Genomic DNA, 55536 nt, shown 5'->3' on the forward strand with positions numbered 1-55536 from the left:
GGGGGACCGCAGGCGCTTCAAACCGTGATCATGGGGTTTCCCAAAAATCTCCCATGTCCCGTTGTCGTCGTTCAGCACATGCCCGCAGGTTTTACGGGAGCCCTGGCGGAGCGTCTGCACGGCATGGCGCAGGTCGCGGTCAAAGAGGCGCGGGACGGCGATATGCTGGCGCCCGGATGCGTTTACATCGCGCCCGGGAATCATCATTTGCGGATTCTTGACGATACGGGAGGCCGGCGTATTGCGCTCAGCGATGAACCGCCCGTTGGAAACCACCGTCCGGCGGTCAACGTGATGTACGAGTCCGCCGCACATTTCGGCAAGGACGTCGTCGCGGTCATTCTCACGGGAATGGGGCACGACGGACGGGATGGGATGTATAAAATCAAGGAAAACGGCGGCTACTGCATTGCGCAGGATGAAGCGACCTGTGTCGTCTACGGAATGCCAAAATCCGTAATCGACGCAGGGCTGGCCGATGAGATATGCCCATTGCCGCGGATCGCCGGGGCGATTGAGGCGGCTGTGAGAAGATAGGAAATAGGGGGAATATCAATGGATAACCAGTATATGGACATGTTCTTGGACGAGTCGCACGAGCATTTGCAGTCCCTCAACGAAGGTCTGCTGCGTCTCGAAGAGAATATGGAAGAGATCGGTGCCGTCAACGACATCTTCCGCAATGCGCATACGCTGAAGGGAATGTCGGCGACCATGGGCTTTGCTAAGATTGCCGAATTGACGCATGAGATGGAAGACGTTCTCGATCTCGTCCGCAAAGAGCAGCTCAAGCTCAATGAGGACATTATGGATACGCTGTTCAAATGTCTGGACTCCCTGGAGCAGATGGTAGACAGCGTGGGCAACGGTGAGGCTGAGGATGTCGTCGACGTGACGGACCTCGTCGCAAAGCTGAGTTCCATCTCCAAGGGAACCCCCGCACCGGCCGCACCCGCCGCGGCGGCGCCCTCCGCCGCGGAAAGCGCCGCAGCCTCCGCAAACGGCGATCTCGGCATCGACGAGATCGACCTCGACGTCATGAAAAAGGCCAAGGAGAGCGGCCTGCGCATTTTCCACGTCAAGGTGACGCTCATGGAGACCTGCGTCCTCAAGGCGGCGCGGGCCGTGATGGTCATGCACGCCCTCGACGAAGTGGGCGATGTGATCAAGAGCGTTCCGGATGCCGAAGATCTCGAACAAGAGAAATTTGAACGCAGTTTCGACGTTGTCGTTACGACGGCAAGCGATGCCGAAGCGGTACAGAATGCGGTCGATACGGTCTCGGAGATCGAGGACATCCAGGTGGAAGAGCTGGATCCGGATCAGCTGAGCAAGGCGGCCGAAGCGGCACAGACGACCTCGGCAGCCGGCGCACCGGCAGCCGGGGCGCCGGCGAAGAAGCCTGCCGCCGCGGCAAAGCCCGCGGCAGGCGGACCTGCGAAGAAGCAGCATCAGAGCCAGAGCGTACGCGTGGATATCGAAAAACTCGACACCCTGATGAATCTGATGGGCGAACTGGTTATCAACAAGGTGCGCCTCGAGCAGATCGGCCAGACGCACCGTATGAGCGATCTCATGGAGACGCTCGAGCAGATGGACCGCGTGACGGGCGATCTCCAGAACATCGTTATGAAGGTCCGCATGGTCCCCGTCAGCGCCGTGTTCAATCGTTTCCCCCGTATGGTACGCGACGTTTCCAAAGAGTTGGGCAAAGAGATCAATCTAACCATCGAGGGTGAGGAGACGGAGCTGGATCGTACCGTTATCGACGAGATCGGCGATCCGATCATGCATCTCCTGCGCAACTCTCTCGATCACGGTGTCGAGAGTCCCGAGAAGCGCGAGGCGAAGGGCAAGCCCCGCATCGGCGAAGTCGGTCTGATCGCGCGTCACGAAGGCAATAACGTCGTCATTATGATTACGGACGACGGCGCCGGCATCGATGCGGAGGTCATTCGCCGTAAGGCCGTTGAAAAGGGCATGATCTCGCAGGAAGAGGCGGATCGCCTCGATGATGCGGAAGCCGTCCGGCTCATCTTCCTGCCGGGGTTTTCCACGGCGGAGAAAATCACCGATATTTCGGGACGTGGCGTCGGTATGGATGTTGTGCGCAGCAAGATTGAGGCGCTTTCGGGGCATGTCGACGTCGAGACGCATATTGATAAGGGCTCTATTTTCAAGATCAAGCTGCCGCTGACCCTCGCCATTATCCAGGCGATGCTTGTGCAGGTGCAGGGGGAGATGTACGCCATTCCGCTCGGTTCCATCGACAGTACGATCAACATCGAGCCGACGGATATCCAGACCATTCAGAACAAGGAAGTCATCGTCCTGCGTGGCGAGATCATCCCGATCATCCGCATGGAAGAGGCGCTGCAGGTGCCGCATACGAAGGATGCAGACGAGCTCTTCGTCGTCGTCGTTCATGCGGGCGAGGCGAAAGCGGGCATTGTCGTAGATAATCTCATCGGACAGCAGGAAATCGTCATCAAGACGCTGGGGAATCTCTTCGCCGGACTCAAACTCTTCGGCGGCGCAACGGTGCTCGGCGACGGCAGGGTCGCGCTGATTCTCGACGTCGCGACGATGATACAGCAGTAAGTAAGGGGAGGGTAAAGAAATGGCAGAAGATATGAATCAGATTGAGACGGGGACGCCGCAGAATTCGCAGTATGTGGCGTTTAACCTTCGCGACGAGGAATACGGCGTCAGCATTCTGAACGTGCAGGAGATCCGGAACCTGACGGATATCACGCGCGTTCCGTTCGCTGCAGATTTTATCAAGGGCGTCATCAATCTGCGCGGCTCCGTTCTCCCCGTCATTGATCTCAAGAAGCGCCTTGGGCTTGCGGAGACGCCGTATACCGACCGTACCCGTATCGTCACGGTATCCGTGGACGACGTGCACGTCGGCATGCTCGTCGACGCCGTGACGGAGGTGCTCAGCCTCGATGATGAACCCGTCGACACCAAGAAAGCCACCAATGCGCGTGAAAACAGCCGTTTTCTCAGCGGTATCGGCAACATCGACGGAAGGCTGATCGTCCTTCTCAATCTCGAGGAGATTGTCGGGCTTCCGAAGGAAACGAAGTGATGAAAATCCTTTACCCGTAAGGAGAGGTAGCGCCAATGGCAGTAGACGATGATCTGACACAATTGTCAGAGATGCAGCTGGACGTACTCCAGGAGATCGGGAACGTCGGCGCGGGCAACTCCGCGACGGCTCTTTCCCGTCTTATCCAGCGCCGCATAGAGATGAACGTGCCGCATGTGGCACTTGTTAAAATCGAAGATGTGCCGGAATATGTCGGCGGACCGGAACTGGTCGTCGTCGGCATTTTTCTGCGCGTCTACGGTAAGGCGCCGAGCAACATCCTCTTCCTTATCCCGCGGGAAAGCGCATTTGCGCTTGTCGATACGCTGCTCGGGCGGGAGCGGGGGGCAACGACGGAACTTGACGCGATGGATGAATCCGCACTCATGGAAATCGGCAATATCCTTGCCGGTTCCTATCTGAACGCGTTTTATACGTTCACAGGGATGAGCATGCTGCCTTCAACGCCGGCTCTTGCCGTGGATATGGCGGGCGCGATTCTCAACGTGGTACTCGTTCAGCTTGGCGAGATGGGAGATCATGCGCTCCTCATCGAGACGAACTTCCAGGCCGATGACCAAAGCATCAGCGGACATTTCTTCCTCGTTCCTGATCCGGGCTCGCTGAGCACTATTATGAATGCGGTAGGAGTTGGATGATATGCCGGATTTGATAAAAGTCGGTATGGCCGACTACAAAGTCGGCGCGGCTCCATCCACTTTGATCAGTTACGGATTGGGCTCCTGTATCGGCCTTTCGCTTTACGATCCGAAGGCGCAGGTGGGCGGACTGCTCCACTATATGCTGCCCGACAGCAAGCAGGCGAGAGCTTCCGATACGCCGGCAAAATTTATCGACACGGGATTTCCGCTGATGCTTGCGGATGTCTTGAAACTCGGTGCCGTCAAGTCGCGTCTCGTGGCAAAGATTGCGGGCGGCGCCCAGATGTTTGCGTTCTCGAATACGACGAGCGTGATGCGCGTCGGCGAGCGCAACGCGCAGGCGGCGAAGGAACTGCTCGCGCAGCACGGTATCCGGATCGTTGCCGAAGACACCGGGCTCAATTACGGCCGTACGGTTTCGATCGATCTGAACGACGGCACCTATACGGTGAAGACCGTCAGCAAGGGAGATAAGATCATCTAGGAGGCGGGTGAGGATTATGTTCAAACTGGGTATGGCGATCGTTTTTGCCGTTATTGCGGCGCTTGTCATATTCCTGACGGGACTCTTCTCCGACGCGCGCCTTTTAACGGCGTTCCTGCGCAGCCTCGTGGGATTCGTCTGTGCCGGCGCGTTTACCTACCTCGTTACGTTTATTCTCGAAGCGAAAGGATGGGCAGCCTTTGATAAGTTCCCGGATGAGCGCATGACGGATATGCAAAACGTGCTCTATGGAGCGGATGATATCGACTTTGATGCCGACGCGCCCGGGGACGATACCGAAAAGGAATTTGCGGAGCCCACGAATTTTCGGCCGCTTGCGGAGGAAGAGCTCGTTCACATGAGAACGCCGGAAGAAGAGGCCGACGCGCAGGGCGGAGAGGAAACTCCCGCGCCGGCATAAATCAAGCGGACGATCAGCGGTGAGAGGGGGCGGCGGAGATGGAGCAGCGGGAAGATATCAAAGCGCTGTGGCAGGCCTATGAAGAGAAAAAGACCGTCGATGTGCGCAATCGCATCGCCGAATACTATCTTCCTCTTGTCCGTCTCGTTGCCGGACGCATTGCGATCAGTCTGCCGCAGCATGTGGATCGGGAGGATTTGCTGAGCAGCGGTTTCTTCGGTCTCTTGGATGCCATTGAGCGCTACGAACTCACGCGCGGCAATAAGTTTGAAACCTATGCGGGCGTGCGTGTGCGCGGCGCGATGCTCGACCATCTGCGCGCAAAGGACTGGATCCCGGTCAGCGTGCGGCAGAACATCAAGAAATATGAAAAGGCCGTCGCGGAGCTCGAAGGCCGGCTCGGCCGGACGGCGACGGACGAGGAGCTCGCGCACGAACTTGGCCTGACGCGCGAGGGTCTCCGTCATTTGGAGAGCCAAGTCAGTGCCGCGACTGTGATCCCGCTGGAGGAATATCTGCGTACCGACACGCCCGTCTCGTTAGAGGACGGACCCGTCGAACACGCGGAATGGACCGAGGTCAAGGAAACGCTTGCCGCGGCCATTGAGAAGCTCCCCGAAAAGGAGCGGACGGTTGTGGCGCTCTATTATTACGATGAGATGACGCTTAAGGAGATCGCGGCGATCCTGCACCTCTCCGAGGCACGGATCTCACAGCTGCATACGAAAGCCATCTTTCGCATGCGGGGGTCTCTCGCGCGAATGAACGAAACGGAATAAAGCCGATAATGTAAAATTTTATGTTGAATCGTTGTAATAGCGGCGCAATTTTGATTGATGGGGAGTTGGTCTTGTGGATAAAACCGTTGGGAGCAGGCATGAGGGATATTTGCTCGCGCTGAGGACGGATGGAAACTATCTCACCATCTATCCGGAGGATGAGGGCGGCGCGATCGTTGAACTCGCCGATATCCGCAAATACCTCGAGGCCGCGGGCGTGACAGATTACGACGTCCTCCAGGTTGCGCGCATTATCCGTGTGGCGGACGGGACGGAGACGAAACTTGACCCCGCGCCGCCCGAGGATGTCGCGGACGAGGCCAACAAGCCCGTCCCCTTCGGCATCGAGATCGCACGCGACGCGATGAGCGTTACCGTGCGGTTCGATGAGAAACAGGGGAATATCCCGCCTAGTACGTCCGATATTCTCGCCGCATTGGCGGAGAAGGGGATTGTCTACGGCATTGACCGCGAGGCGATCAGCCGCGGGGTGGCGCGTATGAACACCTTCGTGGCGGCACGCGGCACGGCGCCCGAAGCGGGGACGGACGCCCGCATCGAGAAGAAATTCGACATGGGAGAGAAGGGGCGACCCGCGGCCCGCGCCTATGATCGTGTCGATTACAAGGATATGAATATCTTTATCCGGACGCAGACCGGCGACGTGCTTGCCGTTCGGATCCCGGAGACCCCGGGGGTTCCGGGGAAGAACGTGTTGGGGGAAGAGGTTGCCCCCAAGCCCGGAAAGCCCGCGCAGCTGCCGCAGGGAAAGAACACGAAAGTGGTCAACGATCACGAACTCGTCGCGATGATCGACGGACAGATTGTAGACGACGGCAAGATCAGTGTGGATCCCCATCTCGTCATTGATAAGAGTGTCGACGTCGGAACGGGCAACGTCGATTTTGCCGGCAGCATTGAGATCCGCGGAGATGTGGAGAGCGGATTCACCGTGAAGGCCGCGGGGGATGTTGAGATCAAGGGCATGGTCGGCGGCGCGGAGGTCACCGGGCGCAACGTCATCGTCCACGGCGGCATTCGAGGGATGAATGTGGGAAAAATTCACGCGGAAGAGGATGTGAGCATCTCCTTTGTCGAGAACGCGAACATTTCCGCGGGCCGCGATATCTTCGTCAACGATGTCGTACTGCATTCGGAGGTGCGAGCGGGGCATCATCTCCGCGTCGAGGGGAAGCGCGGCATCATCACGGGCGGTTCCGTCGGGGCGGGAGAGTCCATTCAGGCGAGCGTACTTGGCAACAGTTTCTACGTGCAGACGAATCTGCTCGTCGGTATTGATCCGAATCTGCAGCATAACTATGAGGCGCTCGAAAAAGAATGCAAAGAGGACGAGAGGCGTCTGACGGAGATCAAACTTTCCCTCGAGACGCTCAAGAAGCAGGATCTCTCAAAACTCTCGGATAAGCGTAAAGAGCAGATGCTGCAGCTGACGAAGGTACAGTTCCCGCTCGCCGGGAAGATCAAGCAGATGCGGGAAGATCTCGCCGCCATGCGTGCGGAACTGGATGAGATGAAGCAGGGCTCCGTGTCCGCTTCGGATACGATCTTCCCGGGGGTCAGCATTACCATTAACGGGATCAAGCGGAAGGTCGAGGAGGAACTGCGTCACACGAAAATGCGCGTAGTCGACGGAGAGGTCGTCACATCCATCCTATAGAGAGGCAGGTAGCGCCATGAACGTCACGCCGATCAGTATGCAGATGATGTTCCCGCAGTCAAATGAAGCGGGCAATGTCCAGAGCAACATCCAGAACCAGGTCAACATCCAGCAGAGCTTTGAATCCATCCGTCAGAAGGAGGATGCGGAGCTCGCGCGCCGGCAGGTACGCGCCAAGGAAGAGGCCAGCAATGATGCGCGCGTCAAGGAGGATCCGGACCGCGAGCGGCGGCAGGGCCGCGGCGGGCAAGGAGACCGGGGGCGCGGAAACGACGGTGAGGATCACGGCCAAGAACTGCTGCAGCGCCTTGCGGCGGATCCGAATCGCGGCGTGCACCTCGATATCAGTTTCTAAACGATGCGGATAAGGGAGGCGTCTGGTTATTATTTCCATCACTGAAATTCTCGGTGCGCTCATCATTCTCGGCGCCGTCCTCCTCCTTATCGTCCGTTTCGTCATTCATCGCCGCCAGCGCAGCGAGGAGGATGAGGAGGATCTCGCCGCCTCGATTGAGAAGCTGAAAAAGGAACTCCAACAGTCGGCCGACACAATCATCAAACGGCTCGGCAGTCATGTGACAAAGCTCGAGGGACTTCTGCGCGAGGCAGACGATCGGCGCGTGCGCCTTGAGACGCGCGTGGCCGACGCCCAACGACTCGAGTGGGCGCTCCGCCAGCGTATCGAAGAACTCGAACGGCGCCTGCGCGATCTCGGCCGGACGGCAGCGCCCGCGCAGGGACAACCGCAAATGCCGATGCGGCAAGCGGCGCAGGCGGGGACGATCCCCGTACCGCCGCCGTCCGTGTCGGAATCCGAGGCGCAGCGCGTGGACGGCGACGACTTTGCGGCCGTCCTGCATCAGTCTATCCTGCGCGAGCAGGCGCAGCATGCGGGAAAAGCTTCGACAGCGCCGATGCAGCCCATACCGCTTTCTCCGCGGGAGCAGGCACAGGCGTATCTGCAGCAGATGCCGCAGGAGGGCGCGCCGCGCCGTGATGCGGCCGTACCTCCCGCACGGATGCATCCGCCGGCCGCCGCGGCTGCCGTACCGGCCGCGCCGTCAGTGCGGCAGGAAGACCCCGCGCCACAGGAAAACGAGGCGATCGTCAAGGCGCGCGCTCTCCTGCGTGCGGGCCGCAGCATCGAGCAGGTCGCACGCGAGACGGGGGTTGAGATCGGCGCCCTGCGTCTCATGCGGCAGATGACGGCAAGGGATTGACAAAAATGTGAAATACGGCTATAATATCTTTCGTTCGGGACGTAGCTCAGCTTGGTAGAGCGCTTCCTTGGGGTGGAAGAGGTCGTGAGTTCAAATCTCGTCGTTCCGACCATTTTTCTGCATAGGAACCTCCGCGCGGCTGCGTGGAGGATTTTTTGTTGTAAGAAATGACGTATGGAATGAGAAGGAGGCGATCTCATGGATTTCATTGTCGATATCGGCGCGCTTCAAGTACTGCTCCTCGCCGTCATGTTCCTCTCCGTCATGGTGGAGATTAAGACGGGCGGCATGGGCGTCGGCGTCCTGCTCGGCCTCGTCGCGGCGGGCGTTTTTTGGAGCAGTCAGTATACGCGCGGACTTGTAGAGTTCTATCATATCGCGGTATTTCTCGCGGGGATTCTGATGATCATCGTGGAGATTCTGCTGCCGACCGTGGGCCTGCTCGCGGGGCTTGGCATTGCCGCGATGTTTTACAGCATCGTGCTTGCGCTCGGCGGGGATATCGGCGCGCTGGCGGCGCTCGGCATCGCGCTCGTCATCTCCGTCGCCGCGTTCATGCTGATCGTCTCGCGCCTGCCGTCGAGCAGACTGTGGAACAAAGTGGTGCTGCATGACAGCTCCCGTTCCGAGCGCGGCTTTGTGAGCGCGGAGGAGCAGCCGGACCTCGTAGGGAAAGTCGGCGAAGTCCTCACCGAACTCCGTCCGTCGGGGACGGCGCGCATCGACGGACGCCCGGTCGACGTGATATCCGAAGGGGCGTTTATTTCAAAGGGAACGCAGGTTGTCGTCCTGTCCGTGCACGGCAGCCGCGTCATCGTACGCACAGTATAGCGCACGCATCGCAGACGGACGATATCGTTTAGGAGGTTATTATGGGAACATTATTCGGTGGAGCATTCCTCATTGTTATCGTTGTCCTTGCCGTGTCGATTTTCCTGCATTTTGTGCCGCTCGGCCTCTGGGTATCCGCGATCTCGGCCAACGTCCCGGTCAGCATCATGTCGCTGATCGGCATGCGCCTGCGCCGCGTGCCGCCCAGCCGCATCGTCTTGCCCCTGATCAAGGCAAACAAGGCCGGCCTCGACGTCAGCGTCAATCAACTCGAGGCGCATTACCTCGCGGGCGGCAACGTGGACAAGGTTGTCGACGCGCTGATCGCATCGCATCGGGCGCAGATTGCCCTCCCCTTTGAACGGGCCGCCGCGATCGATCTTGCGGGGCGCGACGTGCTTGACGCCGTGCAGATGAGCGTCAACCCGAAGGTCATTGAGACGCCGATTGTGTCCGCCGTCGCGGCCAACGGCATCGAACTCAAGATCAAGGCGCGCGTCACCGTGCGTGCGAATATCGACCGCCTCGTCGGCGGTGCGGGCGAGCCGACCATCATTGCCCGCGTCGGCGAAGGCATCGTCACGACCGTCGGCTCTTCTCAGAGTCATAACGACGTCCTCGCCAACCCCGACGATATTTCCAAGACCGTCCTCGGTAAAGGGCTTGACGCGGGGACGGCATTTGAGATCCTCTCCATCGATATCGCCGACGTCGACGTCGGGCGCAACATCGGCGCGGAACTGCAGACCGACCAGGCCGAGGCCGACAAGCGTATCGCGCAGGCAAAGGCGGAGGAGCGCCGCGCGATGGCCGTGGCCCGCGAGCAGGAGATGAAGGCCTATACGCAGGAAATGGAGGCAAAGGTCGTCGAGGCACAGGCGGAAGTGCCGCATGCAATGGCGCAGGCGCTGCGCGAAGGCAAGCTCGGCGTTATGGACTATTATCAGCTGAACAACATCCAGTCGGATACGGATATGCGCCATGCAATCAGTACGGCCGGGAAAGCCGACGAGAAACATCCCGGACCTCCCGTGAAGTGAGGCGAGCGCGATGGAATATCTTCTGATCATCGTGATTGCAGTCGTCGTATCGCTGCTCGACGATAAGATTCGCGGAAAGAAAAAAGTGCCGCCGCCGACGCTCCCGCGCGAGATTCCAAAGCCGAAGAAGAAAGAGCAAAGGGCGCGGACCGGGACGTTTGAGATTCCGCCGATGCGCAACGTGCCGCGGGATTCTCAGACGGCAGCCGATGCCGAAGTGTTCCGCGCGCAGGAAGAGATGCGCGCGAAATGGGAAGAGGCGCGCCGTGCAGAGGAGCAGCGGAAACGCCGCCTTCGGCGGGAAGAGGAACTGCGCCTTGCCGCAGAACAGACGGCGGCAGTCACGCCCGCACGGCAGCACATACGCGCCATCCTGCCGCAACTGACGCCGGCGGCGATGCGGCAGGCGGTTGTGGCGGCCGAGGTGCTGGGGAAGCCGCTTGCGCTCCGTAAGCGGTGAAGTCCTATCTTGGCGCCTTTTCACACAGCATAAAAAGAGACGACTACAATGTGTAGTCGTCTCTTTTTATGCTGTGTTACGGGAATTTACTTAATCTGATTCAGCAGCGCCGCGATCTCGGCCGCGCTGCGGTCGCCGCTCGCGGCGGTCATGATGGGCTGCGCGCCGAGCATCACCGTGTTGCCGTCGGCATAAGCGTCGGAGGCCGCGTGACCGTTCTTATAGGCTGCGGCGAGGTTGCCCATAACGAAGTAGGTGCGCTCCGCGGAGGTCATATTCCCCACCGGCGCGGGGACGACGAATTCCTTTTTGTTGATGCGGAGCGTGCCGTTATCGACCGCGACGCGGCCGCCGCTCATCTCGGTGAGCTTCTTGGCGTAGTTGTCGCGGCGTGCGGTATTCGACGGATGATCCGCGGCGCCGGACATGATGGCGAATACGTTGGAACCGTTGTTGCCCTCAAGGTCGATGAGACGCTGCCAAACGGCCGCCGTAGCGCCCGGGTTGTAATTCGAATGCGAGATGTATTCGAATGCGAGATTGTCCGCCTCCCACTCCATCGGCTTTGTGAGGCCTTGGCCGCTCCAGATGTTTGCGGCGATGGCGCCGAGCACCGTGCCGGTCGCACTGGCAAGTATCGCGGGCCCGAGGGATTTTTTCATTCCCTTGGCCGGATGATCCTTCTGCCCGTGCCCCATCTCATGGGCGAGCACGACGGCAATTTCGTCTTCGCTTGTGAGATAATCGTAGAGACCGACGTTGACGCTCATATTGTGCCCGAGCGTGCAGAACGCATTGAAACTCTCTTCGTTATTGATGAAGTAATTGTACGGGCGATCGTAGACGGTCGCGTCCGTTGCGCCGATCGCCGACGTAAGGTTCGAGAAGATGCGGCGCAGCTGCTCGTTGCGCGCCTCGCCGTAGTAGACGCCGTACTTTTCCTTGAGCTCTTGAAAAAGTGCCTGACGGCCTTCTTCTGTTCCGTTGTAGTATTTGATCTGCTTATTCATCTCGGACGCCGCCACCGCGCCGCCCACGACCGCGCCGACGATATTGCCCCAGCCCGCCTCGGCAACCGCCGGCTTCGTCAGCGTGGCGCCCGCGGCCATCGATGCCGAGAGGGCAAGGGTCATGCCGACGCGCAGAAAGATATTTTTTCCCATCACGTACCTCCTTCTTATGAACACGTGAATAAATTATAAACAAAAGAACGGCGGATGTCTATAGTAGAAACGTCACGGATTTTTTTGCCGCGGGGAGTTCTTTGCCGCATATGTGCCGCAGGCCGCCGCGGCGGAGCGCGCGCATAGAATTCTTGACACTATTGTCAAAAACTATTAAAATGAATGCGAGTATTTTCTAGTAAGAAATTGGAATTCTGAAAACGAGGAGGTGGCCGTTATCGTTACTGAACTATTCGCGGTAATTATTGCTGTTATCGTCGGCGGGGGCGCGGGATATTACGCGCGCATGCGCACGGCGGAAGCTAAAATAGGATCAGCCGAAAACGAAGCGAAACGCATTGTCGAAGATGCTGAAAAACGTGCCGAGACAAAGCAGAAAGAGGTCCTGCTGGAGGCGAAGGAAGAGATTCAGCGCCAGCGGCAGGAGGTTGAACGGGACGTAAAGGAACGCCGCGGCGAACTCCAGCGATTGGAGCGCCGCGCGATTCAAAAGGAGGAAAATCTCGACCGCAAGCTCGAGTCGCTCGAGAAGAAGGAGGAAGGCCTTTCGCGCAAGGAGGCGCGCATCGACAAGGCGCAGACCGAGGTTGACGCCCTCTGCGAGCGTCAGCGGGCCGAACTTGAACGTATCTCGGGTCTTTCGTCCGAGGACGCGCGCACGGTGCTGATGGCGGAGGCCGAAGAGGAACTGAAGCACGAGAAGGCGCGCAAGATTAAGGAGTATATTCAACAGACAAAGGATGAGGCGGACAAGGCCGCGCGCGAGATTCTCAGCGTCGCCATCCAGCGCTGTGCCGCCGATCACGTTGCCGAGACGACGGTCTCGGTCGTCGCGCTCCCGAACGACGAGATGAAGGGGCGCATCATCGGCCGTGAGGGGCGCAATATCCGTACCCTTGAGACGCTGACGGGCATCGATCTCATCATTGACGATACCCCGGAGGCCGTCATCCTCTCCGGATTCGATCCCGTGCGTCGCGAGATCGCGCGCATTGCGCTCGAGAAACTCATTCAGGACGGGCGGATTCACCCGGCCCGCATTGAAGAGATGATCGATAAGGCGCGCCGCGAGGTGGAGCAGCGCATCAAGGAGGCCGGGGAGCAGGCGACGTTCGAGACGGGCGTCCACGGCATCCATCCGGAACTCGTACGGCTGCTCGGCCGTATGCGCTATCGAACGAGTTATGGGCAGAACGTTCTCGCGCACTCCATCGAGGTGGCGCATCTTGCGGGGCTTATGGCAGCGGAACTCGAATGCGACGTCATGCTCGCCAAGCGCGGTGGCCTCCTGCACGATATCGGCAAGGCCGTCAGCCATGAGGTCGAAGGACCGCATGTAACGGTCGGCGCCGAACTTGCGCGAAAATACCGCGAGTCCAAAGAAGTCATCAACATCATCGCCTCGCATCACGGCGATGTGGAGGCGACGACCGTCGAGGCCGTGCTTGTCGCGGCGGCGGATGCCGTCTCGGCGGCGCGTCCCGGCGCGCGCAGGGAGAGCCTTGAATCCTATATCAAACGGCTCAAGGCCCTCGAGGAGATCGCCGAGTCGTTCGACGGGGTCGAGCGCTGCTTTGCGATTCAGGCAGGCCGCGAGATCCGCGTCATGGTACAGCCGGACAAGGTCGACGACGCGGGCGCGGCGGTACTCGTGCACAATATCGTGAAAAAGATCGAAGGCGATCTCGAGTATCCCGGCCAGATCAAGGCGACCGTGATCCGCGAGACGCGCGTCGTCGACTACGCGAAGTAGATTGGAAAAATAAGGGGCATTACGGCGATTGGAGACGTTTGAGGCGGGCACATCACTATTCTGTGAGGAAATCTTATGCAGCAACTGACATATACTGTCGCCGGTGCGGGAGAAGCGCGCAGAGCGGCCGAACGGGCGAAGGCAAATCTAGATAAGATACCGCACATCGAGACGCTTCTCATTACCGTCGTAACGCAGTGTTCGCTGCCTCTCCCGGAGGCGCTGAACCTGCGCGACATCCTCCGGGAGATGTTTCCGGCCGCACGCATCCTCATCCACACCTGTGCGCTCAAGATGCCGAATATGCGTCTCGATGCCGCGCGGATTATGATAACGTTTACGGCGCTTGAAGCGTCGCGCGCGGATTTTATCATGATCGACGGGGATGTTGCCGACGAGGCGTCTCGGCTGCGTTTCTGCGACTTTGTCGGGGAACGCCCGCAGACGAAACTCGTTGAGTTTCTCGTTGTCGGCCTTATGCATCAGATCGACGATATGCTGGCCTCTTTTTCCGGTATTGACCCGCACATCGAGGTGTTCGGCGCATTCGTCGATGCCGAGCCGATGGATGCCGACGGATATGTGATTGCGGACGATGCGTCGACGACACTCGGCATGGCTGCGGTCGTCTTCCACGGGGCGGCGCTCGACGTCTGCGTGACGCGTAATTTCGGCTGGCACACGCTCGGGCGGGAGATTCAGGCGAGCCGTGTCGACGGCTGCACGATCAAGGAACTGGACGGCGGGATGCCGCTGAAGATCTATGAGCGTTATTTCGGCATACGGGGAGACGGGAATTTCAGTTCGGACGCGGCGCTCTTTCCGCTTTGCTTTGAAGAGGCGGACGATTCCGTCTCCGCGCGCGTGCCGATTAAGATCGAGGAGGGGAGCGGAGAGCTGACCTTCGGACTGCCCATGCGGGAGGGGACGAAGTTTCGGCTTGCATACGGCGATCCCTATGCGATCCTTTCGAGGGCTGCGGAAAACGCGCATGTGCTCGCGGATTTTTCGCCGCAAGCCATTATCGGAACGGCATGCGTCGGGCACTATCTGCTGCTCGGCGACGATGTCGTCTGTGAAATGACGGCCTGCGAAGGGCTTCCCTCGGCGGTGTCCTTCGTGTTTGGCGAGGTGCGGCGTGCCGGTGAAAAGATTGTGCCGGCGAACCTCAACGTCATGCTGGTCGGCATGAAGGAAAACCCTGCGAACACGCCGGATATCCGGTTTCAGCCGAAACATGTGGCGCAGCTCTCTTACAACCGGAAGATGCTCGCCTTTATGTCGCATTTCATCCGTGTGACGGAAGCCGAACTCCACAGTGCAAATCAGCGGCTTACGCAGCTTGCGAGCCGCGACGCCCTGACGAATCTGCTCAATCGCCGCGAGATGGAGCGGCTCCTCAAGGACGCCGTCGTATACGCGCAGGAGCATAAGACGCCGCTGTCGGTCATGCTGATCGATATCGACCACTTTAAGGACGTCAACGACACCTATGGTCACGATATGGGGGACCGAGTCCTATTGACTGTGGCGGAAGCCATCTCGGGGACGATTCGCGGCTCGGATGCCGGCTGCCGCTGGGGCGGAGACGAGTTTTTCGTTATCCTTCAGGATGCGCCCCTCGAGGTCGCGGGACGGGTTAGCGAGCGGATTCGCCGCAGAGTGGAGGAAGCGCATATGCCGTTCGGCAGCTATATTACGGTGAGCGTCGGGGTCGCGCGGTTCGATGCGGCGCACGAGAATGAGCTGCAGCTCTTTAAGAATGCCGACGAGGCGTTGTACCGGGCCAAGAAAGCCGGCCGCAATGCGGTCTACTGTCTCGGGCTCGGTAAAATCAAGAAGCTCGAATGACCGGGCATGCAGTGATGGAGAGAATGTCATGTTGGATTTTTTGCGCTCCCGCTTCGTACCGCAAAAAAAAAGGCGGCAGTCGCGGGAACAGGCACGCCCCGGCGTGCAGCTCCTCGCCTCCGTACTCGTTTGTTTTCCCGAGATCCAGGCGGTCGCCTACGAGCCCGCGCAGGGCAGCCTTACCATAGACTTCACGGTGCGGGCGGCGCTTCCCGCCGACGAGATAGACGCCTTTACCGTATTTCTCGCCGAGAGCATCGAGACCTATCATGCGATCGAGGACGGGATTTCCTGCGACGTTCACAGTTCCTATGAACAGCACGGCACGCTGACGATGCTGCGCCTCATGCGCCGCATGAACGAGGTGACGGAGGGGGAACTCAGCCTCATCGTACGTCTGATGCACGGAAAATTTGCAGAGCAGCTGATCGTCGACCCGCATAATATGGATACCCTCGACGCGGAGTTCAGCAGCATCCAGCATGAGACGCTGGAACGCATGCTGACCGCCGTGCGCGAGATGCCGCTGCACGACTGCCTGGTCGGCATCCGGGAGCGCGATCAAGTGATCGTCTACAATCGTTAATTTGGACTTTTAGAAGTCTCCCATAGGAGGAAACTGCGTGCGCATCATGCTTGTCGGAGATGTCGTCGGCCGCGCGGGGCGCCGCGCGTTCCGTACGCATACGCCGCGTCTCCGCACAGAGCGGAAGATCGACGTCGTCATTGTCAACGGAGAGAATTCCGCCGGAGGCAAGGGGTTTACGCGCAAGGCGCTCGACGAACTCTATGCCGGGGGCGCCGATATCGTGACGTCCGGAAATCACGTATGGGACAAAAAGGACGTCTTCGATTTCATCGAGGACGAACCGTTTCTCGTGCGGCCGGCAAACTATCCCGAGGGGACGCCGGGGAAGGGATACTGTATCTTCCCCTTCAAGGCGCGAAATATCGCCGTGGTCAATCTGTCGGGACGCTCCTTTATGCCGCCGCTGGACTGTCCGTTTCAAAAAGCGGAGGAGATTCTTGCGGAAATCGGCGATACGGCCGATATCGTCGTGTTGGACTTTCACGCGGAGACAACCTCGGAAAAACTCGCGATGGGGTATTATTTAGACGGCCGCGCGGATATTGTGGTCGGCACGCATACCCATGTGCAGACGGCGGACGAGCGTATCCTGCCGCACGGCACCGCGTACATCACGGACCTCGGCATGGTAGGGGCGCACGCGTCCATTCTAGGCGTGCGGAGCGATCTTGTGGTCAAGAAGTTTTTGACGGGCATGCCCGTGCGCTTTGAAATGGCGGAAGGCCCGGCAGAGTACGCCGCCGTCATTGCGGATATCGACGATGCGGGGCGGCGCCGCACGAGAATCGAGCGCGTGATGATCCGTGAAGAAGAGCATCGCGCTTAGGGAGTTTTTTTATGCCAAGCGATTTGCATATTCATACGACGTTCTCCGACGGGAAAGATACCCCGGAGGAGATCGTAGAAGCGGCAAAGGCCGCCGGACTGCACTATATCTCCATCACCGACCACGACAGCGTGGAGGGCGTGACGGAACTTTACGAGAGCGGCCGTTATCCTTCGAACAGCCTGCGCATTATCCCGGGCGTCGGATTCAGCGCCGACTATCCGGGGCGTACGGTTCACATTCTCGGCTATGGGATCGACATCTACAACGCGGGGCTCCAGGAAAAACTAGAGGAACTCAGCGAGGCGCGTTGGACGCGGTTCACCGAGATCGTGGACCGGCTCAAGGCCCTTGGGTACGAGATCGGCGAGACCGAAGTGCTCACCGACGAGGGCATGTGCAAGGCTGTCGGCCGCTCGCATGTGGCGCGTGTGCTCGTTAAGAAGGGGTATTTCGACTCGATACGCGCGTGTTTCGATCAGCTGCTCATGCGCGGAAAGCCCGCCTATGTGCCGCACTTTCGACTAGCGCCCGACGAACTGATATCGATCATCAAGGGAGCCGGCGGTATTCCCGTGCTCGCGGATCCGAAGTCGATCGGAGACGAGACCGTCGTGCAGGATCTCATTGTGCGCGGCATCGGCGGTATCGAGGCGTTTTATCCGACCTACGATATGCGGGATACCCAGCATTATCTCGATATCGCGCAGCGGCACGGCCTATTCGTTTCGGGCGGCTCCGATTACCGCGGCTTTGCGGGGCGGGAGCCGGATGCGCTCGGCCGGTTCACCATAGAGGACATCTATGCGGAGAATTTTTACAGACCGCCGCACGGCGCATAAGATTTCGAAACCATAAAGAGGAGAGAATCGGTATGGACGTAATCGCCCTTGTCGGGCCGAGCGGCACCGGAAAAAGTCATCGCGCGCTGTGGGTCGCTCAAAAAAACGGAGCGGACGCCATCATTGACGACGGCATATTGATTAAGGACGGTAAGGTCATCGGCGGAATCTCCGCAAAAAAGGAGAAGAACCGCATTATGGCCGTGCGCCGCGCTATTTTTGTGCTGGCGGGACATGCCTCTATGGTGCGCGAGGCGATTGACGCGGCGCATCCGCGTCGGATTCTTGTCCTCGGCACTTCTGAAAACATGGTGCAAAAAATCGCTAAAACGCTGCGCATTGGCGCCATCAGCAAGATCATCCGCATCGAAGACATCGCTTCGAAGAAGGATATGGAGATCGCGCAGTTCCATCGGCGCAGGAAGGGGGAGCACATCATTCCCGTGCCGAGCATCGAACTCAAACCGCATTTCTCGGGATACCTGATCGATCCCATCAAGAGTTTTTTTAAAACGTCGTCTGCGAAACGGCGCCGCCTTGGGGAACGCTCCATCGTGCGGCCGGTATTTAGTTACTACGGCAAACTCGTGATTGACGACTCCGTGATTAAAAATATTGTGCATATCGTTGCCGAGAAACTCGACGAGGTATACCGCGTCGGCGCGATGCATGTGCGGCATGTCGTGCGCGGGGACGACGACCTCGGCATCACGGTTTCGATCGAAATCATATTCTCCTACGGGTATGAGATCGCCGAGACCATGGAGAACCTGCGCAAAGACTTGCAGCGCGAGATCGAACGCATGACCGGGATGGTCGTGCACGAGATCAATATCTTAGTGAAAAGTCTTCATATCGAACAGGCTGCGGCGCACGCATAAAAGGACTCTTCACTTTTTGGGGGAAAAGTGCTAGAATGAAAAGGATTTTTTTCGGGGATGTAGAAATAATATATAAGTTTTCCTATGCACTTTTTTCTACGCACAAGGAAATGGGAAAGGAATGTGACGTTTCATGCTTGAGCAGCTAGTCAGTTCCTCGACGTTCGACATTGGGAGCCGCGCGCTCGCGGCGGCCTCTTTGCGGCACGAGGTGCTCAGCAACAATATTGCCAATGTGAATACTCCGAACTTTAGGCGGAGTCATGTCCGATTTGAAGATCTTCTGAAGAAGGAGATGGGGCTTGACGAAGATCCGCTGATGAAAGTCGTGCGCACGCATGACCGGCATTTTCCCATCCCGTTTCACGGGAAAGCGCACGCCGTGATCGAGCAGGATCAGACGACCAATATGCGCCTTGACGGAAACAATGTGGATATTGACATCGAAATGGCGGAGGTCGCGAAGAACCAACTCTATTACAGCGCGCTTGCGCATCAGCTCGGGGGATACATCACCAATCTGAAGAGCGTCATCAATAGTAATCAGGGCAGCTGAACATAGGGGGAAACGATATGGGCATGTTTTTGGGAATTGATGCGGCGGCTTCCGGACTTACGGCAGAGCGGCTGCGCATGGACGTCATCTCCAACAATATCGCGAATGCCAATACGACGCGGGCGCAGGGGGGCGGCGCCTATCACCGCCGCTATGTGGTATTTCAGCCGCGTGAAAAAGGCAACGGCATCGGTTTTGAGTCGTTCCTCGCGCGCGCATCCGAGCGGATGCGTCCGGGGGACGGGGTTCGTGCGCTCTCGATTGAGACGGACCGCACGCAAGGGCCGCTCGTCTACGAGCCGGGACATCCGGATGCGAACGCGGACGGCTACGTGGAACGGCCGAATGTCAATATCGTCTCCGAGATGGTGGATATGATCTCGGCGTCCCGCGGCTACGAGGCGAATACGACGACCATCAACGCCGCCAAATCCATGGTGAACGCCGCGCTGCGCATTGGCAGCGGCAGCTGATTCAGCGCTCGTTTGTAAGGGGGATCGACGTATATGGAAATACAGGCACTGCAAATGACACCCGTAACGATGCGCGCGACCAGTCATCTGGGGGAGACCGTCGAAAAGCCGGAACAGAAGAGTTTCGGCACCTATCTGAAAGATGCCCTCTCCGAGGTCAACCGGCTCCAGCTCGCGTCCGAAAAACAGAACGCGCTGCTCGCGGCGGGGGAAGTCCAGGATGTCTCGCAGGTCATCGTGGCGGGGCAGAAGGCCGAGATTGCCTTACAGCTGACGCTGCAGATGCGCAACCGCGCCGTTTCTGCCTATCAGGAAATCATGCGGATGCAGGTGTAATCGCTTCCCGGAGTTTCACGGAACGTTCCGCGAAAGCCCAGGGAAAGCACATCCATGATGACTTGAAGGGAAAGAGATTATGGGAGAGTGGAAAGAGCGCGCCCGCGCCATGTGGGAACGCTTTGACAAGCGGCAGCGCTATATCATGCTCGGTTCGGCGCTCGCAATCCTTGTTCTCATCTTTGGACTGAGTTTTTGGTACGGCAGCAAACCGGACATGGTGCCGCTGTTCACCGATATGGAGACCAAGGATGCGGGCGAGGTCGCGAATCAGCTGAAAGAGGCGAAGATCAGCTACGAAGTGCAGGAGACCAAGGGCGGCACGACCATCCTTGTTCCGACGGCGAACGTCCACGAAGCGCGGCTGAACCTCGCCACGCAGGGGCTGCCGCGCGGCAACAAGGGGTTTGAGATCTTTGACGACAGCAAACTCGGCGTGACCGAGTTTCAGAACCGCGTCAATTATCTTCAGGCGCTGCAGGGCGAGTTGACACGCACGATCGAGCAGATCGAAGCGGTGGAAAAAGCCCGCGTACATATCGTTTTGCCGGAGGACAGCCTCTACAAAAAAGAAGAAAAACCGGCGACGGCATCCATTATGCTGCGCCTCAAACCGCATGCGGAGCTGACGAAAAAGGAAATCAAAGGCATTGTGAACCTTGCCGCACACAGCGTCAAGGGGCTGATGCCGGAGAATATCACAATCGTCGACGATACGGGAAAGATCCTCAACGATCCGGACGACCAGGACGAGAACGCGGTCGGCGTCAAGACGCTCACGCAGCTCGATATGACCCGGAAAGTGCAGGATAATATTGAGAAAAAAGTGCAGTCCCTCCTGGATCAGACCCTGGGAGAGGGGCGGGCTTTTGCGCGCGTGAGCGTGGAACTCGATTTTGACGACCGCCTGACGGATAAGCAGACCTTTACCCCCGTGGTGGACGATGCGGGCATCATCCGGAGCCAGCAGGATATTTCCGAGAACTATACGGGCACCTCGACGAATCCCGGCGGTCCGGCCGGCGTGCAGAGCAACGTGCCCGGATATGTGGAGCAGGAAAACACGGCAAATGCCCAGTACGAGAAAAAAGAATCCACGAAGAACTATGAGATCAACGAGGAACGCCAACATGTGATCGCTTCTCCCGGATCCATCCGCCGCCTGACGGTTGCCGTCCTCGTCAACGACGACGTGACGCAGCCGCAGCAGGAGAGCATCCTCCGCACGGTGAGCAGCGCGGCCGGCATCAACCGGGCGCGCGGCGACACGATCTCCGTCGAGCCGCTGCCGTTCAGCAAAGAAGCGGCCGAGCGCCGCGCGGCGGAAGAACAGGCGGAGAAGGATCGCCAGGACCGCATCTTCTATATGCAGGTCGGCGGAGCGCTCCTCCTGATCGCCCTGATCGTCGGAGGCATCCTGATGTACCGCCGCAAGAAACGTCTCGAACGCGAAGCCGAAGAAGAGGCGCAGCGTCTCGAAGAAGAACGCATCGCGGAGGAGCGTGCCGCTGCAATCGCAGCGGGCGAGGTCGAGGAGGAAGACCTCTCCGAAGAGGAGCAGCAGCAGATCAACCAGAGACAGGCGCTGCTGGCGCTTATTGACGCGAAGCCGGAAGAGGTTGCGCTCCTTGTCAAGACCTGGCTTTCGGAGGGGGAGTGACCATGCCGGATATGTATGGCAGCGGAGACCTGTCCAATCAGCAAAAAGCGGCGATACTCTTTATCGCGATTGGACCGGAGTATTCCGCGAAGCTCTTTCAGCATATGGACGACGACGAAATCGAGCAGCTGACGCTCGAGATCGCGAACCAGAAGCAGGTATCCTCGGCGCTCAAAGCAGAGGTGATCTCAGAATTTTATTCCATGTGCATGGCGCAGGACTATATCTCGTCGGGCGGTCTCCAGTACGCGCAGAACGTCCTCGAGAAGGCGCTCGGCCCGGACAAGGCGCTCGAGATCATCAACCGTCTTACGACGAGCCTGCAGGTGCGTCCCTTCGACTTCCTGCGGAAAACCGATCCCGCGCAGCTGCTTAACTTTATCCAGAACGAGCATCCGCAGACCATCGCGCTCATCATGGCGTATCTCGATCCGGATCAGGCGGCGATCGTCCTTGGGGCGCTCCCGCCCGAGGCTCAGGTCGAGGTCACCAAGCGCGTTGCGACGATGGACCGCACGTCGCCGGATTTTATTCGCGAGGTCGAGCGTGTGCTGGAACGAAAACTTTCCTCTATGGTAACGCAGGACTTTACCACGGCGGGCGGCATCAAGGCCATCGTCGAGGTGCTCAACCGCGTCGACCGCACCACGGAAAAGGCCATTGTCGAAACCCTCGAGGTCGACAACCCGGAGCTCGCCGAAGAGATCAAAAAGCTCATGTTCGTGTTCGAGGACATCGTCCAGATCGACGACCGTTCCCTCCAGCTCGTCCTGCGCCAAGTCGAGACGAAAGACCTCTCGCTTGCGCTCAAGGCGACGCCGCAGGAGGTCGCAGACAAGGTGTTCAAGAACATGTCCACGCGCGCCGCGGATATGCTCCGCGAGGAGATCGAGTTCATGGGCCCCGTCAAGATCCGCGACGTCGAAGAGGCGCAGCAGAAGGTTGTCGGCGTCATCCGCGTGCTCGAGGACAAGGGGGAGATCGTGATTTCGCGTGGCAAGGGAGACGAGATGATTGTCTAGAGTTATCAAGGCAGCCGTCTGGGAAGATAATCCCCACCTCATCGACGCACCGCCGCCGCCGGCGCCGCCCCGTGAGGACGGCGAGGAGGAGGCGCTGAGCGAGGAGGCCGTTCAGAATCTGCTTGCTCGTATTGTAGAACGCGAACAGGCGATGGACGAACGCGTCAAAGAGGCGGAAATACAGGTCGCAGTTCTGCGTGGAGAGGCTGAGGAGGAGCGCGATCGGCTTCTCAGCGAGGCACAGAAACAGATCGAGAGCGACCGTGAAGAAGCGCGCGCCAAAGGGCATGAGGAAGGCTTTGCCGCCGGGAGAGCCGAAGGGGAAGCCGCCGTGCGCGAAGAGATGGCGGAGTCGATCCGTGCGGCCAACGCAAAGGCGGAAAAGACGCTGCGCGATGCGCACGACGCCATGCGCGACTACCTCATGCAGGCGGAGGAGGACATCGTCTCGATCGCTATGACGACGGTGGAGCGCATTCTGCCGCAGCATTTCATCGACGTGCCGCAGACGGTACTGCCCGTCGTACGCGACGCGATCCTTCGGGTCAAAGACCAGAAGGAAATCATCGTTCATGTGCCGCCGGACAGTTACGACTTTGTCCTGATGGCGCGCGATGAGCTGCGCGGCCTCCTGACCGCCGGGGATACGAACCTTATGATCGCCTCCGACGAGGCCATGAAACCGGGCGACTGTCTTGTGGAGACCCCGAACGGCAGCGTGGATGCGCGGCTGCAGACGCAGATCGAACAGCTGAAAAAGGCCGTGCGGGAAGTTATGCTATGAATATGAGTGAAACGGGGGGAAATCCCCCATTTTCCATAGATATCCGGAAATTCAAAGACGCTCTGCGCCATACCGACCCGATGAAATTGACGGGGAAGGTCACGCAGATCATCGGCCTTGTCATCGAGTCGCAGGGACCGACGGTCACGGTCGGCGAACTCTGTTATGTGAGTTCGCATTTTCCGGGCATGCCGGCCGTACCCGCGGAGGTCGTGGGCTTTCGTGAGGGATGCGTGCTCCTTATGCCCGTCGGGGAGATGCAGGGCATCGGTCCCGGCTGCGAGGTCGTTGCGACGGGACGCCGACTGCGTGTCAAAGTCGGAGAGGAACTTCTCGGGCGGGTGCTCGACGGGCTCGGCAATCCGATCGACGGGAAGGGGCCGATCCTTTCGAAGGAAGAATATCCGCTGCAGGCGCCGCCGCCGCCCCCCCTCACGCGGCCGCGCATCGATGAGAACCTCTACGTCGGCGTACGGGCGATCGACGGGCTGATCACGCTCGGCGACGGGCAGCGCATCGGCATCATGGCGGGATCGGGCGTCGGCAAATCGACGCTCCTCTCCATGATCGCGCGCAATACGGAGGCGGATATCAGCGTTATCACGCTTGTCGGGGAACGCGGTCGCGAGGTGCGCGATTTTATCGAACGCGATCTCGGCGAAGAGGGGCTCAAACGCTCCGTCGTCGTCGTTGCCACATCGGACCAGCCCGCGCTTGTCCGCATTAAAGGCGCCATGACGGGCACGGCGATTGCGGAATATTTCCGTGACCGCGGCCATCGGGTCGTTCTCATGATGGACTCCGTGACGCGCTTTGCGATGGCGCAGCGCGAGGTGGGGCTCACCATCGGCGAGCCGCCTGCGACGCGCGGCTATACCCCGTCCGTCTTTGCGATGCTGCCGCGTCTCCTCGAGCGAGCGGGCACGAGCGAACGCGGTTCCATCACGGGGATCTACACCGTTCTCGTAGACGGCGACGATATGAACGAGCCGATCGCGGATGCCGTGCGTTCCATCCTCGACGGACATATCGTGCTCTCGCGCCGGATCGCGGCGCAGAACCATTTCCCGGCGATCGATGTGCTCGGCAGCGTCAGCCGCGTGATGTACGAGGTCGTGCCGAAGGAACATCTCGAGGCGGCGCAGCAGATGCGCCAGCTCATGGCGGTCTATCACGAGGCCGAGGATCTCATCCACATCGGCGCCTATGTTAAGGGCTCGAGCGCGAACATTGACGCCGCGATTCAAAAGATCGACGGCATCAACGATTTCCTCAAGCAGGACATCTTCGAAGTGACCTCCTACGAGGAAACGGAGCGACGCCTCGTCGAACTGACGGGGAGCGCGCCTCCGCCCGATGAGGAAGCATCATGAAAAAATTTCGCTTTCAGCTCGAGACGCTCCTCAAGGTGACGCGCATGAAAAAGGAAAAGGCGGAAGTCGCCTTTTCAGAGGCTGTGCGCCGCCTGGAGGATGCCCGCGCGCTGCAGCGCCGGCTGCTTGAAGAGATGCAGCAGGGGCAGCGCGACTACGAAAAAATCTCTAAGACGGGGACATGCATTAAGATCGGCCGTCTCATGAGTTTTAACCGATTCTTCGCATGGAAGCGCCGGCAGATCGAGGACCAGCAGCAAGTCGTTCTGCAGGCGAATGCGGAACGGCAGAAGCGCCTAAAGGTGTTGATGGAGCACATGAGCGCCTTGAAGAGCATTGAGAAATTAAGGGAAAAACGCCTTGCGGAATACAAGGCGGAGGCACTGCGGGAGGAGCAGAAAATGCTCGATGAGATCGGCCTGCAGCTGACTATGAGAAATAGGGAAATGGAGGAAGCGGTATGATGGATCTTTCCGCGATTCGCCAGATACAGGCGCGTATCGCCGAGATTGAGGAGCAGTTCAATCTGCCGCCGCAGCAGCTTCCGGGCGCGGATTTCGCCTCGAAACTCCGGCAGGAGATCGATCGGAACGCGGCCGCGGCGGCAGAGAAGGCGCATACCGCGCGGAACGTTACGGCGCCCGCCCCCGCGGGAGAGGCTGTGCGGGGGCGTAAGCCCCTGCAGGCGGATTATGCGCAGCCAGAACTGGCGCGTACGATTCATACCGCCGCGCGGAAATATCAAGTGGATCCAAAGCTTGTTTCCGCCGTGGCGGAAGTCGAGTCGGGGGGCCGGCAGGACGCGGTGTCCGATACGGGCGCGGTCGGCGTCATGCAGCTCATGCCCGATACCGCCGCGAGCCTCGGCGTCAATCCGTACGATATGGAGAGCAACGTCGAGGGCGGAACGAAATATCTGCGCGAGATGCTCGATACCTTCGGCGGGGACGTCCGGAAGGCCGTCGCGGCCTACAATGCCGGACCGAGCGCCGTCAAGGCGTACGGCGGCGTACCGCCCTATGCGGAGACGCAGAATTATGTCGACCGCGTATTGGATATTTACCGATAAGGGAAGAGAAAGAGGGATGGGGATTCCATGCGGAAGAAATTGAAGATCCTATGCGGTCTGATCTTACTCCTCGTGCTCGTTGCCGGCGGCTTTGCCCTCGGCGTCTATCTGCGTCTCTTCGATACGCAGGCGCTGAATGAGGAATACGGCCTGCACGAGCTTCCCATTGTCGGCGAATACTTTGTTCCTCCGGCGGGGAGCGACGAAAGGGCACAGACTGCCGGCACGCAGAGCGCGCAGGAGTCGTCCGCAAAGTCCGCCGCGGCCGGCACGCCGAAGAAGGCCTCCGAGAGCGTGAAGATCACGAAAGAGGAGATCGCGAAACAGCAGGCGGAGCGCGAGGCGGCGGAGAAGAAACGCGTCACAAAACTCGCGCGCCTTTATGACGATATGAAGGCGGCCGACGCCGCAAAAGTCATGGAGTCGCTTGACGTCGACCTCTGCATCGCCATCCTGCAGCGGATGGACGAGGGAAATGCGGCGAAGGTGATGTCTGCGTTCGATCCCGCGCGTGCGGCCGAGATCACACAGATCATCTACGAAGGTGTGCCGCGCAGAGCGGCAGGCGCGCGCAGCGCGGCCGCGAACGCACCGGTGCCCGGGACGGCGGACGAAGCGCCCGCGGAGACGCCGCAGCAATAGCGTCTGCATCATATGTGAAAAAGGGACCTGCGAAGAGGCTGCAAAGCCTATTTCGCAGGTTTTTTGGGAGGTTTTATCTTGCGCCGTATCATTTTACTCATGAGCGTATTGCTCGTCGGATTCATGGGACTTATGAGTGCCGGGGGGACTGCGGAAGCGGCCTTCCATGACCGTGCGCAGGATATGGCGAAGATCACGGGGATCCGCGTCGGCAAAGCGGACGGGAACGTCCGCATCGTGGTGGACTCGGATCGCCCCGTTTCATATCGACAGAGCGTGCTCGCAAATCCGACGCGCGTCGTGATCGATGTGCAGGATGCGTGGATTGCCTCGGGGGTAAAACGCGCCGTCACGATCGATTCGTCGCTTGTCTCGGCCGTGCGCATCGCCCAGTTCAATCCGACGACGGTCCGCATCGTAGTGGAGACGTCCGTAGGGAAAGGCGGATATAACGTCTTTTCTCTTGGCGGCGGAAAGCCGCGCATCGTGATGGACTTCGGCAAAGCGCCCGGCGGCATAAAAACAACGCCGCTGCCTGCACAGCGCCCGCAGCCGAGCGGATCGGACGGCGGCGAAGAGGATGCGCGTCAACAAGGCGACGACGACACGCTCGACCGCGACATCTCGAAGATCATCGGCCTGAAGGGCCGTAAGATCGCCATCGATCCCGGACACGGCGGTAGCGACTCGGGTGCGATCGGCCCCACGGGCGTTATGGAGAAAAATGTGACGATCCGCGTGAGCCGCGAACTCAAGCGCCTCCTTGAGGCGGAGGGCGCGACCGTCATCCTTACGCGTACGGGCGATACCGAGGTCTCGCCGAAGGGGGCGAACGCGACCTCTGTGGAGGAACTCGAGGCGCGCTGCGAGATTGCGAACCGGGCGAACGCGGACATCTTTATCTCGGTGCACGCGGACGCGTTTACGAACCGCGAGGTCAAGGGGACGACCGCCTATTACTATACGAAGGGATCGGCACAGTCGAAGCGTCTCGCCGACAGCGTGCGCACGGCGCTCATCGATTCTATCGGCACGCTCGACCGCGGCACGCAGACCAGCAACTTCTACGTTGTCAAACACACGGACATGCCCGCGATTCTTGTGGAGATCTCCTTCATCTCGAATGCGGATGAGGAGCGGATGATGAACAGCGAGGCGGGGGTCAAGAAGATTGCGCGCGGCATTGCCGACGGGATCGCAGATTATTTTGGATGAAACGTTGAGAAGAGGAGGGATGACTTGCAGGAAGTTCATGGATACCGGGCGCGCGCCCGCCAGTTCTTCATCGTGCTCCTTCCGATTCTCGTCACGCAGCTCTCGCTCATGGCGCCCGGTTTTTTCAATACGGTCATGGCGGGACATATCAGCAAGGAGGATCTCGCCGGCGTCGCCGTCGGCGCAAGCATCTTCTTCCCGGTATTCGGCGCGTTTGTCGGGCTGATCTCGGGGCTGACGCCGGTCATCGCGCACCATTACGGCGCGCGGCGGCGGCGGGAGATTCGGAGCGTCGTCCGGCAGGGATTCTACTGGGCGACGCTTTTTGCCGCGTTCCTGTTGGCGCTCGGCGCGGTTGCCGTGCCGGCGCTCGTCGCGGCGCTGCATCTCGAGCCTGTCGTCGCGCGGATTACGATGGAGTATCTGTCCTACATCGGGTTTGGTCTGCTCCCCGTCGCGTCCGCAAGCGTCCTGCGCAACCTCATGGATGCGCACGGCAAGACGCGGCTCACGATGTTCGTCACGATGACGGTGGTGCCGATCAATATTGTGCTCAACTATATATTTATGTACGGCGCGTTCGGCATCGCGCCCTTCGGCGGTGCCGGCGCGGGACTTGGCGCGGCGCTGAGCTACGGCGTGTTCCTCTTGCTCAACGTCGCCGTGGTCCTGCGCATGCGTCAGTTCGCGCGCTATCGCGTCTTTTCGGGATTCCCGCGTCCCGCGCTCTCCGATTGGTGGGCGCAGCTCAAGATCTGCGTCCCCATCGGCATGACGGTCTTCTGCGAGCAGAGCATCTTCGGCGCCGTCGGCCTTTTAATGGCGGCATATGGGACGACGGTGCTTGCGGCGCATCAGGCGGCGATGAATTTTACGACCATCGTCTACATGCTGCCGCTTTCCGTTTCCATGGCGATCACGATCCTCGTCGGCTTCGAGGTCGGCGCGGGCCGCGAAAATGGGGCGCGCGCCTATATCCGTCTCAGCCGCGTGCTGACGCTCGTCTTCGTCGGCGCGATCGCCCTCGCGCTCGCCGCGATGCGCGATCATGTCGCGGCGCTCTATACGACGAATCCCGAGGTGCAGGAACTTCTGCGCGTATTCCTGCTCTACGCGCTCGTCATGCAGTACTGCGACTGCGTCAACGCGCCGCTGCAGGGGGCGCTCCGCGGCTACAAGGACGTCACGGTCACGTTCTGGCTCGCCGTGCTCTCCTTCTGGGGGATCGGTCTACCCGCAGGATATCTGCTTGCACAGATGACGGAACTTGGACCTTACGGTTATTGGGCGGGGCTCAACGGCGGGATCATCGTCGGCGCCGTATGCCTCATGATCCGCCTGCGCATTATCGAGAACCGCATGCGGCGTAAAAACCGAAAAAATATGCCCGCGGCCACGGCATAGAAAATCATGTGCGCCTATGAAAAAAATCAATATTGAAATTCTACTGAAACGTGGTATGATGGGGGCTATGAGATAAAGACTCTCAAATGGAACGGTTGATGGGATCGCTTGGTTCAACTATGTGATTTGTTTCACTATTATGTCGACGAGAGGGGAATATTATGGCAGATCAAAAGCATGTTGTCATCGTCGGGGCCGGTTTTGGGGGGATTCGTCTCGCGAAGGATCTCGCAAAAGAGAATGTGCGCATTACCCTTGTGGACCGTCACAATTATCATCTCTTTCAGCCGCTCCTCTACCAGGTGAGTACGGCCGTACTCTCTGCAACGGAAATTGCCTATCCGACGCGGGAATTTTTCAAGAATCACAAGAATGTGGAATTCTTCCTCGCCAAAGCGGAGGGCGTAGATCAAGACCGCCGCGTCCTGCTGACGAATCATGGAGAGCTTCCCTACGACTATCTCGTTCTTGCGGCGGGGGCAACGACGAATTTCTTCGGCAATGAGAGCGTTGAACGCAACGCCTATGCGATGAAAACCTTGCAGGAAGCGATTGCGCTGCGCAGCCATATCGTCCATGAATTTGAACGCGCCTCCAAACTGGTGGACGGCGATGCGGCGGAGCGGCGCCGGCACCTCACATTCGTCATCGTCGGCGGCGGCGCGACGGGCATTGAGATGGCCGGCGCGATGATGGAACTGATCGCTGTTTTTAAGAAAGAGTTTCACTCTATCGACTTCAAAGAAGTCAGCGTCATCCTCCTCGAGGCGATGGGGTCCGTCCTGCCGATGGTGCCGCCCGATCTGCAGCAGAAGACCATCGATGTGCTCCGAAAAAAAGGCGTGGACGTGCGTCTCAACACAGCCGTAACGGCCTATGACGGCAACGATCTCACGCTGAAAGACGGTGAGATCATCGCCACGAAGACCGTGATCTGGGCGGCGGGGGTGCGCGCACAGGATTTCATCAGGAACTGCGGCGGCGAGGTAGACCGCGCGGGGCGGCTCATCGTCGAGGAGAATCTGCTCGTACGCGGCAGCGACTGCGTTTTTGCCATCGGCGACTGCGCGAATTTCCAGCACGGCACGGAGCGGCCGCTTGCGACCGTCGCGCCCGTGGCGACGCAGGAGGCCGTGCAGGTCAAGAAAAATATCATGAAGCTCATCGGCGGCGCGAAGTCCGAAGAACTTGGGAAATTTGTTTACAACGACCTCGGCGCGATGGCGACCATCGGACGCGGCGAGGCGGTCATGAACGGCCCCGTGCCTGTGCTTGGATTTAATCTGAAGGCAAGCGGACTCTTTGCGTGGACTGCGTGGATGTTTGTTCACCTCATGCGCCTTGCCGGTAAATACGCGGATATTACCGTTTGCCTCAAGTGGGTTTGGAATTTCTTCTTCGGGACGCGTCTTGCGCGCATCATTTTGAGCAAGATGGAGTAGGGCTTGCGTACCGTCCGCGTTTGTGTTATACTACGGCGGTAACGGACGCCGGGCGTCCGTTTCCACGACTCGTTCTCGGCGGGAATGCCGAGTTCAACCAAGCGTGCACAAGCGCGCTTGTATCCGACAAAAGAAACGAGGTGTATCGGAATGAAAGAGGGTATCCATCCGGAGTTCTTCGAGGCGACGGTGACGTGCGGCTGCGGCAACACGTTCAAGACCGGCTCGACGAAAGAAGATCTCCGCGTCGATGTCTGCTCGAAATGCCATCCGTTCTTCACGGGACGTCAGCGCGACGTTCAGGCGGGCGGACGCATCGAGAAGTTCCAGAAGCGCTACGCGAAGAAGTAGCGGCATGGGTGAGGTGCGCCGCGCCTTGCCTGTTTGCGTACGAAAGACAGGAAGGGGCTATTGCACGAGAGATCGTGCGATAGTCTCTTTTTCATACAAAGGAAACAATTATGCCGAAAAAAATAACCGACCTTGCGGTCGGCGGACAGGCGGTCATCGAAGGCGTGATGATGCGCGATGCGAACCGGACGGCGACGGCGGTGCGTCTGCCGACCGGCGAGATCGAGGTCGAGACGCACGCGGTCACATCCGTCCGCGACCGATATCCCGTGCTCAACCGGACGCTCATCCGCGGCTCGGTCATTATGATCGAGTCCCTCGTCATCGGGATGCGCGCGCTCTCCTTTTCCGCACAGGCGGCGGGCGAGGAGGACGAGCAGATGACGAAGAAGGAACTCGCCGCGACGATTGCCTTTGCGCTCGTGCTCGCAAGCGTTCTCTTTATCGTGATCCCGACGGGCGCGGCGCATCTCGCGGCCGCGTATACGAGCGATCCCCTCGCGTTCAACCTCATCGAGGGCGGCATCCGTCTCGCCGTGTTCCTGCTCTATATCTGGAGCATCTCCTTCATGCATGGGATCCGACGCGTCTTCCGGTACCACGGCGCGGAGCACAAGACGATCCACTGCTATGAGGCGGGGGAGGCGCTGACGGTTGAAAATGTGCAGAAGTTCCCGCGGCTGCATCCGCGCTGCGGCACGAATTTTCTCCTCATCGTCATGATTGTCGCCATCGTGTTCCACGTCTTTTTCGGCTGGCCCGATCTCTGGCTTCGGATCCTCAGCCGTCTCGCCGTGCTCCCCGTCGTCGCGGGCGTCTCGTACGAGATCATCCGCTTTGCAGGACGCAGCGAGAGCCGACTCGTTCGTCTTCTCATCACGCCCGGCCTGTGGCTGCAGTACCTCACGACGCGCCCGCCCGCAGACGAGATGGTGGAGGTCGCGATCGAGTCGCTCAAGGCCGTTCTGCCGCCGGAGCAAATTCCGCCGGGCAGCGGGAACTATCGCAAGGAGGCGCCGTGTTAAGCAAACTCGCCGCAGTGGCGGATAAATATCATGAGCTCGAAGCGCTCCTCAGCGATCCCGCCGTTATGGCGGATATGGCGCAGTGGCAGCGCTATACGCGCGAACATGCCGCGCTGACGCCGATTGTCGCGGCGTATGACGATTATCGCCGGGCGATTGCCACCGTCGCCGAAGACAAGGAACTGCTCCGTGAGGCGGATGCCGAGATGAAGGAACTGCTCCTCGAGGAGATCGCGGCTGCGGAGGAGGAACGCGCGCGCCTTGAGAAAGAGCTGCCGATGCTCCTCCTGCCGCGCGATCCGAACGACGATAAGAACGTCATCGTCGAAATTCGCGGCGGCGTCGGCGGCGAGGAGGCGGCGCTCTTTGCCGCAAGCCTCTTCCGCATGTACGCGCGCTATGCCGAGCGGCAGGGGTGGAAGACGGAGATCCTGAGCGGCAACCCGACGGAGATCGGCGGATTTAAGGAAATCTCGTTTCTCGTCAACGGTGCCGGGGCTTACAGCAAGCTGAAATACGAGAGCGGCACGCACCGTGTCCAGCGCATTCCCGTCACAGAGTCGGGCGGACGCATCCACACCTCGGCGGTCACGGTCGCCGTCCTGCCGGAGGCGGAGGACGTCGAGGTCACAATCGACCCGAACGATCTGCGCATCGATACCTACTGCGCCTCGGGCGCGGGGGGACAGTACGTCAACCGCACGGAGACGGCGATCCGCATCACGCATTTGCCGACGGGCATCGTCGTGCAGTGCCAGGATGAAAAGTCGCAGCTCAAGAACCGCGAAAAGGCGATGAAAGTGCTGCGCGCCCGCATCTACGACCGCGCCCGGCAGGAGCAGGCGGACGCCGTCGCCGCCGACCGGCGCAGTCAGGTCGGCTCGGGCGACCGCAGCGAGCGCATCCGCACCTATAACTTCCCGCAGGGGCGCGTCACGGATCACCGCATCGGGCTGACCCTTTATAAGATCGACGCCGTCCTTGACGGAGACCTCGACGAACTGCTGGCTGCGCTCATTACGGCGGACCGGACAGAACGTCTGAACCGGGTGCGGTGATGGCGGAGCGCGAACTCTGGACGATTCGGCGGCTCCTTGCATGGACGACGGATTTTTTTAAGACGCGCGGCGTAGAGAGCCCGCGTCTGAACGCCGAGATTCTGCTCGCCGCCGTCCTCGGCAAAGACCGCATGTATCTTTATGTGCATTTTGACGAGCCGCTTGAACCGGAGGCACTGGCGCAGTTCCGCGCCCATGTGAAAGAGCGCGGCGCGCATATGCCGCTTGCCTATGTGCTCGGCACGCGCGAATTCATGGGGATGGAATTTCGCGTCACGCGCGACACGCTCATCCCGCGCCCCGACACCGAGATTCTCGTGCAGGCCGCTCTTGATTTCCTGAGAGGGCGCAAGGAAGCGAGCGGAGCGGAACTGCATATCGCCGACCTCGGCACGGGAACGGGGGCCGTGGCGCTCTCTGTGCTTCATCATGCGGATATTCTCGATATGTATGCCGACGCCGTAGATATATCGCCCGGTGCGGCTCAAGTCGCGCGTGAGAATGCGGCGCGGCTCGGCATGGCGGAACGCTGCGCCGTATATGAAGGAGATTTGCTTGCGCCGCTCGCGGGGCGGACGTATGATATAATCCTATCGAATCCTCCCTATATTCCCGCGGCGGATATTGCGGGACTGATGCCCGACGTGCGCGGCTATGAGCCGCATCTCGCGCTCGACGGCGGTGCGGACGGGCTTGACTTTTACCGCCGCATCATGGCGGAGGCGCCCGCCATGCTGAAAGAGGGCGGCGCCGTCGCCGTCGAGGTCGGCATCGGCCGGGCGGCGGACGTTGCGGCGCTTGCCGCGGCGCATCCGCGGATTGTGCGGACGGAGACGCGGAGGGATTTGGCGGGGATTGAACGCGTTGTCATCGCTTACAGGTCATGACGCGGGGCGGCGTGACACGGGATTTTCGCGCCTAGCGTCGTCATTTTTGGCGAACGCTTCGTCGACGTAGGCTTTCTACGCCTTCCTCGCGTCCGCCGCAATTCCTAGCTATGCATCGAAACTTCCGTGTCACTTAAGTTACGGTGTGACGTGTGATATTTGCGCCTAACTTTGTCATGTCGCCCCCTCTCTGCGGTCGACGCAGCATTTTACTACGCCTTTCTAGTGAGGGAGATTTTTTTATATGGTGTTACCGCGGTGCGGCGAAGGTTGTGTGCTCTCGCAACGCTTAGCATCACCCGAAGGGGCGAGGCAGCATGATAAAATACGGTATACTACAATGTGAGAACACCGTCATACGGCTCTTGGAGCAGAGCAACGTAGAGCCGTGGCGGTGTACTTCCTAGAAGTCGTTTATCTGACTGCCGTCCCATTTGCGCTGCGGAGCGAAATACGCACCTGAGCCGCGAAGTAAACCCTAAACAATGGAAAGGAGGCTCGCCCCATGCAAACGGAAATCATCTCACCCGTCACGGAAACGGACATCGAACATGCGGCGGGGCTCATTCGGCGCGGACAGCTTGTCGCGTTCCCAACAGAGACGGTTTACGGGCTCGGGGCGAACGGGCTGGACGCGTCGGCATGCGCGCGCATCTACAAGGCGAAGGGGCGTCCCGCCGATAACCCGTTGATTCTCCACATCTCCGACCTCTCTATGGCGGCGGACGTTGCGCGGGAGGTTCCTCCCGCGGCGGCACATCTCCTTACCGTCTTTGCCCCCGGGCCGCTCACCGTTATCGTCCCAAAGGCGGCGCACATTCCCGATATCGTGACGGGCGGTCTGCCGACCGTCGGCGTGCGCTGTCCCGCAAACGATATTGCCCGCGCGCTCATCCGCGCGGCGGGCGTCCCCGTCGCCGCGCCGTCCGCGAACACCTCGGGGCGGCCGAGCCCGACGGCGGCGGCGATGGTCGCGGACGATCTCGCGGGGCGCATCCCGCTCATCCTTGACGGGGGCGCCTGTCGTTGGGGCATCGAATCGACCATTGTGGACTGTACGGCGGAGGGGGCGGTGACTATCCTGCGCCCCGGCGCCGTTACGCGCGAGATGATCGCTGCGGAGCTGACGCAGACGGAGGTGCGTGTGGATTCCGCGCTTATGGCCGCGGACGCGGTGCCGCGTGCGCCGGGCATGAAGTACCGGCACTATGCGCCGCGTGCGCCGCTCACCGTCTATACGGGGGCGGGGCCGGCGGTCGCGGCCGCGCTGCGGGCGGAGCTCCTGCGCCGCAGCGCGGCGGGGGAGCGGGTCGGACTGATCGCAAGCAGGGAGACCGTCGCCGTCGTCCGCGACGTCCTTCCTGCGGCATATCGTTACGACTGCGGCGCGCGCGGCGATACCGCGGCATATGCGAGCCGCCTCTACGATGCGCTGCGCCATTTCGACCGGACGGATATCGCGTCCCTTCTTGCTGAGGGAACGGAGGAAGAGGGGCTTGGGCTCGCCGTGATGAACCGCCTCCGCAAAGCGAGCGGCGGCGATATCGTCGCCGTCGGCGGCGCATTTGAAAAAACGGGCTCCAACAAAAAAGACTGATGCATAGATATTTTGCATCAGTCTTTTTTGTATTTCATGGGTTAGAAATTTTCAAGATAATGATATTATTTCCCCGTAAACGAGAACGTCAGTCCTTGCATCAGCGAGGGCACGGTGCCGCCCTCGAGCTCGATCTGACCCGGCATGGAGCCCGTCGTATTGAAGAGCAGAGTGCAGTGTCCGTTTTCACGGATGGTATCGTTGGCGTTTTCTCCGACGCGTGTGACCTTGAACTTTTGCTTGCCGACGGTCAGCGTATCGCCGACGGCGATATCCCCCTTGAGTTCGCCCGCCGTATGTTCGACGACCATTTCGGCGAGATTGGGATGCGTTCCGTCATCGAGCAGAATCACGCTGTTGTTTGTCTCGAGGAACTTGCGCGCCAGCTTGCCGATGGCTGTCGTCGTGACTTCATATTTTACATCCATTCGTACTGCCTCCCCAAATCTTAATCCCATATGAACTGAACTTCATTGTACCACAAGCCTTCGGCCTTGTAAAATTCTTTCGTCTCCCGTTTGTTGACAAGCGAAAGTGAAATTAGTACACTTGACCTCGACAGAAGAAATCGTAAACATACGGAAGAGTTCCGTAAAAAATCAATAGGGGGGACCGGTATGCAGGATATTCGTATTGAGAGCCCGCTGCGAGGACGTCTCGTTCCGCTTTCGGAGGTATCGGATCCGGCATTTGCGAGCGGCGCGATGGGGCGCGGCGCCGCGATCGCCGATCCGGAGGGCCGCGTCGTCTCGCCGGTGGACGGCGAGGTGACGGTGCTCTTTGACACGAAACACGCCGTTGGGATCCGTACGGCGGACGGGATGGATTTGCTCATCCATGTCGGCGTGGATACGGTAAAGCTTGCGGGGCGGCATTTCACGGCGCATGTCGCGCAGGGCGACACGGTGAAGCGCGGGCAGCTGCTGCTCGAATTCGATCCCGCGGGCATCAAGGCGGAGGGGTATGAGACGACGACGCCCGTGCTTGTGACGAACGCGGCGGATTATGGGAAAATCACCTTTACGCTCGACGGCGCGGAGATATCGTCGGCCGGCGAGGCGTCTGCCGACGAACGTTCCCTCACACCCGCGGCGGCGGATGATATCGATCCGCATCTGCCGAAAGAGGAGCGCGTCGCAAAGCTCATTTGGAAATACGTCGGGGGCTCCGGGAACGTGCGCAGCGTCGAGCACTGCGCCACGCGGCTGCGCCTCATCGTGAACGATAAATCCGTCGTCGACGAGAAGGCGATCGAGAACATCGACGGCGTGAAGGGACAGTTCTTCGCCGCCGCGCAGTATCAGATCATTCTCGGTACGGGCTTTGTCGACAAGGTCTACGATGCGTTTGTCGCCGGAACCGATCTCGCGGGCGCATCGAACGGCAGTCGGGAGGCGTACGACCGGATGACGCCGCTGCAGAAGATCTCGCGCACGCTCGGCGACGTCTTTGTCCCGATCATTCCCGTACTGGTCGCAACGGGCCTCTTTATGGGACTGCGCGGGATGGTGCAGAGCCTCGGCATCGAGATGAATGAGAATCTCGTGCGCATGAGTCAGATCCTGACAGATACGGCGTTTGCGTTCCTGCCCGCGCTCGTCTGCTGGTCGACGATGAACCGTTTCGGCGGCACGCCCGTGATCGGCATTGTGCTCGGCCTCATGCTCGTTGCGCCGCAGCTGCCGAATGCCTATGCGATCGCGGCGGGCGACGCCGCGCCCGTTACGATGGATCTCTTCGGCATGTCCGTTCCCGTCGTCGGGTACCAGGGATCGGTGCTCCCCGCACTCGTCCTCGGCATCTTCGCCGCGCGCCTGCAAAAATGGTTTAAGACCTTTGTGCCCGATATCGTCGATCTCATCGTGACCCCGTTCCTGACGCTGCTTGTCTCGATGCTGCTCGGCTTGCTCGTCATCGGCCCCATCATGCACACCCTTGAGATCGGCATCTTCGGCGCGGTGCGCGCATTTCTCGAACTCCCCTACGGCATCGGCGGCTTCATCGTGGGCGGCATCCATCAGGCGATCGTCGTATTCGGTGTGCACCATGTGTTCAACGCGCTCGAGGTGCAGCTCCTCGCAGCGACGGGGGCGGATCCGTTCAACGCCATCATCACGGGAGCGATCGTAGCGCAGGGCGGCGCGGCGGTCGCCGTCGCGATGCGCACACACGATGCGAAAAAGCGTGCGCTCTACATCTCGTCGGCGGTGCCCGCATTCCTCGGCATCACGGAGCCCGCGATCTTCGGCATCAACCTGCGCTTTATGAAACCGTTTCTCTACGGACTTGCGGGCGGTGCCTGCGCCGGCGGCGCGGCCGGGTTCCTGCATCTTGCGGGGACGGGCATAGGCATCACGGTGCTGCCGGGAACGCTGCTCTATTTGGATCATCTCACCGAATACATTTTCGTCAACGCGGTCGGCTTTGCCGTCGCATTCGGCCTGACCTTCACATTCTTCCGTCCCGAGGAGTGAGCGTTGTGGAGCATTTTGACAAAAAAGAGATCGACGCTAAGATTGCGGCCGGATTTCCTCTGACGCACCGCCGGCACAACCGTCTGCACATCGAGATGCCGTTCGGCCTCGTCAACGATCCGAACGGGCTGGTCTATCATGCCGGCGCGTACCACATCTTTTATCAGTGGAATCCGTTCGGCTGCACGCACAAGAATAAATCGTGGGCGCATACGGCGACGCGCGACTTCTGCACCTATACGATGCCGACGCTTGCGCTCTGGCCGAGCGACGCGTACGATAAGGACGGCTGCTACTCGGGCTGCGGTACCGTCGAGGACGGGCGCCTGCGCGTCCTCTATACCTGCAATGCGAAGGACGCGGCGGGGAACCGCAGCTCCGCACAGCGGTTCGGCACGCTCGTGAGGGGCGCGGTACAAAAGGAAGAGATCGTCATCGCGGGGCCGCCGGACGGCTTTACGTCGCATTTCCGCGATCCCTATCTCTTTCATTGGAAGGGAACGCGGCACCTTGTGATCGGCGCGCAGACGGCGGAGAAACGCGGCTGCGTGCTTGTCTATCGCGAGATCGCGGACGGCTGGACTTGCCTCGGCGAGCTGAAAACCCAACTGAAGGATTTCGGTTATATGTGGGAATGCCCGAATCTGCTCTCCTTCGGCGACTGCGACGTGCTGGCCTTCTGCCCGCAGGGGGTTCCGGCACGGGACTATGACCGACAGAACATCTATCAGGCGGGGTATATCGCGGGGCATGCGTCGCTGGACGCGATGGAGATGTTGACGCATGGGAGATTCAAAGAGTTCGACCGCGGATTTGACTTCTATGCTCCGCAAATTTTCACCCACGAAGGACGACATATCCTGATCGGGTGGATGGGCATGCCGGACCGCGAAGCGGACTATCCGTCGCGGGCGGAGGGATGGGTGCACAGTCTCACGCTGCCGCGCGTATTGACGCTGCGGCAGGGACATATATTCTCCGCGCCCGCCGCCGAACTGAAGGCGCTGCGGCACCGAGAGACGGAGCGCCCGCTTGAGGCCGTGGGGGAGAGCGAGTTCAGCGCGACGCTCTACGATCTGACGGAGATTATTTTGGATCTTACCATGGGAGAGGCATACAGCATTGCCGTGGAGCTGCTCTTCGGCCTCGAAAAACTCGTGTTCCGCTATGATCGGCTCGCGCAGGTCATGACCATCCGGCGTGACGGCATGAAGCTCGGCGGGCGCGGGGAGCGCCGGTTCAAACTCTATGCCGAGCGGATCCTCTCCATGCGGCTGTATGTGGACCACGGCGCCGTGGAGGCGTTCTTCCGGCACGGAGAGGAGGCCGCGACGATCGCCCTCTTTCCGGAAAAGAACATTCGCCCGACCATGCGCATCTTTTCCGACGTCGATATGGACCGGATTTCGGGGGTCCTCTGGGAACTCGAGCCGCTGCATTTTGAAGGGGAGGGACACGGGGGCGACGGGGAAAATATGTAAAATCGGCAGCGTGCCGGGCGGCTGCCTCTGTAAAAGAGCGCGGCGCGGCCGCCGTTTTACGAGAAAACGCCTGCCTTGTAGGCTGGCGGCGGCGCGCAAAAAACCGCTGTGCGGTGCGGCACAGCGGTTTTTAACTGCCGGTTTTCAGCGTGTATGGTGGCTGTCTTTGAGAATGCCGACGAGCGCCCTTTGCACGACGTCGAGCACATCTTGGAGCAGCGCGTTGTACAGGTCGCCGCCGTCGACGACGCCGCGCCCGTTCTCCGTGAGGAAGAATTTTTTGGGATGCTCCGACGCTTCGTACGCTTCGTCGAATTTTGCCTTGACCAGTGCTTCAAAATCCATGAAAAGCCCTCCTTCAACACAATAACAGACGCCGTTATTATACATGTTTTCCACGCGAAATTCAAGGAATCGGCAGGACCGCGGCGAGGCCCGCGAACCCTTTTGCGCGCAGCCAAAGGCGGAAGTCTTCGAACGGCGCGATCAGCGGCGCGTATTTGAGACGCAGCTTAAAGCGGCTCATCGTGTGCATATTCGCGCCGAAGATGGGGATGCGGTCCATCTGGTACGGACCTTTAGCGGGCGTGCTCAGTCCGTAGTGGACCGTAAAGCCGCCGCGGTAGCCGGAACTGCGGGTGATTTCCTCAATTTGCGGATTGACGGCGCCGCCCGGATAGGCGATATAGCGCATCTCATTACCGACCTTCTCCGACAGGAGACGCTGCGAATCCGTGATTTCGTGGCGCAGCTCGTCCGCAGACGTGAGTTTGGAGAGATTTGCGTGCGTCATCGTATGGCTTTCGAAGCGGATCAGGCCGGACTCCTTCATCTCGGCGATCTGCTGCCACGTCAGATAGCCCGGATAGGTATCGGTAAAATCGTAGATGAGGAAGACGGTCGCCTTGAACCCGTACTTTTTGAGGATGGGATAGGCATATATATAATTGTCGTCATATCCGTCGTCGAACGTGATGACGACGGGCTTCTTCGGCAGCGGCGCGCCCGTCTCGCACGCATCCATCATCTCGTCGATGGTGACGGGCGTATAGCCTTCCTCCTTGAGATACGCCATCTGCGCTTCAAATTGTTCCGGCCAAAGGGTGAGCGGATTGCCGTCCTTCGGCTCCACCTGATGATAGTTGAGCACGGGGACGGCGCCCCGTGCCGACCACATGAGCGCGACGGCGGCGAGGGCGAGCAGCCCGCAGAGGATGAGCGCGGCGGCAAGAAAAATTTTTCGTGAACGTTTCACCGAGGGTACCTTCTTTGATTGCATAAATTTCACGATAAGTTTAGCTTATACCTTACTCCATGTCAAGGAATTATAAGAAAACGTTAAGGTACGGCCGAAAAAACTTTGATAAAAACGCGGATTCGGTCTATAATGAAGACGGAAAATATATCCGAAAGTAAGGAGCGAAGGAATGAATCGTAACGATCCGTGCTGGTGCGGCAGCGGGAAGAAATACAAAAAATGTCACGCGGACTTCGACGAGCGGATCGCATCCGTCCGCTATGATGTGCTGAAGGGGCAGGTGCGCCCGCCGCGCAGGATCATCAATAACGAGGCGGATATCGAGGGCGTTCGGCGCGCGGCCGTCGTCAACGACGGTGTGCTCGATCTGATGGATACGCTCGTCGCTCCCGGGGTTGATACGGAGACGCTGGATCGTGCGGCGCACGATTACATCACGGAGCGCGGCGGCATCCCCGCCTGCCTCGGTTTCGAAGGCTTCCCGAAGAGCATCTGCACGTCGATCAACGATGTGGTTTGTCACGGGATCCCGTCGAAGAAGGACGTGCTCAAAGAGGGGGACATCGTCAACGTCGACACGACGACGATTCTCGGCGGCTACTATGCGGACGCGTCGCGTATGTATCTTGTGGGGAAAGTGTCTGCGGCTGCGGAGCGCCTTGTACGCGTGACGAAGGAGATCATGGAGCGCGGCATCGCCGCGGCGCGGCCGTGGCACTTCCTCGGGGATGTCAGCGCGGCCTGCGGCGACTGGGCGCACGAGAACGGCTACTCGGTCGTGACGGCGCTCGGCGGGCACGGCGTCGGCAAGGACTTTCACATGGAGCCGTTCGTGGCGCATGTGGGCGAGGCGGGGACGGGGATGCTCATGGTGCCGGGCATGATCTTCACCGTCGAGCCGATGATCAATGCGGGCGGCTACGACGTCACCGTGGACGCGAAGGACGGCTGGACGGTGCGGACGAAGGATCACACGCTTTCCGCCCAGTGGGAAAAGACCATTCTGATTACGGAGACCGGCGCCGAGGTGCTCTCGTCATGATGTCGTTTGAGAAAATCGGCGTCTCGGAGAAACTGTGCGCGCTGCTCAAACACCGGGGCATCGTCGCGCCGACGCCCGTACAGGAGAGGGCGATCCCGCCCATGCGCGCGGGGCGCGACGTCATCGCGCAGGCGCAGACGGGCACGGGCAAGACGTTCGCTTTCCTCCTGCCCGTCCTCGAAAAGATTAAGCCGCAAGGACAGGCGGCGCAGGCGCTCGTCGTTACGCCGACGCGCGAACTCGCCATACAGACTGCGCGCGTGGCGGAGCCGCTCGGCGCGGCGCTCGGCATCGGTACGGCGCTCGTTTACGGCGGCGCGGACATCGAGCGGCAGAAAGAGAAACTCCGCAGGCACCCGCAGCTGATCGTCGGCACGCCGGGACGCCTGCTCGATCATGTGCGGCGCGGCACGCTTCGGCTCGGCAGCGTCAACAAGGTCGTGCTCGACGAGGCGGACGAGATGCTGAAGATGGGGTTCATCGAGGATGTGGAAAATATCCTCGAGCACACGGCACAGGACTATCAGCTTGCGCTGTTCTCCGCGACCATGCCCGACCGCATCGTGCGGCTCACGAAGCGCTTTATGCACAACCCCGCACATGTCAAGATCGCGTCGGAACGCACAACGCTCGAAAACATCGAGCAGATCGTGCTTTCCGTGGACGAGGGGGAGAAACTCGATCGTCTCTGCGCTTCCGTCAACGAGGAGGCGCCCTACCTCGCGATGGTGTTCTGCGCGACGAAGGAACGCACGCATGCGCTCATGACGGCGCTCGCGGGGCGCGGCTATCTCGTCGACGCCCTCAGCGGCGACCTCACGCAGACGCAGCGCGCCTTTGTCCTGCGGCAGTTCCGTGCGGCAAAGATCCAGATCCTCTGCGCGACCGACATCGCCGCGCGCGGCCTTGACATCGAGGGCGTGACGCACGTCTATAACTACGACCTGCCGCCGACGGTGACGGACTATATCCACCGCATCGGGCGCACGGGGCGCGCGGGGGCGCGCGGGCGCGCGGTTACGCTCGTTACGGCGCGCCAGCACGAAAGACTCAGAAAGATGGAGGCGGCACTCAAAGAACGGCTCGCGCGCGCCGGGGGGAAAGAAGAAGCCGCGCCGCGCGCCGCAGAAAGCGCGGCCCGCCGCACAGGAGCGGCGCAGCATACCGAGCCGCTCCCCGCGCGGCGGAAAACTTGCGCGCAGAAAGACGAGGAAAGCGTCCGGCAAGACGGTGACGAATATCGGCCGGCGCAGCCGGAGAAGTCGCTGAACAGTATTTTTTGAAACTTTAAGAAAATTATTTAGAAGGAAAACATTTCACACCGTCGAATCTATCTAGGGTAAAGGCAATTCCGAAGAGGAGGGAATCCCATGATTGGTATCAAGAATGTGATTGCGATTATCTGCGGTGGCGGGCCCGCGCCCGGCATCAACAGCGTGATTTCCGCGGTGGTTGTCGAGGCGACGCGGCACGGCTGGGACGTGCTCGGCATGTACGACGGATTTTCGCGGCTCGCGCGCGGGGAGAAGAACTACATCCGTCTCGACCCGCCGAGCATCAGCCGCATCCACCTCACGGGCGGCTGCATCCTCAAAATGTCCCGCTTCAACCCGACGAAGAAGGAATCCGACCTGCGCACCGTCGTCGAGACGCTGACGGAGCTCGGCGTGACGCATGTCGTCACCATCGGCGGCGACGATACTGCGTTCAGTTCCATGGCGGTCTCGGAGTACGCGCGCAAGATGGGACGCACCATCAACGTCGTGCATGTCCCGAAGACCATCGACAACGATCTCCCGCTGCCCGAGGGCGTGCCGACGTTCGGCTTCGAGACGGCGCGCGCGTTCGGCACGATGGAGATCGAGAACCTCATGGAGGATGCGAGCACGACCAACAACCGCTGGTACTTCACCATCGCGATGGGGCGTACGGCGGGGCACTTGGCGCTCGGCATGGGGCGCAGTGCGGGCGCTGCGATCACGGTGATTCCCGAGGAGTTCGCGCAGGACAGGATTCCGCTCCAGCAGATCGTCGATATCATCACGGGCTCGATTGTGAAACGGTTCCTGACGGGGCGCAACTACGGCGTCGCCGTCATCGCCGAGGGCGTCATCGAAAAGATCGCGGAGGAGGACTTTGCCAAACTCGGCAGCATCGTCACCGACGAGCACGGCCATATCCGTTACAGCGAACTGGACTTCGGCGAAATCCTCAAACAGGCGGTGCTCGCCGAGACTAAGAAGCTCGGCATCACCCTCACCATCATCGACAAGGAGATCGGCTACGAACTGCGCTGCACGGCGCCGATCGCGTACGACATCGACTACTGCCGCTCGCTCGGCTACTCCGCCGTACAGTTCCTCAGAGCGGGCGACTCGGGCGCGATCATTACGATCCAGGACAATCAGGCCGTGCCGATGCGGTTCGATGAGATCCGCGACCCCGAGACGGGCAAGACGAAGGTGCGCAAGGTCAACATCGACTCCGTCCATTACCAAATTGCGCGCGGCTTCATGATGCGCCTTGAAAAGGGCGACCTCGAGGACCCGGGGCTCGCGAACGCCTACCGCCTCACGCAGGAGGAGTTTAAGGAGCGTTACGCGTACCTTTTTGAGGATGACGCGCAGGCATAACTTCCTTATTTATGGAAACGACAGATGCGGAAAAACTGCGTCTGTTTTTTCATTTGGGGTATTGACGAATATATTTCTTTGCCGTATAATATCGACTTGTCAGCGCAATGCGCGTATCTGCCGCAGAGCGGATCATCGCGGGGTAGAGCAGTCGGTAGCTTGTCGGGCTCATAACCCGAAGGTCGCAGGTTCGAGTCCTGCCCCCGCAACCAAAATGTGTCGCGCTGCTGTCATGGGTAGGTGGCCGAGCGGTTAAAGGCAACAGACTGTAAATCTGTCATCTTCGGATTACGATGGTTCGAATCCATCCCTGCCCACCACTTTATATCGCGGGGTGGAGCAGTCGGTAGCTCGTCGGGCTCATAACCCGAAGGTCACAGGTTCAAGTCCTGTCCCCGCAACCAAGTTTGTCCGCTGGTGTAGCTCAGTCGGCAGAGCGTATCCTTGGTAAGGATAAGGTCACCAGTTCAATCCTGGTCATCAGCTCCATATAGCGGCGGCATAGCTCAGTTGGCTAGAGCATGCGGTTCATACCCGCAGTGTCCGGAGTTCAAATCTCTGTGCCGCCACCATTTTGAAACAAGCCCCCGCTCCGGGGGTTCTTTTATGCACTTCTGTGAAAATGTACCGGTTGACAGCATTTTCCAAGTATGATAAATTGGTAAGAGTTATTTCAAAACGAACTTATTGAGGAGAGTTGATATTCATGCGCAGCAATATTACGCTTGAGTGCACCGAGTGCCATAGCCGCAACTACCGCACGAACAAGAACAAGAAGAACAATCCGGATCGTCTCGAGTTCAGCAAATACTGCAAGTTCTGCCGCAAGCACACGCCGCACAAAGAGACGAAGTAAGCGCGCCTGATGCCATGGGAAAAATACTAAAGTTCCTGCGGGAAGTCGTCGCCGAGATGAAGAAGGTGTCGTGGTCCACCAAGCGCGAGCTCGCGACCTATACCGGCGTTGTCGGGATAGCGATCGTCATCGTCTGCACGCTGATCTGGATCTGCGACACGATTTTTGCCCGTGTATTTCAGGTCATTCTGCATTACTAGGCTAGGTGAGGGATATGGCTGATAAGGAAGAACTCTATCTGAGACAGGCAAACCCGCACCGGGCATGGTACGTCATCCATACGTATTCGGGCTACGAGAACAAAGTCAAGGCGAACCTCGAACGGCTGATGCACTCGGCGAGCATGAGCGACATGCTCTTCAACGTCGTCGTTCCCGTCGAGGACGAGATTGAGGTGAGGGACGGCAAGGAGAAGGTCGTCCCGCGCAAGGTGTTCCCGGGCTATGTGCTCGTCGATATGATCGTCGACGAACACTCGTGGTACGTCGTGCGCAATACGACGGGCGTTACGGGGTTCGTCGGCTCCGAAAAGCACCCCATTCCGCTGACGGCGGAGGAGGCGGAGCGCATCCTCTCCGGCGCTGCGGGCAGCGCGCCGAAGCGCCGCGCGAAGGTCAGCGTCGGGGACAACGTGCGCATCGCCTCGGGCGCGTTCGAGGACTATGCGGGCAAGGTCATGTCGATCGACTCCTCCGGACTGCGGATTCAGGTGGATATCGAAGGGACCCCGATTGACGTTGAGATCAATCAGGTCGAAGTGATCTGATTTCCAAAATCATACGCACCGAAAGGAGGTGATGTGTCGATGGCAAAGAAAGTTGCGCGTATCGTAAAACTGCAGGTTCCTGCGGGCAAGGCGACACCGGCGCCTCCGGTCGGCCCCGCGCTCGGTCAGGCGGGCGTCAACATCATGGCGTTCGTGAAGGACTTTAACGAGCGCACGGCAAAGCAGGCCGGTCTCATCATTCCGGTCGAGATTACGGTCTTCGAGGACCGTTCCTTTACCTTTATCACGAAGACCCCGCCGGCGGCGGTTCTGCTGAAGAAGGCGGCCGGCATCGAAAAGGCGTCGGGCGAGCCGAACAAGAACAAGGTGGCAAAGCTCCCGCGCGCAAAGGCGCGCGAGATCGCCGAGTCCAAGATGCCGGATCTGAACGCCGCGTCGATTGAGGCGGCGACATCCATGATCGAGGGCACCGCCCGCAGCATGGGCATCGAGATCGTCGACTAAGGCGATCCGCAGTGGGAGGGCATCGTATGCCCGCTGTGACCACGAAAGGAGATACGACTCTATGGCAAAATTTGGTAAAAAGTACCGAGACGCCGCGAAGCTGATTGAGAGCGGCAAGCTTTACGCTTCGCAGGAAGCGATGGAACTCGTCAAGAAGACCGCGACCGCGAAATTTGACGAAACCGTCGAACTGCACGTGCGCCTCGGCGTCGATCCGAAGTATGCGGATCAGCAGGTGCGCGGCGCGCTTGTCCTGCCGCACGGCACGGGCAAGACCCAGCGCGTTCTCGTCTTCGCGAAGGGCGAAAAGGTCGCCGAGGCGGAAGCTGCCGGCGCCGACTTCGTCGGTTCGGACGAGATCGTACAGAAGATTCAGGGCGGCTGGCTCGATTTCGACGTCGCCGTCGCAACGCCCGACATGATGGGCGCGGTCGGCCGTCTCGGCAAGGTGCTCGGTCCCCGCGGCCTCATGCCGAACCCGAAGCTCGGCACGGTCACGATGGATCTCAAGAAAGCGGTTTCAGAGATCAAGGCGGGCCAGGTGGAGTACCGCACGGACAAAGCGGGCAACGTCCACGTTCCCATCGGGAAGGCCTCCTTCGACGCGGAGAAACTCCGCGAAAACTATCAGGCAGTCATCGACACGCTCATCCGCGTGAAACCGGCGGCGGCAAAGGGGCAGTATATCCGCTCCATCACAGTCGTCGCGACGATGGGACCTGCCGTCCCCGTTGCGCTCGGTTCAACCTGAGCGACGGAATTTCCCCGGGCTGTAGACAGCAGGTTTGCGCAAGCATCTAACGACAAAGTCGCCTGCCGAGGCCGGACGTGAATTAGAACATTCATCTCCGGCGGAGCAGCCGGAGATTTTTATATTTCATAGACGAAAGGAGGGAAATGAATTTCATGGCAGATCATAAAAAAGAAGCTATCGTTGCGGGCCTCAAGGAACAGCTCGGCTCCGCCAAGGGCGCGGTGTTCACGACCTACAACGGCCTCACGGTCGCACAGGATACGGAGCTGCGCCGCGAACTGCGCGCCGCGGGCGTGACCTATCACGTCGTTAAGAACACGATGCTGCGCCGCGCGGCCGATGCGCTCGGGCTCGAGGGGCTCGACCCGCATCTCGAGGGGACGACGGCATTCGCGTTCTCCGCAGAGGATGCCGTTGCTCCCGCGAAGGTCATCTGCGACTACATCAAGAAGAACAAACTTGACGAAAAAGGCATCCTGTCCGTCAAGGTCGGTACCGTCGACGGCAAGGTCATCGAGACGAAAGAGGTGCAGGCGCTTGCCTCGCTCCCGTCGCGCGAAGAACTTGTTGCCAAACTCATGGGCAGCATGAACGCGCCGCTTGCGAACGCGGTGGGCGTGCTGCACGGCGTGCTCCGCAACGCCGTCTATGTGCTTGACGCGGTGCGCGCGCAGAAGGCGTCCGCATAAGACGATGAAGAGAGAAATTACATTTTTTGGAGGTATATAGAATGAATAAGGATCAGATTCTTGAAGCCATTGAGAACATGACGGTTCTCGAACTTTCCGAGCTCGTAAAGGCCATGGAAGAGAAGTTCGGCGTCAGCGCGGCTGCGCCGGTTGCGGTCGCCGCTGCGGGCGGCGCCGCTCCCGCTGCCGGCGGCGGCGAGGAGAAGACGGAGTTCACCGTTGTTCTTGCGGCCGCAGGCGACAAGAAAATCAACGTCATCAAGGCCGTCCGCGAGGCGACGGGTCTCGGCCTGAAGGAAGCGAAGGAACTCGTCGACGGCGCGCCGAAGCCGATCAAGGAGAACGTCGCGAAGGCCGAGGCCGAGGAGCTCAAGGGCAAACTCGAAGAGGCCGGCGCAACGGTCGAGCTGAAGTAATTTACTTCGAACGAATTGAAGAGGGGGCTGCCGCACGATGGAAAATCGTGCGGCAGCCCTTTTTGCGCGCCTCGGATATCGGTTGTGCGTGCGCGCGTCATAATATGCCGTATCCGTTTCTAAAAAATATTTGACTTTTTGTCGTTTTAACGCTTGACTTTTTGCTTTTTCCGCTGTATATTCTTTATAGATTCGGTTAGCACTCAACTTTGCAGAGTGCTAACGATACTCGAAAGAGAGGAGAGGGGTTGATGTTGGACGAACTCGACGCGCGCAAGAGTAAGATCTTATGGGCCGTCGTCGACGATTACATCGCGTCGGCGGAACCGGTGGGATCGAGTACGCTTGCACGCAAATACAATCTCGGCATCAGCCCCGCGACCATCCGCAACGAGCTGGCGGATCTCGAGATGCTCGGATTCCTGGAGCATCCGCATACGTCTGCCGGACGGATCCCGTCGTCGAAGGGGTACCGGTTCTATGTGAACGGGCTCCTGCCCGTCGCGCCTGTCACGGATACCGAGAGGAGGCGTATTCACGGCTGGTACCGCGCGCGGGTGCGGCGCCTCGACGAGATGTTCCGGGAAACGGCGCGTCTCATTGCCGACGTCACGCACAACGTTGCGCTTGTCCTTGCGCCGCAGGCGGCGCAGGCGGCATTCCGCCTCCTGCAGTTCCTGCCGATGGGGACGGATCAAGTGATCGCCGTTCTGATGACGGATGCCGGCTTTGTTGAGAATCGCGTCGTCGATATGCCGGAAGGCGCGTCGTTTGCGGACTTTCAGCGTATGGCCGAGGCCGTCAATCGGGTCCTCTCCGGCAAAGTATTGAGTGAAGTTACGCGAGAGGATCTAAGGCGTATCCGCGATGAGATCGGTGACGAGGCGATCTTCGCAGAGGCGATGCATGTGATGCACCGCGCCCTCGAAGGGCGTACGGAGGAACGTCTCTATCTCGGCGGAACGGCACAGCTGCTGGCGAATCCGGAGTACCGGGATCTCGACCGCGTCCGCGAGATGTTGCTCGCGCTCGAACGCGAGGATCTCGTGAAGGACATCCTGCATACGCATGCGGGAGAGGGCCTTACGGTAACGATCGGCCGCGAGAATACGAGCAGCGCCTTCTGGGACACGAGCGTCGTCACGGCATCCTATCATGTCGACGGGAAACTGCTCGGCACGATCGCCGTACTCGGCCCGACGCGCATGGAATACGCGAAGGCCATGCGCATCCTAGACTATGTCAACGCAAATTTAACAGAGATGATCCATCGTTTGAAGTGGTAGAAGAGGTGAACGGTTTGCAGGAAAAGGAAGAGACGATGCCGGAGGCGGCGGAGGAAGAGGCGCGGTCCGTAGAGACTGCGGCCGACGAAGCGGAGGGGACGGAGGAGACCGAACCGACGGTTGAGGACGTCCCCCCCGCGGAAGATCCCGCCGCCGCGCTCGAGGCGGAACTCAAAGAGAAAAGCGACCGCATTCTGCGGCTCCAGGCGGATTTTGAAAACTTCCGGCGCCGCACGGCAAAGGAGAAGGAAGAGCTTACGGCGGTCATCACGCAGAATATGCTCGGCGACCTTCTGCCCCTCCTCGACAATTTCGAGCGCGCGATGGCGGTCGAGCAGACCGACGGCGAGGCCTTCCGCAAGGGTGTGGAGATGATCTTTACGCAGCTGCGCGAGGTGCTCGAGAAAAACGGCCTGGAGCAGATCGAAGCCGAAGGCCGGCCGTTTGACCCCAACGTCCATCAAGCGGTCATGCGCGTCGAAAATCCGGACATTGCGGACGGAACCGTCACGCAGGAACTGCAGAAGGGCTATCGGGTCAAGGGGCGCGTCATACGCCCCTCGATGGTTCAGGTCGCGGGAAACTAACATAAAGAAAACTACATCTAAATATTTAAATATTTGATTTGGAGGAATATAAAATGGCAAAAGTAATCGGTATTGACCTTGGCACGACGAACTCCGTTGTCTCGGTGATGGAGGGCGGCGAGCCGACCGTCATCACGAACCCCGAGGGCAGCCGCATCACCCCGTCGGTGGTCGGCTTTACGAAGGACGGGCAGCGCCTTGTCGGGCGCCTCGCAAAGAACCAGGCGGTTTCGAACCCGGATCGTACGATCTCGTCCATCAAACGTCATATGGGCGATTCGAACTATCATGTGACGATTGACGGAAAGAGCTACACGCCGCCCGAGATTTCCGCGATGATTCTCCAGAAACTCAAGAGCGACGCGGAAGCGTATCTCGGCGAGACCGTTTCGCAGGCGGTTATCACGGTGCCCGCGTACTTCAACGACAGTCAGCGTCAGGCGACGAAGGACGCCGGCAAGATCGCGGGGCTTGAAGTTCTGCGCATTATCAACGAGCCGACGGCGGCGGCGCTTGCCTACGGTCTCGATAAGGATAAGGACGAGACCATCCTCGTCTTCGACCTCGGCGGCGGCACGTTCGACGTCTCCATCCTCGAACTCAGCGAAGGCGTGTTCGAGGTCAAGGCGACGAACGGCGATACCCACCTCGGCGGCGACGATTTCGATAAGAAGATCATGGACTGGATGGTCGAGGAGTTCAAGAAGGAGAACGGCATCGACCTCTCAAAGGATAAGATGAGCGCGCAGCGTCTCATCGAGGCCGCCGAGAAGGCGAAGATCGAGCTCTCGAATATGTCCCAGACGAACATCAACCTGCCGTTCATCACGGCGGACGCCTCGGGGCCGAAGCATCTCGACCTCACGCTCACGCGCGCAAAGTTTGACGAACTCACCGCGGATCTCGTCGAGCGCACGATGGAGCCGACGCGTAAGGCGATGGAAGACGCGGGCCTTTCGGGCAGCGATATCGACAAGATCATTCTCGTCGGCGGCTCGTCCCGTATTCCCGCCGTGCAGGAAGCGATCCGCAAGATCCTCGGCAAGGAGCCCTCGAAGGGCGTCAACCCGGACGAATGCGTCTCCATCGGCGCGGCCATCCAGGGCGGCGTGCTTGTCGGCGAGGTCAAGGACGTGCTCCTGCTCGACGTCACCCCGCTTTCGCTCGGCATCGAGACCCTCGGCGGCGTCTGCACGAAGATCATCGACCGCAACACGACCATCCCGACGTCGAAGAGCCAGGTGTTTTCGACCGCGGCCGACAATCAGCCGGGCGTTGAGATCCACGTCCTGCAGGGCGAGCGCGAGATGGCCGCGGACAACAAGACCCTCGGCCGGTTCCAGCTCACCGATATCCCGCCCGCACCGCGCGGCGTGCCGCAGATCGAGGTCAAGTTCGACATCGACGCGAACGGCATCGTCAACGTCTCGGCAAAGGATCTCGGCACGGGCAAAGAGCAGAAGATCACGATCCAGTCCGACAGCGGCATGAGCAAAGAGGACATCGACCGCATGGTCAAGGAAGCCGAAGCGCATGCCGCCGAGGATAAGGCGCAGAAGGAAGCCGTCGACACGCGCAACGCGGGCGACTCCCTCGTCTACCAGGCGGAGAAGGCCGTCAAGGATCTCGGCGAGAATGCGGACAAGGCGCTCGTCGAGAAGGTCAACGCGGGCGTCGAGAAGCTGAAAGAAGCCCTCAAAGGCACGGATCTCGAGGCCGTCAAAAAGGCGACCGAGGAACTCCAGCAGCCCCTTTACGAACTCTCCGCCGCGGCCTATCAACAGGCGCAGCAGGCGGCGGGCGCCGCGGGCGCGGCGCCGGGAGCCGACGCCGGGGCAAGCGCGGGCGCCGAGAGCGCGCCGCAGGACGACAACGTGGTCGACGCGGAGTTCACCGAGGTCAAGGACGACGACAAGAAGTAAGGTGGCATTGTGAGCGATAAACGCGATTACTACGAAATCCTAGGCGTTCCTAAAGGCGCCTCGGACGACGATATCAAAAAAGCATATAAAAAACTCGCGCGTAAGTATCACCCCGACCTCAACCGCAACGACCCCAAGACCGCCGAGGAGAAATTCAAGGAGGTCAACGAGGCGTACGACGTTCTCAAAGACCCGCAGAAAAAAGCGGCCTACGACCAGTTCGGCCACGATGCCTTTGACCCGCGCCGCGGCGGCGGCGCCGGGGGGAGCGATCCCTTCGGCGGCGCCGGTTTCGGCTTCGATATGGGCGACATCTTCGATATGTTCGGCATGGGCGGCGGGCGCCGCGCACGCCGACAGGGACCCGAGCGCGGCGCGGATCTGCGCTACGATCTTGAGATTTCCTTCGAGGATGCGGCATTCGGCAAGGAAATCCAGCTTGAGATTCCCCGAGAGGAAAACTGTCCCACCTGCGGCGGCAGCGGCGCGGCCAAGGGCTCCGCGCCCGAGACCTGCCCCGTCTGCCACGGCTCCGGACAGGAAGAGATCATCCAACGGACGATGCTCGGCAGCATGCGCACCGCGCGTACCTGCAGCAAATGCGGCGGTACGGGCAAGATTGTCAAAAATCCGTGCGACGACTGCCGCGGCACGGGCCGCAGGCGCGTCACGCGCAAGATCGACGTCAAGATCCCCAAGGGGGTCGACGAAGGGCAGCGCGTGCGCGTCACCGGCGCGGGCGAAGCCGGCGTGCGGGGCGGCGGCAACGGCGATCTCTACGTCTACATTTTCATCAAGCCGCACAAGCTCTTTCAGCGGCGCGGCAACGACGTCGTCATCGAGATCCCGATCACCTTCGTACAGGCGTCGCTCGGCGCGACGGTACAGGTGCCGACGCTCGACGGTGCGGTCGATCTCAAGATCCCCGCGGGGATCCAAACGGGAACGGTGCTCCGCGTCAAGGGCAAGGGGATTCCGAACCTGCGCGGCTCCGGCCGCGGCGATCAGCATGTCCGCATCAAGGTAACGACCCCGCAGAAACTCTCCGCGCGGCAGAAAGAGCTCCTCAAGGAGTTTGCCGCACTCAGCGGCGATTCCGTCAACCCGGAGCAGAAGACCTTCTACGAGAAATTTAAGGATCTCTTTACCTAAACGTGATGAAGAGAGAACTTCCTTACTTTCAAATCGACGGCTCCTACGGCGGCAATCAGGACTGGTTCGCCGACGAATTCATGCGGGGCGGCGGCTGCGGCGCGGAGACGGCATGCGACGTGTCGGTCTATCTCGCCATGCACAAGAACATCTCGCGGGCATATCCCTTTCGTCTGCCCGTCGTGCGTGAAGACTATGTCGCGTTCTCCCAGATGATGCGGCCGTATCTCAGTCCGCGCCCGATGGGCATCGACCGCCTCGATATCTATATCGACGGCTTCTCGGCCTATCTGCGCGACCGTGCGGTGGACTGCATCGCGCTCGCCCCGTGGGAGGGGACGCGCAGCTATGAAGAGACGCGCGCCGTCGTGCGCCGGCAGATCGATGCCGGCATGCCGATCCCGTGTCTCACGCTGCGGCATAGGGCGCCCTCGATGGCGTTTTATGTTTGGCACTGGTACCTCATTACGGGATACGAAGATTTTGACGACGCGTGCGCGGTCAAGGCCGTGACCTACGGCAGTTGGCGCCGGCTCGACCTGCGCACCCTGTGGGAAACGGGCTATGAGCGCCGGGGCGGGCTGATCCTGCTCGGCGATGCGCGCGCGTGAAAATAAACGGCGGAGCGGCCGCGGCTTTCATAAGAAGCTGCGGCCGCTTCTTTGTTGACAAGCGTTCACGCATTTGTTAGGATAAACCGTATTGATTTTTCTTTGTCTATTTAGGAAACGCATGACGGCGGGAGGGCTGCATGGAAAATGTCTACGCTTTGGTCAAGCGTTTCTACGGCGAACACGGACGCGCGAACATCTTCGTCCCGCGTCCCTTGATCGAACGCTATCTGCGCGGCGCCGCGTGGAAGGGACGGAGCAATGAGGAGCTCTGCGCGGACTGGTACTGCATCGAGGATTTCCTTGCCGTCATTCTGCGCCGCAGCGACGAGCTCGCGCGTCTGCTCATCCGCATCGATTATCTCGCGCTCTTCTTTCGCTATGCCGCGGCGCATATCGATCGGCGCCCGCTCAAGCGCCATGTGGAGGATTATTTTTCCCGCATGCGCGTCTTCCTCGCCTACCTCGAAGAGACGGGGGACTATGAGACGGATATGGGCGAACTGGATGCGGATCTCGAGGAGTTCTATATCACGGGACGTTTCCGACTGCCCGAGATGGTCGAATGGGAGGAAATCGAAGGGCTGACGCTCGAGGATATCGAAGAGGATGAGCGCATGGAGATGGAGGAGCTGAACCTCCAGCTCAACAACCTCCTGCACAAGATCGGAGAATACTTTCGCCGGCCGCCGTATCAGCTCGATATCGGCCGCGCCGCGATGATCTACACGGGCGAACGCTACGATATGAACGCATATGAGCACGCGTCCGAAGAGGAAAAGGAGACCTTTTGGCTGCGCTTTTGGGATTTCTTCTTCTTCGACTATCATCTGATCGCGACGGACGAGACGCCCATCGCGCATTACAGCGAGCAGGAATGGGACAAGCTCGACTACGATGAGCGCGAGATCGTACGGGACCTCCTTGCGGCGCGGTTTGCGGTGCTCGCGGTGACCGAGGAGTACGAGGAGCACATCGTCTGCCGCGATATCCTGCGCGACGAGGAGGTCGTCCTGCCGCATCCGGACCTCCCGGGACCGCTCGGCAGTACGATCCTGTTTGGACATATCTGCGACGAGGGCATGATGATGCTCAACTACATCACGTCCATTCCCGCGAGCAAGCGCCTGCAGCGCCGCATCAGCGAGACGATTCACCGCGAGCACCGGCTCTTCCGCATGCAGAAACATGCGGCGGATATGGACGATTTCCTCCTGCGCGAAGCGGCGCTTGTGCGCCATACGATCCATGCGCTCTCTTCGCTTGCGCAGCTCGATGTGCTCCCGCAGCGCGCGCTGCCGCACCGCATAGAGCGGCCGGCTTCCGTATCGGAGCGCTGCAAGGAAGAGGTCGCCGTGCTGCGCGCCGTCGCCGAGAAACTCGGCTTCAGCCGCTATGCGCAGGAACTGATGGCGGGACTTTTCCTCGATTATGCGCATCTCGCGGGCGCGTGGGCGGAGACGCCGGAGGCGCTGACGGCGGTCATTTTCCTCTTTGCGGAGATCAACCGCATCGATCTCACGCATATTACGGAGCTCTACCGAGTGTTCGGCTCGGACAAGAAAACCGTCGGCGCGGCCGCGGGCCGTATCCGCGAGACGCTCGGCTGCGTCCCGTTTGATCCCCGCTATCTCGGGGAAGAGGGCTTCGTTACG

60 protein-coding genes, 6 tRNA genes and 1 pseudogene (2 of these 67 cut by a window edge) are annotated in these 55536 nt (G+C 60.0%); 61 read left to right on the top strand and 6 right to left on the bottom strand.

The window, feature by feature from the left end:
- The 9 genes from HMPREF9161_RS08750 to HMPREF9161_RS08790 form a co-directional block, all read left to right on the top strand.
- Positions 1-537, top strand: the 3' portion of a protein-coding gene (locus tag HMPREF9161_RS08750) for a CheB methylesterase domain-containing protein (protein WP_009729308.1). Its footprint begins 93 nt before the window's first position; 537 of the gene's 630 nt are visible here — the last part of the coding sequence; the start codon falls outside the window, past its left edge; it ends in the stop codon at positions 535-537.
- 18 nt (positions 538-555) lie between these two features.
- Positions 556-2601, top strand: a complete 2046-nt coding sequence (locus HMPREF9161_RS08755; protein ID WP_009729309.1) for a chemotaxis protein CheA — start codon at positions 556-558, stop codon at positions 2599-2601.
- Positions 2602-2620: 19 nt separating this feature from the next.
- Positions 2621-3094 (top strand): chemotaxis protein CheW, encoded by a 474-nt coding sequence (locus tag HMPREF9161_RS08760; RefSeq protein WP_009729310.1) that lies wholly within the window; start codon positions 2621-2623, stop codon positions 3092-3094.
- A 35-nt stretch (positions 3095-3129) separates the two neighbouring features.
- Positions 3130-3753, top strand: coding sequence for a chemotaxis protein CheC (locus tag HMPREF9161_RS08765; RefSeq protein ID WP_009729311.1), 624 nt, complete (start codon positions 3130-3132; stop codon positions 3751-3753).
- A gap of 1 nt (position 3754) precedes the next feature.
- A complete protein-coding gene (locus HMPREF9161_RS08770) occupies positions 3755-4240 on the top strand; it encodes a chemotaxis protein CheD (RefSeq protein ID WP_009729312.1) in 486 nt (161 codons plus the stop codon).
- A gap of 16 nt (positions 4241-4256) precedes the next feature.
- A complete protein-coding gene (locus tag HMPREF9161_RS08775) occupies positions 4257-4661 on the top strand; it encodes a hypothetical protein (RefSeq protein ID WP_009729313.1) in 405 nt (134 codons plus the stop codon).
- Between the two features lie 38 nt (positions 4662-4699).
- Positions 4700-5440 carry a FliA/WhiG family RNA polymerase sigma factor gene (locus HMPREF9161_RS08780; RefSeq protein ID WP_009729314.1) on the top strand — a complete coding sequence of 247 codons (741 nt, stop codon included), beginning with the start codon at positions 4700-4702 and terminating at the stop codon, positions 5438-5440.
- A gap of 73 nt (positions 5441-5513) precedes the next feature.
- The gene (locus HMPREF9161_RS08785) at positions 5514-7118 is read left to right on the top strand and encodes a DUF342 domain-containing protein (protein ID WP_009729315.1); all 1605 of its coding nucleotides are present in this window, start codon (positions 5514-5516) and stop codon (positions 7116-7118) included.
- A gap of 16 nt (positions 7119-7134) precedes the next feature.
- A complete protein-coding gene (locus HMPREF9161_RS08790) occupies positions 7135-7473 on the top strand; it encodes a hypothetical protein (protein ID WP_009729316.1) in 339 nt (112 codons plus the stop codon).
- Here the strand turns inward: HMPREF9161_RS08790 and HMPREF9161_RS10095 are convergent.
- The gene (locus HMPREF9161_RS10095) at positions 7463-7693 is read right to left on the bottom strand and encodes a hypothetical protein (RefSeq protein WP_084786803.1); all 231 of its coding nucleotides are present in this window, start codon (positions 7691-7693) and stop codon (positions 7463-7465) included. The genes HMPREF9161_RS08790 and HMPREF9161_RS10095 overlap by 11 nt on opposite strands.
- Here HMPREF9161_RS10095 and HMPREF9161_RS08795 point away from each other — a divergent pair, their 5' ends adjacent.
- The 5 genes from HMPREF9161_RS08795 to HMPREF9161_RS08815 all read left to right on the top strand — a co-directional run bounded on the left by HMPREF9161_RS08795 (position 7694) and on the right by HMPREF9161_RS08815 (position 10669).
- Positions 7694-8338: a hypothetical protein gene (locus HMPREF9161_RS08795; protein ID WP_009729317.1), complete on the top strand. Its 645-nt coding sequence runs from the start codon at positions 7694-7696 to the stop codon at positions 8336-8338.
- A 35-nt stretch (positions 8339-8373) separates the two neighbouring features.
- Positions 8374-8450, top strand: a tRNA-Pro gene (locus HMPREF9161_RS08800).
- A gap of 86 nt (positions 8451-8536) precedes the next feature.
- Complete coding sequence (locus tag HMPREF9161_RS08805) at positions 8537-9169, top strand: NfeD family protein (protein WP_009729318.1); 633 nt, start codon at positions 8537-8539, stop codon at positions 9167-9169.
- A 41-nt stretch (positions 9170-9210) separates the two neighbouring features.
- On the top strand, positions 9211-10209 hold the full coding sequence (floA, locus tag HMPREF9161_RS08810; protein ID WP_009729319.1) for a flotillin-like protein FloA: 999 nt from the start codon (positions 9211-9213) through the stop codon (positions 10207-10209).
- A gap of 10 nt (positions 10210-10219) precedes the next feature.
- On the top strand, positions 10220-10669 hold the full coding sequence (locus HMPREF9161_RS08815) for a hypothetical protein (protein ID WP_009729320.1): 450 nt from the start codon (positions 10220-10222) through the stop codon (positions 10667-10669).
- 86 nt (positions 10670-10755) lie between these two features.
- Here HMPREF9161_RS08815 and HMPREF9161_RS08820 read toward each other — a convergent pair whose 3' ends face one another.
- Positions 10756-11832 carry a M48 family metallopeptidase gene (locus tag HMPREF9161_RS08820; protein ID WP_009729321.1) on the bottom strand — a complete coding sequence of 359 codons (1077 nt, stop codon included), beginning with the start codon at positions 11830-11832 and terminating at the stop codon, positions 10756-10758.
- A gap of 229 nt (positions 11833-12061) precedes the next feature.
- On the opposite strand from HMPREF9161_RS08820, the gene rny reads away from it, so the two are divergent.
- From rny to HMPREF9161_RS08940, 24 genes are all read left to right on the top strand, one after another.
- The gene (gene rny / locus HMPREF9161_RS08825; protein ID WP_009729322.1) at positions 12062-13606 is read left to right on the top strand and encodes a ribonuclease Y; all 1545 of its coding nucleotides are present in this window, start codon (positions 12062-12064) and stop codon (positions 13604-13606) included.
- A gap of 75 nt (positions 13607-13681) precedes the next feature.
- A complete protein-coding gene (locus tag HMPREF9161_RS08830; protein ID WP_009729323.1) occupies positions 13682-15457 on the top strand; it encodes a diguanylate cyclase in 1776 nt (591 codons plus the stop codon).
- 28 nt (positions 15458-15485) lie between these two features.
- Complete coding sequence (locus tag HMPREF9161_RS08835) at positions 15486-16043, top strand: hypothetical protein (protein WP_009729324.1); 558 nt, start codon at positions 15486-15488, stop codon at positions 16041-16043.
- Positions 16044-16080: 37 nt separating this feature from the next.
- Positions 16081-16872 carry a TIGR00282 family metallophosphoesterase gene (locus HMPREF9161_RS08840; protein WP_009729325.1) on the top strand — a complete coding sequence of 264 codons (792 nt, stop codon included), beginning with the start codon at positions 16081-16083 and terminating at the stop codon, positions 16870-16872.
- Between the two features lie 11 nt (positions 16873-16883).
- Positions 16884-17714, top strand: coding sequence for a PHP domain-containing protein (locus tag HMPREF9161_RS08845; RefSeq protein WP_009729326.1), 831 nt, complete (start codon positions 16884-16886; stop codon positions 17712-17714).
- A gap of 32 nt (positions 17715-17746) precedes the next feature.
- Positions 17747-18595 (top strand): Asp23/Gls24 family envelope stress response protein, encoded by an 849-nt coding sequence (locus HMPREF9161_RS08850; RefSeq protein ID WP_009729327.1) that lies wholly within the window; start codon positions 17747-17749, stop codon positions 18593-18595.
- A gap of 133 nt (positions 18596-18728) precedes the next feature.
- Positions 18729-19151 carry a flagellar basal body rod protein FlgB gene (gene flgB, locus HMPREF9161_RS08855; RefSeq protein WP_009729328.1) on the top strand — a complete coding sequence of 141 codons (423 nt, stop codon included), beginning with the start codon at positions 18729-18731 and terminating at the stop codon, positions 19149-19151.
- Between the two features lie 17 nt (positions 19152-19168).
- Positions 19169-19624: a flagellar basal body rod protein FlgC gene (gene flgC, locus HMPREF9161_RS08860; RefSeq protein ID WP_009729329.1), complete on the top strand. Its 456-nt coding sequence runs from the start codon at positions 19169-19171 to the stop codon at positions 19622-19624.
- A 33-nt stretch (positions 19625-19657) separates the two neighbouring features.
- Positions 19658-19960: a flagellar hook-basal body complex protein FliE gene (gene fliE / locus HMPREF9161_RS08865; protein WP_009729330.1), complete on the top strand. Its 303-nt coding sequence runs from the start codon at positions 19658-19660 to the stop codon at positions 19958-19960.
- A 79-nt stretch (positions 19961-20039) separates the two neighbouring features.
- Positions 20040-21620: a flagellar basal-body MS-ring/collar protein FliF gene (gene fliF, locus HMPREF9161_RS08870; RefSeq protein ID WP_009729331.1), complete on the top strand. Its 1581-nt coding sequence runs from the start codon at positions 20040-20042 to the stop codon at positions 21618-21620.
- Positions 21621-21622: 2 nt separating this feature from the next.
- Positions 21623-22642 carry a flagellar motor switch protein FliG gene (gene fliG, locus HMPREF9161_RS08875; RefSeq protein WP_009729332.1) on the top strand — a complete coding sequence of 340 codons (1020 nt, stop codon included), beginning with the start codon at positions 21623-21625 and terminating at the stop codon, positions 22640-22642.
- Positions 22635-23426 carry a FliH/SctL family protein gene (locus HMPREF9161_RS08880; protein ID WP_009729333.1) on the top strand — a complete coding sequence of 264 codons (792 nt, stop codon included), beginning with the start codon at positions 22635-22637 and terminating at the stop codon, positions 23424-23426. The genes fliG and HMPREF9161_RS08880 overlap by 8 nt, the downstream gene beginning before the upstream one ends.
- Complete coding sequence (gene fliI / locus HMPREF9161_RS08885; RefSeq protein ID WP_009729334.1) at positions 23423-24799, top strand: flagellar protein export ATPase FliI; 1377 nt, start codon at positions 23423-23425, stop codon at positions 24797-24799. The genes HMPREF9161_RS08880 and fliI overlap by 4 nt, the downstream gene beginning before the upstream one ends.
- Positions 24796-25263, top strand: coding sequence for a flagellar export protein FliJ (fliJ, locus tag HMPREF9161_RS08890; protein ID WP_009729335.1), 468 nt, complete (start codon positions 24796-24798; stop codon positions 25261-25263). Before fliI ends, fliJ begins: the two co-directional genes overlap by 4 nt.
- Entirely contained in the window at positions 25260-25868 is a 609-nt protein-coding gene (locus HMPREF9161_RS08895) for a lytic transglycosylase domain-containing protein (protein WP_009729336.1), read from the top strand. The genes fliJ and HMPREF9161_RS08895 overlap by 4 nt, the downstream gene beginning before the upstream one ends.
- Positions 25869-25895: 27 nt before the next feature.
- Positions 25896-26510 carry a MotE family protein gene (locus tag HMPREF9161_RS08900; RefSeq protein ID WP_009729337.1) on the top strand — a complete coding sequence of 205 codons (615 nt, stop codon included), beginning with the start codon at positions 25896-25898 and terminating at the stop codon, positions 26508-26510.
- Positions 26511-26588: 78 nt separating this feature from the next.
- Positions 26589-27725 carry an N-acetylmuramoyl-L-alanine amidase gene (locus tag HMPREF9161_RS08905; RefSeq protein WP_009729338.1) on the top strand — a complete coding sequence of 379 codons (1137 nt, stop codon included), beginning with the start codon at positions 26589-26591 and terminating at the stop codon, positions 27723-27725.
- Between the two features lie 24 nt (positions 27726-27749).
- A complete protein-coding gene (locus HMPREF9161_RS08910; protein ID WP_009729339.1) occupies positions 27750-29129 on the top strand; it encodes an MATE family efflux transporter in 1380 nt (459 codons plus the stop codon).
- Between the two features lie 161 nt (positions 29130-29290).
- Positions 29291-30571 carry an NAD(P)/FAD-dependent oxidoreductase gene (locus HMPREF9161_RS08915; protein ID WP_009729340.1) on the top strand — a complete coding sequence of 427 codons (1281 nt, stop codon included), beginning with the start codon at positions 29291-29293 and terminating at the stop codon, positions 30569-30571.
- A gap of 150 nt (positions 30572-30721) precedes the next feature.
- Complete coding sequence (rpmE, locus tag HMPREF9161_RS08920; RefSeq protein ID WP_009729341.1) at positions 30722-30922, top strand: 50S ribosomal protein L31; 201 nt, start codon at positions 30722-30724, stop codon at positions 30920-30922.
- Positions 30923-31032: 110 nt separating this feature from the next.
- Positions 31033-31947: a DUF1385 domain-containing protein gene (locus tag HMPREF9161_RS08925; protein ID WP_009729342.1), complete on the top strand. Its 915-nt coding sequence runs from the start codon at positions 31033-31035 to the stop codon at positions 31945-31947.
- The gene (prfA, locus tag HMPREF9161_RS08930) at positions 31941-33005 is read left to right on the top strand and encodes a peptide chain release factor 1 (RefSeq protein ID WP_009729343.1); all 1065 of its coding nucleotides are present in this window, start codon (positions 31941-31943) and stop codon (positions 33003-33005) included. The genes HMPREF9161_RS08925 and prfA overlap by 7 nt, the downstream gene beginning before the upstream one ends.
- The gene (gene prmC / locus HMPREF9161_RS08935) at positions 33005-33892 is read left to right on the top strand and encodes a peptide chain release factor N(5)-glutamine methyltransferase (RefSeq protein WP_009729344.1); all 888 of its coding nucleotides are present in this window, start codon (positions 33005-33007) and stop codon (positions 33890-33892) included. The genes prfA and prmC overlap by 1 nt, the downstream gene beginning before the upstream one ends.
- A 505-nt stretch (positions 33893-34397) precedes the next feature.
- Complete coding sequence (locus HMPREF9161_RS08940) at positions 34398-35489, top strand: L-threonylcarbamoyladenylate synthase (protein ID WP_009729345.1); 1092 nt, start codon at positions 34398-34400, stop codon at positions 35487-35489.
- Positions 35490-35554: 65 nt separating this feature from the next.
- On the opposite strand, the gene HMPREF9161_RS08945 is transcribed toward HMPREF9161_RS08940, so the two are convergent.
- Entirely contained in the window at positions 35555-35917 is a 363-nt protein-coding gene (locus HMPREF9161_RS08945; RefSeq protein ID WP_009729346.1) for a PTS glucitol/sorbitol transporter subunit IIA, read from the bottom strand.
- 189 nt (positions 35918-36106) lie between these two features.
- Here HMPREF9161_RS08945 and HMPREF9161_RS08950 point away from each other — a divergent pair, with 189 nt between their 5' ends.
- Together HMPREF9161_RS08950 and HMPREF9161_RS08955 are read left to right on the top strand one after the other, a co-directional pair.
- The gene (locus HMPREF9161_RS08950; RefSeq protein WP_009729347.1) at positions 36107-37963 is read left to right on the top strand and encodes a glucose PTS transporter subunit IIA; all 1857 of its coding nucleotides are present in this window, start codon (positions 36107-36109) and stop codon (positions 37961-37963) included.
- A 5-nt stretch (positions 37964-37968) separates the two neighbouring features.
- Positions 37969-39444: a glycoside hydrolase family 32 protein gene (locus tag HMPREF9161_RS08955; RefSeq protein WP_009729348.1), complete on the top strand. Its 1476-nt coding sequence runs from the start codon at positions 37969-37971 to the stop codon at positions 39442-39444.
- Between the two features lie 144 nt (positions 39445-39588).
- Here the strand turns inward: HMPREF9161_RS08955 and HMPREF9161_RS08960 are convergent, their stop codons facing one another.
- The gene (locus HMPREF9161_RS08960) at positions 39589-39789 is read right to left on the bottom strand and encodes a hypothetical protein (protein ID WP_009729349.1); all 201 of its coding nucleotides are present in this window, start codon (positions 39787-39789) and stop codon (positions 39589-39591) included.
- A 61-nt stretch (positions 39790-39850) separates the two neighbouring features.
- Positions 39851-40699: a polysaccharide deacetylase family protein gene (locus tag HMPREF9161_RS08965; RefSeq protein WP_009729350.1), complete on the bottom strand. Its 849-nt coding sequence runs from the start codon at positions 40697-40699 to the stop codon at positions 39851-39853.
- Between the two features lie 172 nt (positions 40700-40871).
- Here HMPREF9161_RS08965 and map point away from each other — a divergent pair, with 172 nt between their 5' ends.
- The 3 genes and pseudogenes from map to pfp all read left to right on the top strand — a co-directional run bounded on the left by map (position 40872) and on the right by pfp (position 44377).
- Positions 40872-41744 (top strand): type I methionyl aminopeptidase, encoded by an 873-nt coding sequence (gene map / locus HMPREF9161_RS08970; protein ID WP_009729351.1) that lies wholly within the window; start codon positions 40872-40874, stop codon positions 41742-41744.
- Positions 41741-43013 (top strand): annotated as a pseudogene (locus HMPREF9161_RS08975) (DEAD/DEAH box helicase). The gene map and the pseudogene HMPREF9161_RS08975 overlap by 4 nt, the downstream one beginning before the upstream one ends.
- A 101-nt stretch (positions 43014-43114) precedes the next feature.
- The gene (gene pfp, locus HMPREF9161_RS08980; protein ID WP_009729353.1) at positions 43115-44377 is read left to right on the top strand and encodes a diphosphate--fructose-6-phosphate 1-phosphotransferase; all 1263 of its coding nucleotides are present in this window, start codon (positions 43115-43117) and stop codon (positions 44375-44377) included.
- A 49-nt stretch (positions 44378-44426) separates the two neighbouring features.
- On the opposite strand, the gene HMPREF9161_RS10155 is transcribed toward pfp, so the two are convergent.
- Positions 44427-44549 (bottom strand): hypothetical protein, encoded by a 123-nt coding sequence (locus HMPREF9161_RS10155; RefSeq protein WP_255344689.1) that lies wholly within the window; start codon positions 44547-44549, stop codon positions 44427-44429.
- On the opposite strand from HMPREF9161_RS10155, the gene HMPREF9161_RS08985 reads away from it, so the two are divergent.
- From HMPREF9161_RS08985 to HMPREF9161_RS09070, 18 genes are all read left to right on the top strand, one after another.
- Positions 44514-44589: transfer RNA gene (locus HMPREF9161_RS08985), tRNA-Met, on the top strand. The genes HMPREF9161_RS10155 and HMPREF9161_RS08985 overlap by 36 nt on opposite strands.
- 22 nt (positions 44590-44611) lie before the next feature.
- A tRNA-Tyr gene (locus HMPREF9161_RS08990) sits at positions 44612-44697 on the top strand.
- 8 nt (positions 44698-44705) lie between these two features.
- Positions 44706-44781, top strand: a tRNA-Met gene (locus HMPREF9161_RS08995).
- Between the two features lie 9 nt (positions 44782-44790).
- Positions 44791-44866: transfer RNA gene (locus HMPREF9161_RS09000), tRNA-Thr, on the top strand.
- A 6-nt stretch (positions 44867-44872) separates the two neighbouring features.
- Positions 44873-44949 (top strand) — tRNA-Met (locus HMPREF9161_RS09005).
- 134 nt (positions 44950-45083) lie between these two features.
- Positions 45084-45233: a 50S ribosomal protein L33 gene (rpmG, locus tag HMPREF9161_RS09010; RefSeq protein WP_009729354.1), complete on the top strand. Its 150-nt coding sequence runs from the start codon at positions 45084-45086 to the stop codon at positions 45231-45233.
- 14 nt (positions 45234-45247) lie between these two features.
- Positions 45248-45433, top strand: coding sequence for a preprotein translocase subunit SecE (secE, locus tag HMPREF9161_RS09015; RefSeq protein ID WP_009729355.1), 186 nt, complete (start codon positions 45248-45250; stop codon positions 45431-45433).
- 14 nt (positions 45434-45447) lie between these two features.
- Positions 45448-45999 (top strand): transcription termination/antitermination protein NusG, encoded by a 552-nt coding sequence (gene nusG, locus HMPREF9161_RS09020; RefSeq protein WP_009729356.1) that lies wholly within the window; start codon positions 45448-45450, stop codon positions 45997-45999.
- A 39-nt stretch (positions 46000-46038) separates the two neighbouring features.
- Positions 46039-46464, top strand: a complete 426-nt coding sequence (gene rplK, locus HMPREF9161_RS09025) for a 50S ribosomal protein L11 (RefSeq protein WP_009729357.1) — start codon at positions 46039-46041, stop codon at positions 46462-46464.
- A 61-nt stretch (positions 46465-46525) separates the two neighbouring features.
- Complete coding sequence (gene rplA / locus HMPREF9161_RS09030) at positions 46526-47215, top strand: 50S ribosomal protein L1 (RefSeq protein ID WP_009729358.1); 690 nt, start codon at positions 46526-46528, stop codon at positions 47213-47215.
- A gap of 155 nt (positions 47216-47370) precedes the next feature.
- Entirely contained in the window at positions 47371-47907 is a 537-nt protein-coding gene (gene rplJ / locus HMPREF9161_RS09035; protein ID WP_009729359.1) for a 50S ribosomal protein L10, read from the top strand.
- A gap of 41 nt (positions 47908-47948) precedes the next feature.
- The gene (gene rplL / locus HMPREF9161_RS09040; protein WP_009729360.1) at positions 47949-48323 is read left to right on the top strand and encodes a 50S ribosomal protein L7/L12; all 375 of its coding nucleotides are present in this window, start codon (positions 47949-47951) and stop codon (positions 48321-48323) included.
- Between the two features lie 251 nt (positions 48324-48574).
- On the top strand, positions 48575-49609 hold the full coding sequence (hrcA, locus tag HMPREF9161_RS09045; RefSeq protein WP_009729361.1) for a heat-inducible transcriptional repressor HrcA: 1035 nt from the start codon (positions 48575-48577) through the stop codon (positions 49607-49609).
- A complete protein-coding gene (gene grpE / locus HMPREF9161_RS09050) occupies positions 49603-50196 on the top strand; it encodes a nucleotide exchange factor GrpE (protein ID WP_037348723.1) in 594 nt (197 codons plus the stop codon). Before hrcA ends, grpE begins: the two co-directional genes overlap by 7 nt.
- Positions 50197-50249: 53 nt before the next feature.
- On the top strand, positions 50250-52118 hold the full coding sequence (gene dnaK / locus HMPREF9161_RS09055) for a molecular chaperone DnaK (protein WP_009729363.1): 1869 nt from the start codon (positions 50250-50252) through the stop codon (positions 52116-52118).
- A gap of 9 nt (positions 52119-52127) precedes the next feature.
- Positions 52128-53270 (top strand): molecular chaperone DnaJ, encoded by a 1143-nt coding sequence (gene dnaJ / locus HMPREF9161_RS09060; RefSeq protein WP_009729364.1) that lies wholly within the window; start codon positions 52128-52130, stop codon positions 53268-53270.
- Between the two features lie 5 nt (positions 53271-53275).
- The gene (locus HMPREF9161_RS09065; RefSeq protein ID WP_037348882.1) at positions 53276-53881 is read left to right on the top strand and encodes a hypothetical protein; all 606 of its coding nucleotides are present in this window, start codon (positions 53276-53278) and stop codon (positions 53879-53881) included.
- A gap of 140 nt (positions 53882-54021) precedes the next feature.
- Positions 54022-55536: the 5' portion of a hypothetical protein gene (locus HMPREF9161_RS09070; RefSeq protein ID WP_009729366.1), read on the top strand. Its footprint extends 30 nt past the window's final position; the window shows 1515 of its 1545 coding nt (coding positions 1-1515); its start codon is at positions 54022-54024; its stop codon lies off the right edge, out of view.

The organism is Selenomonas sp. F0473 (assembly GCF_000315545.1).
Lineage (GTDB): Bacteria > Bacillota > Negativicutes > Selenomonadales > Selenomonadaceae > Centipeda.

Bases quoted from the DNA above. Each gene is read 5' to 3' on its own strand.
- HMPREF9161_RS08755 (WP_009729309.1), top strand. From the start codon at position 556: ATGGATAACCAGTATATGGACATGTTCTTGGACGAGTCGCACGAGCAT.
- HMPREF9161_RS08760 (WP_009729310.1), top strand. From the start codon at position 2,621: ATGGCAGAAGATATGAATCAGATTGAGACGGGGACGCCGCAGAATTCG.
- HMPREF9161_RS08765 (WP_009729311.1), top strand. From the start codon at position 3,130: ATGGCAGTAGACGATGATCTGACACAATTGTCAGAGATGCAGCTGGAC.
- HMPREF9161_RS08770 (WP_009729312.1), top strand. From the start codon at position 3,755: ATGCCGGATTTGATAAAAGTCGGTATGGCCGACTACAAAGTCGGCGCG.
- HMPREF9161_RS08775 (WP_009729313.1), top strand. From the start codon at position 4,257: ATGTTCAAACTGGGTATGGCGATCGTTTTTGCCGTTATTGCGGCGCTT.
- HMPREF9161_RS08780 (WP_009729314.1), top strand. From the start codon at position 4,700: ATGGAGCAGCGGGAAGATATCAAAGCGCTGTGGCAGGCCTATGAAGAG.
- HMPREF9161_RS08790 (WP_009729316.1), top strand. From the start codon at position 7,135: ATGAACGTCACGCCGATCAGTATGCAGATGATGTTCCCGCAGTCAAAT.
- HMPREF9161_RS10095 (WP_084786803.1), bottom strand. From the start codon at position 7,693: ATGACTGCCGAGCCGTTTGATGATTGTGTCGGCCGACTGTTGGAGTTC.
- HMPREF9161_RS08805 (WP_009729318.1), top strand. From the start codon at position 8,537: ATGGATTTCATTGTCGATATCGGCGCGCTTCAAGTACTGCTCCTCGCC.
- floA (WP_009729319.1), top strand. From the start codon at position 9,211: ATGGGAACATTATTCGGTGGAGCATTCCTCATTGTTATCGTTGTCCTT.
- HMPREF9161_RS08815 (WP_009729320.1), top strand. From the start codon at position 10,220: ATGGAATATCTTCTGATCATCGTGATTGCAGTCGTCGTATCGCTGCTC.
- HMPREF9161_RS08820 (WP_009729321.1), bottom strand. From the start codon at position 11,832: ATGGGAAAAAATATCTTTCTGCGCGTCGGCATGACCCTTGCCCTCTCG.
- HMPREF9161_RS08830 (WP_009729323.1), top strand. From the start codon at position 13,682: ATGCAGCAACTGACATATACTGTCGCCGGTGCGGGAGAAGCGCGCAGA.
- HMPREF9161_RS08835 (WP_009729324.1), top strand. From the start codon at position 15,486: ATGTTGGATTTTTTGCGCTCCCGCTTCGTACCGCAAAAAAAAAGGCGG.
- HMPREF9161_RS08845 (WP_009729326.1), top strand. From the start codon at position 16,884: ATGCCAAGCGATTTGCATATTCATACGACGTTCTCCGACGGGAAAGAT.
- HMPREF9161_RS08850 (WP_009729327.1), top strand. From the start codon at position 17,747: ATGGACGTAATCGCCCTTGTCGGGCCGAGCGGCACCGGAAAAAGTCAT.
- flgB (WP_009729328.1), top strand. From the start codon at position 18,729: ATGCTTGAGCAGCTAGTCAGTTCCTCGACGTTCGACATTGGGAGCCGC.
- flgC (WP_009729329.1), top strand. From the start codon at position 19,169: ATGGGCATGTTTTTGGGAATTGATGCGGCGGCTTCCGGACTTACGGCA.
- fliE (WP_009729330.1), top strand. From the start codon at position 19,658: ATGGAAATACAGGCACTGCAAATGACACCCGTAACGATGCGCGCGACC.
- fliF (WP_009729331.1), top strand. From the start codon at position 20,040: ATGGGAGAGTGGAAAGAGCGCGCCCGCGCCATGTGGGAACGCTTTGAC.
- fliG (WP_009729332.1), top strand. From the start codon at position 21,623: ATGCCGGATATGTATGGCAGCGGAGACCTGTCCAATCAGCAAAAAGCG.
- fliI (WP_009729334.1), top strand. From the start codon at position 23,423: ATGAATATGAGTGAAACGGGGGGAAATCCCCCATTTTCCATAGATATC.
- fliJ (WP_009729335.1), top strand. From the start codon at position 24,796: ATGAAAAAATTTCGCTTTCAGCTCGAGACGCTCCTCAAGGTGACGCGC.
- HMPREF9161_RS08895 (WP_009729336.1), top strand. From the start codon at position 25,260: ATGATGGATCTTTCCGCGATTCGCCAGATACAGGCGCGTATCGCCGAG.
- HMPREF9161_RS08900 (WP_009729337.1), top strand. From the start codon at position 25,896: ATGCGGAAGAAATTGAAGATCCTATGCGGTCTGATCTTACTCCTCGTG.
- HMPREF9161_RS08915 (WP_009729340.1), top strand. From the start codon at position 29,291: ATGGCAGATCAAAAGCATGTTGTCATCGTCGGGGCCGGTTTTGGGGGG.
- rpmE (WP_009729341.1), top strand. From the start codon at position 30,722: ATGAAAGAGGGTATCCATCCGGAGTTCTTCGAGGCGACGGTGACGTGC.
- HMPREF9161_RS08925 (WP_009729342.1), top strand. From the start codon at position 31,033: ATGCCGAAAAAAATAACCGACCTTGCGGTCGGCGGACAGGCGGTCATC.
- prmC (WP_009729344.1), top strand. From the start codon at position 33,005: ATGGCGGAGCGCGAACTCTGGACGATTCGGCGGCTCCTTGCATGGACG.
- HMPREF9161_RS08940 (WP_009729345.1), top strand. From the start codon at position 34,398: ATGCAAACGGAAATCATCTCACCCGTCACGGAAACGGACATCGAACAT.
- HMPREF9161_RS08945 (WP_009729346.1), bottom strand. From the start codon at position 35,917: ATGGATGTAAAATATGAAGTCACGACGACAGCCATCGGCAAGCTGGCG.
- HMPREF9161_RS08950 (WP_009729347.1), top strand. From the start codon at position 36,107: ATGCAGGATATTCGTATTGAGAGCCCGCTGCGAGGACGTCTCGTTCCG.
- HMPREF9161_RS08960 (WP_009729349.1), bottom strand. From the start codon at position 39,789: ATGGATTTTGAAGCACTGGTCAAGGCAAAATTCGACGAAGCGTACGAA.
- map (WP_009729351.1), top strand. From the start codon at position 40,872: ATGAATCGTAACGATCCGTGCTGGTGCGGCAGCGGGAAGAAATACAAA.
- pfp (WP_009729353.1), top strand. From the start codon at position 43,115: ATGATTGGTATCAAGAATGTGATTGCGATTATCTGCGGTGGCGGGCCC.
- HMPREF9161_RS10155 (WP_255344689.1), bottom strand. From the start codon at position 44,549: ATGAGCCCGACAAGCTACCGACTGCTCTACCCCGCGATGATCCGCTCT.
- rpmG (WP_009729354.1), top strand. From the start codon at position 45,084: ATGCGCAGCAATATTACGCTTGAGTGCACCGAGTGCCATAGCCGCAAC.
- secE (WP_009729355.1), top strand. From the start codon at position 45,248: ATGGGAAAAATACTAAAGTTCCTGCGGGAAGTCGTCGCCGAGATGAAG.
- nusG (WP_009729356.1), top strand. From the start codon at position 45,448: ATGGCTGATAAGGAAGAACTCTATCTGAGACAGGCAAACCCGCACCGG.
- rplK (WP_009729357.1), top strand. From the start codon at position 46,039: ATGGCAAAGAAAGTTGCGCGTATCGTAAAACTGCAGGTTCCTGCGGGC.
- rplA (WP_009729358.1), top strand. From the start codon at position 46,526: ATGGCAAAATTTGGTAAAAAGTACCGAGACGCCGCGAAGCTGATTGAG.
- rplJ (WP_009729359.1), top strand. From the start codon at position 47,371: ATGGCAGATCATAAAAAAGAAGCTATCGTTGCGGGCCTCAAGGAACAG.
- rplL (WP_009729360.1), top strand. From the start codon at position 47,949: ATGAATAAGGATCAGATTCTTGAAGCCATTGAGAACATGACGGTTCTC.
- hrcA (WP_009729361.1), top strand. From the start codon at position 48,575: ATGTTGGACGAACTCGACGCGCGCAAGAGTAAGATCTTATGGGCCGTC.
- dnaK (WP_009729363.1), top strand. From the start codon at position 50,250: ATGGCAAAAGTAATCGGTATTGACCTTGGCACGACGAACTCCGTTGTC.
- HMPREF9161_RS09065 (WP_037348882.1), top strand. From the start codon at position 53,276: ATGAAGAGAGAACTTCCTTACTTTCAAATCGACGGCTCCTACGGCGGC.